At 63.0% G+C, this 57093-nt stretch carries 50 protein-coding genes and 1 tRNA gene (2 of these 51 cut by a window edge); 17 read left to right on the forward strand and 34 right to left on the reverse strand.

What is annotated here, in order from left to right:
- A protein-coding gene (gene apbC / locus ACK4FK_RS15120) for an iron-sulfur cluster carrier protein ApbC (RefSeq protein ID WP_409745944.1) crosses the window boundary here: on the forward strand, nt 1-851 show its 3' portion. It extends 319 nt beyond the left edge of the window; 851 of the gene's 1170 nt are visible here — the last part of the coding sequence; the start codon falls outside the window, past its left edge; the stop codon is at nt 849-851.
- A gap of 82 nt (nt 852-933) precedes the next feature.
- Here apbC and ppdK read toward each other — a convergent pair whose 3' ends face one another.
- The 5 genes from ppdK to ACK4FK_RS15145 form a co-directional block, all read right to left on the reverse strand.
- A complete protein-coding gene (gene ppdK, locus ACK4FK_RS15125) occupies nt 934-3558 on the reverse strand; it encodes a pyruvate, phosphate dikinase (protein WP_409746085.1) in 2625 nt (874 codons plus the stop codon).
- Between the two features lie 223 nt (nt 3559-3781).
- Complete coding sequence (glyS, locus tag ACK4FK_RS15130; RefSeq protein WP_409745946.1) at nt 3782-5851, reverse strand: glycine--tRNA ligase subunit beta; 2070 nt, start codon at nt 5849-5851, stop codon at nt 3782-3784.
- Between the two features lies 1 nt (nt 5852).
- Nucleotides 5853-6731 carry a glycine--tRNA ligase subunit alpha gene (locus ACK4FK_RS15135; RefSeq protein WP_409746086.1) on the reverse strand — a complete coding sequence of 293 codons (879 nt, stop codon included), beginning with the start codon at nt 6729-6731 and terminating at the stop codon, nt 5853-5855.
- A gap of 156 nt (nt 6732-6887) precedes the next feature.
- Nucleotides 6888-7121: a hypothetical protein gene (locus ACK4FK_RS15140; protein ID WP_409745948.1), complete on the reverse strand. Its 234-nt coding sequence runs from the start codon at nt 7119-7121 to the stop codon at nt 6888-6890.
- A 97-nt stretch (nt 7122-7218) separates the two neighbouring features.
- On the reverse strand, nt 7219-7965 hold the full coding sequence (locus tag ACK4FK_RS15145) for a tRNA1(Val) (adenine(37)-N6)-methyltransferase (RefSeq protein WP_409745950.1): 747 nt from the start codon (nt 7963-7965) through the stop codon (nt 7219-7221).
- A gap of 105 nt (nt 7966-8070) precedes the next feature.
- On the opposite strand from ACK4FK_RS15145, the gene ACK4FK_RS15150 reads away from it, so the two are divergent.
- Both ACK4FK_RS15150 and ACK4FK_RS15155 read left to right on the forward strand, forming a co-directional pair.
- On the forward strand, nt 8071-9102 hold the full coding sequence (locus tag ACK4FK_RS15150; protein ID WP_409745952.1) for a polyprenyl synthetase family protein: 1032 nt from the start codon (nt 8071-8073) through the stop codon (nt 9100-9102).
- A 119-nt stretch (nt 9103-9221) separates the two neighbouring features.
- A tRNA-Pro gene (locus ACK4FK_RS15155) sits at nt 9222-9298 on the forward strand.
- Between the two features lie 41 nt (nt 9299-9339).
- On the opposite strand, the gene ACK4FK_RS15160 is transcribed toward ACK4FK_RS15155, so the two are convergent.
- The 8 genes from ACK4FK_RS15160 to ACK4FK_RS15195 form a co-directional block, all read right to left on the reverse strand.
- Nucleotides 9340-10251, reverse strand: a complete 912-nt coding sequence (locus tag ACK4FK_RS15160) for a DMT family transporter (protein ID WP_409745954.1) — start codon at nt 10249-10251, stop codon at nt 9340-9342.
- Between the two features lie 132 nt (nt 10252-10383).
- Entirely contained in the window at nt 10384-11571 is a 1188-nt protein-coding gene (locus ACK4FK_RS15165; RefSeq protein WP_409745956.1) for an ABC transporter substrate-binding protein, read from the reverse strand.
- A gap of 181 nt (nt 11572-11752) precedes the next feature.
- The gene (locus ACK4FK_RS15170; protein ID WP_409745958.1) at nt 11753-12931 is read right to left on the reverse strand and encodes an ABC transporter substrate-binding protein; all 1179 of its coding nucleotides are present in this window, start codon (nt 12929-12931) and stop codon (nt 11753-11755) included.
- Nucleotides 12932-13001: 70 nt separating this feature from the next.
- Complete coding sequence (locus tag ACK4FK_RS15175) at nt 13002-14882, reverse strand: AMP-dependent synthetase/ligase (protein WP_409745960.1); 1881 nt, start codon at nt 14880-14882, stop codon at nt 13002-13004.
- A gap of 39 nt (nt 14883-14921) precedes the next feature.
- Nucleotides 14922-15710 (reverse strand): ABC transporter ATP-binding protein, encoded by a 789-nt coding sequence (locus ACK4FK_RS15180; protein ID WP_409745962.1) that lies wholly within the window; start codon nt 15708-15710, stop codon nt 14922-14924.
- Between the two features lie 4 nt (nt 15711-15714).
- A complete protein-coding gene (locus ACK4FK_RS15185; protein ID WP_409745964.1) occupies nt 15715-16473 on the reverse strand; it encodes an ABC transporter ATP-binding protein in 759 nt (252 codons plus the stop codon).
- Nucleotides 16470-17546, reverse strand: coding sequence for a branched-chain amino acid ABC transporter permease (locus ACK4FK_RS15190; RefSeq protein WP_409745966.1), 1077 nt, complete (start codon nt 17544-17546; stop codon nt 16470-16472). Before ACK4FK_RS15190 ends, ACK4FK_RS15185 begins: the two co-directional genes overlap by 4 nt.
- Before the next feature lie 13 nt (nt 17547-17559).
- Entirely contained in the window at nt 17560-18414 is an 855-nt protein-coding gene (locus ACK4FK_RS15195; protein ID WP_409745968.1) for a branched-chain amino acid ABC transporter permease, read from the reverse strand.
- Nucleotides 18415-18586: 172 nt separating this feature from the next.
- Here ACK4FK_RS15195 and ACK4FK_RS15200 point away from each other — a divergent pair, with 172 nt between their 5' ends.
- Nucleotides 18587-19495, forward strand: coding sequence for an MBL fold metallo-hydrolase (locus ACK4FK_RS15200; RefSeq protein WP_409745969.1), 909 nt, complete (start codon nt 18587-18589; stop codon nt 19493-19495).
- A 3-nt stretch (nt 19496-19498) separates the two neighbouring features.
- Here the strand turns inward: ACK4FK_RS15200 and ACK4FK_RS15205 are convergent, their stop codons facing one another.
- Both ACK4FK_RS15205 and ACK4FK_RS15210 read right to left on the reverse strand, forming a co-directional pair.
- The gene (locus tag ACK4FK_RS15205) at nt 19499-21148 is read right to left on the reverse strand and encodes a 3-(methylthio)propionyl-CoA ligase (RefSeq protein ID WP_409745971.1); all 1650 of its coding nucleotides are present in this window, start codon (nt 21146-21148) and stop codon (nt 19499-19501) included.
- 147 nt (nt 21149-21295) lie between these two features.
- A complete protein-coding gene (locus ACK4FK_RS15210; protein ID WP_409745973.1) occupies nt 21296-22066 on the reverse strand; it encodes an enoyl-CoA hydratase/isomerase family protein in 771 nt (256 codons plus the stop codon).
- A 283-nt stretch (nt 22067-22349) separates the two neighbouring features.
- Here ACK4FK_RS15210 and ACK4FK_RS15215 point away from each other — a divergent pair, with 283 nt between their 5' ends.
- Complete coding sequence (locus ACK4FK_RS15215) at nt 22350-23108, forward strand: TorF family putative porin (protein WP_409745975.1); 759 nt, start codon at nt 22350-22352, stop codon at nt 23106-23108.
- A 58-nt stretch (nt 23109-23166) separates the two neighbouring features.
- Here the strand turns inward: ACK4FK_RS15215 and ACK4FK_RS15220 are convergent, their stop codons facing one another.
- Nucleotides 23167-23775, reverse strand: a complete 609-nt coding sequence (locus ACK4FK_RS15220; protein WP_409745977.1) for a thiamine phosphate synthase — start codon at nt 23773-23775, stop codon at nt 23167-23169.
- Between the two features lie 14 nt (nt 23776-23789).
- Here ACK4FK_RS15220 and ACK4FK_RS15225 point away from each other — a divergent pair, with 14 nt between their 5' ends.
- Complete coding sequence (locus ACK4FK_RS15225; RefSeq protein WP_409745979.1) at nt 23790-24485, forward strand: YggS family pyridoxal phosphate-dependent enzyme; 696 nt, start codon at nt 23790-23792, stop codon at nt 24483-24485.
- A 5-nt stretch (nt 24486-24490) separates the two neighbouring features.
- Here ACK4FK_RS15225 and ACK4FK_RS15230 read toward each other — a convergent pair whose 3' ends face one another.
- The 6 genes from ACK4FK_RS15230 to ACK4FK_RS15255 form a co-directional block, all read right to left on the reverse strand.
- Complete coding sequence (locus tag ACK4FK_RS15230; RefSeq protein ID WP_409745981.1) at nt 24491-24760, reverse strand: hypothetical protein; 270 nt, start codon at nt 24758-24760, stop codon at nt 24491-24493.
- A gap of 85 nt (nt 24761-24845) precedes the next feature.
- Entirely contained in the window at nt 24846-26420 is a 1575-nt protein-coding gene (gene serA / locus ACK4FK_RS15235) for a phosphoglycerate dehydrogenase (RefSeq protein WP_409745982.1), read from the reverse strand.
- 69 nt (nt 26421-26489) lie between these two features.
- A complete protein-coding gene (locus ACK4FK_RS15240) occupies nt 26490-27662 on the reverse strand; it encodes a phosphoserine transaminase (RefSeq protein WP_409745984.1) in 1173 nt (390 codons plus the stop codon).
- Between the two features lie 153 nt (nt 27663-27815).
- A complete protein-coding gene (locus tag ACK4FK_RS15245; protein WP_409745986.1) occupies nt 27816-28352 on the reverse strand; it encodes a hypothetical protein in 537 nt (178 codons plus the stop codon).
- Nucleotides 28353-28471: 119 nt separating this feature from the next.
- On the reverse strand, nt 28472-29455 hold the full coding sequence (locus ACK4FK_RS15250; protein ID WP_409745988.1) for a Bug family tripartite tricarboxylate transporter substrate binding protein: 984 nt from the start codon (nt 29453-29455) through the stop codon (nt 28472-28474).
- Between the two features lie 111 nt (nt 29456-29566).
- Nucleotides 29567-30142 carry a TMEM165/GDT1 family protein gene (locus ACK4FK_RS15255; RefSeq protein WP_409745990.1) on the reverse strand — a complete coding sequence of 192 codons (576 nt, stop codon included), beginning with the start codon at nt 30140-30142 and terminating at the stop codon, nt 29567-29569.
- Between the two features lie 392 nt (nt 30143-30534).
- Here ACK4FK_RS15255 and ACK4FK_RS15260 point away from each other — a divergent pair, with 392 nt between their 5' ends.
- The 3 genes from ACK4FK_RS15260 (at nt 30535) to ACK4FK_RS15270 (ending at nt 33311) form a co-directional block, all read left to right on the forward strand.
- Nucleotides 30535-31062, forward strand: coding sequence for a cytochrome b (locus ACK4FK_RS15260; RefSeq protein ID WP_409745992.1), 528 nt, complete (start codon nt 30535-30537; stop codon nt 31060-31062).
- Nucleotides 31063-31185: 123 nt separating this feature from the next.
- On the forward strand, nt 31186-32733 hold the full coding sequence (locus ACK4FK_RS15265) for a YifB family Mg chelatase-like AAA ATPase (protein WP_409745994.1): 1548 nt from the start codon (nt 31186-31188) through the stop codon (nt 32731-32733).
- A gap of 17 nt (nt 32734-32750) precedes the next feature.
- Nucleotides 32751-33311 carry a hypothetical protein gene (locus ACK4FK_RS15270; protein ID WP_409745996.1) on the forward strand — a complete coding sequence of 187 codons (561 nt, stop codon included), beginning with the start codon at nt 32751-32753 and terminating at the stop codon, nt 33309-33311.
- A 50-nt stretch (nt 33312-33361) separates the two neighbouring features.
- Here ACK4FK_RS15270 and ACK4FK_RS15275 read toward each other — a convergent pair whose 3' ends face one another.
- Together ACK4FK_RS15275 and ACK4FK_RS15280 are read right to left on the reverse strand one after the other, a co-directional pair.
- On the reverse strand, nt 33362-33859 hold the full coding sequence (locus ACK4FK_RS15275) for a chemotaxis protein CheW (protein ID WP_409745998.1): 498 nt from the start codon (nt 33857-33859) through the stop codon (nt 33362-33364).
- The gene (locus ACK4FK_RS15280; RefSeq protein WP_409745999.1) at nt 33859-35676 is read right to left on the reverse strand and encodes a methyl-accepting chemotaxis protein; all 1818 of its coding nucleotides are present in this window, start codon (nt 35674-35676) and stop codon (nt 33859-33861) included. Before ACK4FK_RS15280 ends, ACK4FK_RS15275 begins: the two co-directional genes overlap by 1 nt.
- Before the next feature lie 212 nt (nt 35677-35888).
- On the opposite strand from ACK4FK_RS15280, the gene ACK4FK_RS15285 reads away from it, so the two are divergent.
- A complete protein-coding gene (locus tag ACK4FK_RS15285; protein ID WP_409746001.1) occupies nt 35889-36887 on the forward strand; it encodes a zinc-dependent alcohol dehydrogenase family protein in 999 nt (332 codons plus the stop codon).
- Between the two features lie 11 nt (nt 36888-36898).
- On the opposite strand, the gene ACK4FK_RS15290 is transcribed toward ACK4FK_RS15285, so the two are convergent.
- Nucleotides 36899-37369: a PAS domain-containing protein gene (locus tag ACK4FK_RS15290; RefSeq protein ID WP_409746003.1), complete on the reverse strand. Its 471-nt coding sequence runs from the start codon at nt 37367-37369 to the stop codon at nt 36899-36901.
- 235 nt (nt 37370-37604) lie between these two features.
- On the opposite strand from ACK4FK_RS15290, the gene ACK4FK_RS15295 reads away from it, so the two are divergent.
- Entirely contained in the window at nt 37605-38216 is a 612-nt protein-coding gene (locus tag ACK4FK_RS15295) for a pyridoxamine 5'-phosphate oxidase family protein (RefSeq protein WP_409746005.1), read from the forward strand.
- A 169-nt stretch (nt 38217-38385) separates the two neighbouring features.
- Nucleotides 38386-39408 (forward strand): NAD(P)/FAD-dependent oxidoreductase, encoded by a 1023-nt coding sequence (locus tag ACK4FK_RS15300; RefSeq protein WP_409746007.1) that lies wholly within the window; start codon nt 38386-38388, stop codon nt 39406-39408.
- Here ACK4FK_RS15300 and ACK4FK_RS15305 read toward each other — a convergent pair.
- From ACK4FK_RS15305 to ACK4FK_RS15330, 6 genes are all read right to left on the reverse strand, one after another.
- On the reverse strand, nt 39405-40961 hold the full coding sequence (locus tag ACK4FK_RS15305; protein WP_409746009.1) for an acyl-CoA synthetase: 1557 nt from the start codon (nt 40959-40961) through the stop codon (nt 39405-39407). The genes ACK4FK_RS15300 and ACK4FK_RS15305 overlap by 4 nt on opposite strands.
- Nucleotide 40962: 1 nt before the next feature.
- Entirely contained in the window at nt 40963-42498 is a 1536-nt protein-coding gene (locus tag ACK4FK_RS15310; RefSeq protein WP_409746011.1) for an acyl-CoA synthetase, read from the reverse strand.
- A 126-nt stretch (nt 42499-42624) separates the two neighbouring features.
- Nucleotides 42625-43500, reverse strand: coding sequence for a GNAT family N-acetyltransferase (locus ACK4FK_RS15315; RefSeq protein WP_409746012.1), 876 nt, complete (start codon nt 43498-43500; stop codon nt 42625-42627).
- A 146-nt stretch (nt 43501-43646) separates the two neighbouring features.
- Nucleotides 43647-45023: an AmpG family muropeptide MFS transporter gene (locus ACK4FK_RS15320; protein ID WP_409746014.1), complete on the reverse strand. Its 1377-nt coding sequence runs from the start codon at nt 45021-45023 to the stop codon at nt 43647-43649.
- Between the two features lie 3 nt (nt 45024-45026).
- The gene (locus ACK4FK_RS15325; protein WP_409746016.1) at nt 45027-46928 is read right to left on the reverse strand and encodes a propionyl-CoA synthetase; all 1902 of its coding nucleotides are present in this window, start codon (nt 46926-46928) and stop codon (nt 45027-45029) included.
- A 115-nt stretch (nt 46929-47043) separates the two neighbouring features.
- A complete protein-coding gene (locus ACK4FK_RS15330) occupies nt 47044-48030 on the reverse strand; it encodes an NAD(P)H-dependent flavin oxidoreductase (RefSeq protein WP_409746017.1) in 987 nt (328 codons plus the stop codon).
- 137 nt (nt 48031-48167) lie between these two features.
- Here ACK4FK_RS15330 and ACK4FK_RS15335 point away from each other — a divergent pair, with 137 nt between their 5' ends.
- Nucleotides 48168-49115 (forward strand): alpha/beta fold hydrolase, encoded by a 948-nt coding sequence (locus ACK4FK_RS15335; RefSeq protein ID WP_409746019.1) that lies wholly within the window; start codon nt 48168-48170, stop codon nt 49113-49115.
- Here ACK4FK_RS15335 and ACK4FK_RS15340 read toward each other — a convergent pair.
- Together ACK4FK_RS15340 and ACK4FK_RS15345 are read right to left on the reverse strand one after the other, a co-directional pair.
- Nucleotides 49102-49614, reverse strand: coding sequence for a L,D-transpeptidase (locus ACK4FK_RS15340; protein ID WP_409746021.1), 513 nt, complete (start codon nt 49612-49614; stop codon nt 49102-49104). The genes ACK4FK_RS15335 and ACK4FK_RS15340 overlap by 14 nt on opposite strands.
- Nucleotides 49615-49652: 38 nt before the next feature.
- Nucleotides 49653-50648, reverse strand: a complete 996-nt coding sequence (locus tag ACK4FK_RS15345) for a hypothetical protein (RefSeq protein ID WP_409746023.1) — start codon at nt 50646-50648, stop codon at nt 49653-49655.
- A 157-nt stretch (nt 50649-50805) separates the two neighbouring features.
- Between ACK4FK_RS15345 and zigA the strand changes: the two genes are divergently transcribed.
- Both zigA and ACK4FK_RS15355 read left to right on the forward strand, forming a co-directional pair.
- Nucleotides 50806-52032 carry a zinc metallochaperone GTPase ZigA gene (zigA, locus tag ACK4FK_RS15350; RefSeq protein ID WP_409746025.1) on the forward strand — a complete coding sequence of 409 codons (1227 nt, stop codon included), beginning with the start codon at nt 50806-50808 and terminating at the stop codon, nt 52030-52032.
- Between the two features lie 44 nt (nt 52033-52076).
- Nucleotides 52077-52688 (forward strand): DUF1826 domain-containing protein, encoded by a 612-nt coding sequence (locus ACK4FK_RS15355; protein WP_409746027.1) that lies wholly within the window; start codon nt 52077-52079, stop codon nt 52686-52688.
- A 15-nt stretch (nt 52689-52703) separates the two neighbouring features.
- Here the strand turns inward: ACK4FK_RS15355 and ribA are convergent, their stop codons facing one another.
- Nucleotides 52704-53816, reverse strand: a complete 1113-nt coding sequence (ribA, locus tag ACK4FK_RS15360) for a GTP cyclohydrolase II (protein ID WP_409746029.1) — start codon at nt 53814-53816, stop codon at nt 52704-52706.
- Between the two features lie 97 nt (nt 53817-53913).
- On the opposite strand from ribA, the gene ACK4FK_RS15365 reads away from it, so the two are divergent.
- Together ACK4FK_RS15365 and ACK4FK_RS15370 are read left to right on the forward strand one after the other, a co-directional pair.
- Nucleotides 53914-54876 (forward strand): alpha/beta hydrolase, encoded by a 963-nt coding sequence (locus ACK4FK_RS15365; RefSeq protein WP_409746031.1) that lies wholly within the window; start codon nt 53914-53916, stop codon nt 54874-54876.
- A gap of 70 nt (nt 54877-54946) precedes the next feature.
- Nucleotides 54947-57093 carry the 5' portion of a patatin-like protein gene (locus tag ACK4FK_RS15370; RefSeq protein ID WP_409746033.1) on the forward strand. 328 nt of this gene lie beyond the right edge of the window, so 2147 of the gene's 2475 nt are visible here — the first part of the coding sequence; it begins with the start codon at nt 54947-54949; its stop codon lies beyond the right edge, outside the window.

A 57093-nucleotide genomic window follows, 5' to 3' on the forward strand; every position in this document is an offset into this window, starting at 1 on the left:
ATGGCGCCGCCCGCAAACCGGCAGCCGCACCGGAAGTCGGCCCCCGTCCGGCCATCCCGGGCATCAGGTCGATCATCGCCGTCGCCTCCGGCAAGGGCGGCGTGGGCAAATCCACCACTGCCGTCAACCTGGCCCTGGCCCTGGCGCAATCGGGCCGGAAGGTCGGCCTGCTGGATGCCGACATCTATGGCCCCTCGCTGCCGCGCATGATGGGGATCACCGGGAAGCCCCATTCGCCGGATGGCAAACGCCTGCATCCGATGCAGGGCTGGGGCATCCCCTGCATGTCGATGGGTTTCCTGGTGCCGGAAGACACGCCGATGATCTGGCGCGGCCCGATGGTGATGAGCGCGCTGGAACAGATGCTGCGCGATGTGGCCTGGGGCGAACTCGATGTTCTGGTGGTCGACATGCCGCCCGGCACCGGCGACGCCCAACTAACCATGGCCCAGCGCGTGCCGCTGGCCGGGGCGGTGATCGTCTCTACCCCGCAGGACATCGCCCTGCTGGATGCGCGCAAGGGCCTGAACATGTTCCGCCGCGTCGACGTGCCGGTGCTCGGAATTGTGGAGAACATGAGCTACTTCTGCTGCCCCAATTGCGGCCACCGCAGCGAAATCTTCGCCCATGGCGGCGCCCGCAAGACAGCGGAGGAACTGGGCTGTGACTTCCTGGGCGAGCTGCCGCTCAACATCGCGATCCGCGAAACCTCGGATGGCGGCGCGCCGATCGTGGCCTCTCAGCCTGACAGCGAAGAGGCCAAGGCCTATCGCGCCATTGCCGCAAAGGTCGCCGAGAAGCTGGATCGCGATGCCGCTTCCAGCCGGATGCCGAAAATCACGATCCAGTAGGCCCGCCAATCGCAGGCAACAAAAAAGGCCGGGCCAGGAATTCCCCTGGCCCGGCCTTTCCTTTTTTTGGACCGCCCGAGGATCAGGCCTCGCTGGCCTTTTCCTCGCTGATCGCGGCCTGGGCAGCGGCCAGACGGGCGATCGGCACGCGATACGGCGAGCAGGAGACATAATCCAGCCCGGCCTTGTGGCAGAAGCGCACCGACGACGGGTCGCCGCCATGCTCGCCGCAGATGCCGAGCTTGATGTCCTTGCGCGCACCGCGACCGCGCTGGGCCGCGATTTTCACCAGTTCGCCGACGCCCGACTGGTCGATGCTGACGAACGGATCGCGCTCGAAGATGCCGGCCTTGAGGTAGTCTTCCATGAACAGCGCTGAGTCATCGCGGCTGATACCGAGCGTGGTCTGGGTCAGGTCATTGGTGCCGAAGGAGAAGAATTCGGCCGTCTCGGCGATCTCCGCAGCGCGCAGGGCGGCGCGCGGCAGTTCGATCATGGTGCCGACCAGATACTTCACTTTCTTGCCTTGCTCTTTGAACACAGCAGCGGCAACGGCATCGACCCGCCCCTTCAGGATATCGATCTCGGCCTTGGTGGCGACCAGCGGGATCATCACTTCCGGCTCGACCGGCTTGCCGCCGGCCTTGGAGACCTGCACCGCCGCCTCGAAAATGGCGCGCGCCTGCATCTCGTAGATTTCCGGATAGCTGATGCCGAGGCGGCAGCCGCGATGGCCCAGCATCGGGTTGGTCTCTTCCAGGGCCTTCTTGCGTTCCTTCAGCGCAGCCACGCTCAGACCCGTGCCCTTGGCGACGGCATCGAAATCGGCCTCGGTCTTGGGTAGGAATTCATGCAGCGGCGGATCAAGCAGGCGGATCGTCACCGGACGACCGGCCATGATCTTGAACAACTGGACGAAGTCGTCACGCTGCATGGGCAGGATCTTGGCCAGTGCCTTCTTCCGGCCTTCGACGTTGTCCGACAGGATCATTTCGCGGACGGCCGTGATACGATCGGCATCGAAGAACATATGCTCGGTGCGGCACAGGCCGATGCCTTCGCAGCCGAAGCGCACGGCGGTTTCCGCATCGGCCGGGGTTTCGGCATTGGTGCGGACCTTCAGCTTGCGCAGCTTGTCGGCCCAGGCCATCAGCTGGCCAAAATCGCCAGAGAGCTGCGGCTCGATCATCGGCATCAGGCCGAGGATCACCTCGCCGGTCGAGCCGTCGATGGTGATCACGTCGCCCTTGCTGACGACCAGGTCGCCGATGGTCATGCGGCCGGCGTTGTAATCGATGCGCAGGCTGCCGGCGCCCGAGACGCAGGGCCGGCCCATGCCGCGCGCCACCACGGCGGCATGGCTGGTGGTGCCGCCACGCGCGGTGAGGATGCCCTTGGCAGCATGCATGCCGTGGATGTCTTCCGGCGAGGTCTCAACGCGGCAGAGGATTACGGCCTCGCCCTTGTGGGCCATCTGTTCGGCCTCGTCGGCCAGGAAGACCACCTTGCCCGACGCCGCGCCCGGGGAGGCAGCCAGACCCTTGGCAATCACCTTGCGCTCGGCCTTAGGGTCGGGCGTCGGGTGCAGCAGCTGGTCCAGCGAGGCCGGGTCGATGCGGTCGACCGCCTCGGCCTGGGAAATCAGCTTTTCCTTCACCATGTCGACGGCGATCTTGATCGCGGCCTTGGCGGTGCGCTTGCCCGAGCGGGTCTGCAGCATCCACAGCTTGCCCTGCTGGACCGTGAACTCGATGTCCTGCATGTCGCGATAGTGCTTTTCCAGCTTCTGGAACACCGCCACCAGCTGCTTGAACGTAGCCGGCATCGACTCTTCCATCGATGGCAGCTCGTTGCCGACGGCCAGGCGGGCCGACTTGGTGAGCTGCTGCGGCGTGCGGATGCCGGCGACCACGTCCTCGCCCTGGGCATTGATCAGGTATTCGCCGTAATAGGTCTTTTCGCCGGTCGAGGGATCGCGCGTGAAGGCAACGCCGGTGCAGGAGGTATCGCCCATGTTGCCGAACACCATGGCCTGCACATTTACGGCCGTGCCCCAGGATTCGGGTATGTGGTGCAGGTTGCGGTAGGTGATGGCGCGCTGGTTCATCCAGCTGGAGAACACGGCGCCGATGGCGCCCCAGAGCTGGTCGCGCACATCCTGCGGGAAGGGCCGGCCCAGTTCCTGCTCCACCTTCTTCTTGTAGGCGGCCACGAGTTGCTTCCAGTCGGCGGCCTTCAGCTCGGTGTCGAGCACCAGGCCGTATTCCTCCTTGTGCATTTCGAGGATTTCTTCGAAATGCTCGTGGCCGACACCGAGCACGACGTCGGAATACATCTGGATGAAACGGCGATAGCTGTCCCAGGCGAAACGTTCGTTGCCCGACTGCTTGGCCAACGCCTCCACGGTAATGTCGTTGAGGCCGAGATTCAGCACGGTATCCATCATGCCCGGCATCGAGGCCCGGGCGCCCGAGCGCACCGAGACCAAGAGCGGCATCTTGGCATCGCCGAACTTGGCGCCGACCAGCTTCTCGACCCGGCTCAGCGCGGCATCGACCTGGCTGGCCAGTTCCTTGGGATACTTCTTGCCGCCCTTGTAATAGGCGGTGCAAACCTCGGTGGTGATGGTGAAGCCGGGCGGCACCGGCAGCCCGAGATTGGACATCTCGGCCAGATTGGCTCCCTTGCCGCCCAGAAGCTCGCGCATGTTGGCGCGGCCCTCGGCCTTACCGTCACCGAAGCTGTAGACCCACTTGCCCTTGACCGCAGCGACAGCCTTGGGCGCCGCCTTGCGGGCCGCAGCCTTCTTTTTCGCGACCGGCTTCTTCGCCGGCTTCCTGGCCTTCACGGCCTTGCGCGCTGCGGCGGCCTTTGGTTTGGCCTTGAGCTTGGTCTTGGCTTTCTTCTGCTTCGGCTTGGCCATAGCTCTGTCACCCCTCGATCTGGGAAAAGTCGGCGATACGATCCATGCTTCCGGCCACAGCCGAAAGCAAACTCAGGCGATTGCGCCGCACGGCGGCATCCTCGCTGTTCACGGTTACCTTGTCGAAGAAAACATCGACCGGCTGACGTAACCCCGCCAGCGTGGCGAGATAATGGCGGAATCCGCCTTCGTCCTGGATTTTTCCGGCGGCGCCGTCCAGTTCGGCGAGCGCAGCGACCAGCGCCCGCTCCTCGTCCCGCGTAACAAGGCTGCCTTCCACGGCGCCCAGCTTCAACTCGGGTGTCTTTTTCAGTTCGGCGCGCACGATGTTGTTGGCGCGGCGGTAGGCCGTCAGCAGGTTGCCGCCGTCAGCCTCGCTCAGGAAGCCGCGCAATGCATCCACCTTGGCAAGCACGCGCACCAGATCGTCATCTCCGCCTTTAGCGAAGACGGCGGCGATCAGATCGTGGCGAACGCCCTGTTCGCGCAGATGCACCTTCAGGCGGTCGACGAAGAACTGCATGAGTTCCTCGACCGCATTGCGCGATCCATCCGCCTGCACGATCTGCAGCGACAGCGCTGAGCGGAATAGCGGCCGCAAAGGCAGACTCAGCTTGTTTTCCAGCACCAGGCGGATCACGCCCAAGGCGGCACGGCGCAGGGCGAAGGGATCCTTCGAGCCGGTCGGCTTTTCGTCGATGGCGAAGAAGCCGGCCAGCACGTCGATCTTGTCGGCCAGGGCGACCGAAACGGCGACCGGGTCAGTCGGGCAGCGGTCGTTGGGCCCCTGCGGCGAATAATGCTGGGCAATCGCCTCGGCCACCGCCGGTTCCTCGCCGTCATGCAGCGCGTAATAACGCCCCATGATGCCCTGCAGCTCGGGGAATTCGCCGACCAGACCGGTGACCAGATCGGCCTTGGCCAGCTTGGCGGCGCGGCGTGCCAGCTTGGCATCGGCATGCAGCGCGGCTGCGATCTCGTAGGCCAGACGCTCCACGCGGTCGACCTTCTGCGCCACGGTACCAAGTTTGGCGTGGAACACGATGTCCTTCAGCGCCGGCAGACGGCTTTCCAGCGTCTGCTTGCGATCCTGATCCCAGAAAAACTTGGCATCCGACAGGCGCGCGGCCAGCACGCGCTCGTTGCCGGCAATCACCTGCTTGCCGCCGTCGTCGGTCAGCGTATTGGCAACGATTACGAACCGCGGCGCCAGCTGGCCGTCCTTGGTATTCAGTGCGAAATACTTCTGGTGGGCGCGCATGGTGGTGGTCAGCACCTCGCGCGGCACGTCCATGAATTGCTGCGGAATGCGGCCCAGCAGGACCACCGGCTGTTCGACCAGGCCGGTCACTTCGTCGGCCAGACCGGGATCGTCCACCAGCACCAGTCCCTCATTGGCGGCGGCGAAGCTGGCATCCTTCAGCACAGCAGCGCGGCGCACGGCAAAATCGGGCTCGACATAGGCCGCGCGCAGGCGGCGCAGGTAATCGGCGGCATCGCGTACGGCAAAGCGTTCCGGCGCCTGGAAGCGGTGGCCGGCCGTGCCATCGCCGGCCGTGAGATGGCCGAACTTGAGAGGCACGATCTCGCCCTCGAACAGGCAGAGAATGGAGTGCAGGGGGCGTACCCAGCGCAGGCCATGGTCGCCCCACCGCATCGACTTCGGCCAAGGCAACTGCGCCAGCGCCTCGGGCAGAATCCGCAACAGAGCATCTTTGGTTGCTTCGCCCGGCCGCTCGATCACGGCGAACCAGAATTCGCCCTTGCCGGTATCTCGCTTTTCGCACTGGTCCAGCGAGGTCAGGCCGGCACCGCGCAAGAAGCCCTGCACGGCGGCATCGGGCGAACCGACGCGCGGCCCCTTCTTTTCCTCGCGCACGTCCGCCTGCATGCGTGGCAGGCCCTTGACCACCAGCGCCAGACGACGTGGCGTGACGTAGGAGCTGATGCTCTCGACGTTGAGCGCGGCCTTCTTCAGGCCCTCGCCCACAAGACGCGCCAGATCCTCGGCAGCACGCTGCTGCATGCGCGCGGGAATCTCTTCCGAATGCAATTCGAGCAGAAGTTCGCCGAGCATCTCAGGCGCCCTCAACCACGTTGTGCCCGCGCGACTTCAGCCACTGGGCACAGCAGGCCTTGGCCAGGGCGCGCACGCGGCCGATATAGGCGGCGCGTTCTGTCACGCTGATCACGCCGCGCGCATCCAGCAGATTGAAGGTATGGCTGGCCTTCATGCACTGATCATAGGCCGGCAGGGCCAGTCCCTGCGCGATCAGGGCATGGCACTCTTTTTCCACGTCGACAAAACGGCGGAAGAGCTGCTCGGTGTCGGCATGCTCGAAATTGTAGGCCGAGAATTCGCGTTCGGCCTGGTGGAAGACCTCGCCGTATTTCACCCCGCGGCCGTTGAAATCAAGGTCGTAGACGTTGTCCTTGCCCTGCACATACATCGCCAGGCGTTCCAGGCCATAGGTGATCTCGGCCGAGACCGGATCGCAGTCGAAGCCGCCGACCTGCTGGAAATAGGTGAACTGCGTCACTTCCATGCCGTCGCACCAGACTTCCCAGCCCAATCCCCAGGCGCCCAGCGTCGGGCTCTCCCAGTCATCCTCGACGAAGCGGATATCATGCCGCTTGGGATCGATCCCAAGCGCCTTCAGCGAGCCCAGATACAAATCCAGCACATTGGCCGGGCTTGGCTTCAGGATGACCTGGAACTGGTAGTAATGCTGCAGGCGATTGGGATTGTCGCCATAGCGGCCGTCCTTGGGGCGGCGCGAGGGCTGCACATAGGCGGCGTTCCAGGGTTCGGGTCCGAGCGCGCGCAGCGTGGTGGCCGGATGAAAGGTACCCGCCCCCACTTCCATGTCATAGGGCTGCAGCAGCAGGCAGCCCTGTCGCGCCCAGTAGGTCTGCAGCGTGAGAATCAGGTCCTGGAACGACGAAGCCGCGGCGATTCCGGTGGGCGCCATCGTAGGATCCTCTGCGCTCTCGCCTTGTGCGTTGGGGGTGGTCGAAAATCGGGCGGACCTTAACCACCGACCGCCATGGGGTCAAGCCATTGAGCCCCCGGACTTAAGGCCAAAATAAGCCGTGAAAAACCCGCTCCGGCGCTAATTCTGCGCCGGCGGATAGGGGCAATCGGCGCGGCCGCAGGATTTGGCCGTTCCGGCGCCGACATAGGCACCGCAGACCGGGCAGGCGGCCAGATCCTCAGCCTGGGCCGGCGGGGGTTTTACTTGCGGCGGCGGGGCCGGCGGGGCGACAGGCGGCTTGGGCCTGTTGACGTAGCGAAAGCCGTACCAGACGGCGGCAATCACCAGGATCAGCAGAAGAAATTTGAGCATCAGGGGGCTGAAACCGAAACGGGCTGAATCGCGCGGCCGGGCGCCGCTATGGCAGAATATAGTGGGGCCTGCGGGAGAAAGCCGCAAGTTTGCCGCATCAGGCGGGAAAAGCCGCTCCCTTGCGCAGCACGGCATCGACTTCCGGGAAGTAACCGCCATCCGGCCGGTGCAGCAGCACACCCGGGTCGATGGTCAGGGGCGTCTTGCTGCCCTTGATCGCCCGCAAGATCACCCGTTTCGCCGGCTGTCCGGCCTTCGACCAGAGCGGAATCACCCGAATCGCCCCGGCCTTCGGACTGAGGGCTGCCAGCAGGTCGGCCAGGCGGTCGGCCTTGTGGACCAGGGTCAGCATGCCACCCGGCCGGGCATGTCGGAGCATCGCGGCGATCCAATGCGCCAGGTCGGCCTCGCCCGATTCCGAGCGGGCGGCGGCACGGCCGGCATGGGGCGAGGCGCGGTGGCGCTGGCTGTTGAAATACGGCGGGTTGGCGAAGACATGATCGTAGCTGTTCGGCGTGATGCCGGCTATTCTTCTGCGGACATCCCCAACCACGGCATTCAGGCGTTCTGCCATCCCGTTCGCCGCGATGTTCCGGGTGCAGAGCGCAACCAGGTCTGGTTGCAGTTCGATGCCATCGATGATGGCGCCGGGCACGCGCGCGGCCAGACAGAGCATGCCCACGCCGCTGCCGCTGCCCAGTTCCAGCACCCGTTGACCCGTTCTCGCCGGCACAGCGGCAGCGAGCATGACGGCGTCAGCGCTGGCACGCTGCCCCCTGCGCGGCTGTTCCAGTCGAACCAGGCCGCCCAGCAGGGCATCGCGGGTGATTTCGGTATCGTGCATGTGATCGTCAACAATGACTTAACAGGGGGCAGCGCTTGACCGTCTCGGCCATCCCACTATGCTCCAGCCAGAGCGCCAAACACAATCACGGGCCGAGTTCACGCGATGCAGACGGCATCCATATCCCAGTTCGACAGCCGGCCGGCGGCCAAACCCGCGCCCAGCATCGAGCCGCTGCGCGCCCTGGTTGCCAACGACATGGATGCGGTAAACCGCGAGATCATCGCCCGCATGGCCAGCGACGTCAGCCTGATCCCCGAATTGGCCAGCCACCTGATCGCCGCCGGCGGAAAGCGTATCCGCCCCCTTCTGACGCTCGGCGCCGCCAGGCTGTGCGGCTACGGCAGCGACAAGCATGTGCTGCTGGCCGCCTGCGTCGAATTCATCCATACCGCCACCCTGCTGCACGATGACGTGGTCGACGAAAGCGACCGGCGTCGCGGCAACGCAACTGCAAACGTGCTTTGGGGTAACCAGCCTTCCGTGCTGGTGGGCGATTTCCTCTTTACCCGGGCCTTCCAGCTGATGGTCGAAACCGGCTCGCTGGAGGTGCTGCGCATCCTGGCCGGAGCCTCGTCGGAGATCGCCGAGGGCGAAGTGCTGCAATTGGTCATCGCCAACGACATGACATCGGGCGAAGCCGAGTATCTGAAAGTCATCAAGGCCAAGACAGCGGCCCTGTTCGCCGCCGCCTGCCGCGTTGGCGCCGTGATCGCTGACCGCCCCCTGGCCGAGGCACAGGCACTGGACGATTTCGGCCATAATCTGGGTATCGCCTTCCAGCTCGTGGACGATGCGCTGGATTATGCTTCCGACGGGGCGACGCTGGGCAAGAATACCGGCGATGACTTCCGCGAAGGCAAGATCACCCTGCCGGTGCTGCTGGCCTTCGCCAAAGGGAACGAGGCCGAGAAGGATTTCTGGCGCCGTGTGATCGAGCGGCCGGAGGAGCAGGCCGAGGCCGACTGGCAGCAGGCTCTGGCCTATATGGAACGCCACGGCGCCATCCAGGAGACCCTGGCCCGGGCTCGCCATTACGGCCAGAAGGCCCACCAGGCCCTCGGGCTTTTTGCCCCCGGCGCCGTGCGCGATGCCATGGCCGAGGCGGTCGACTTCGCCATCGAGCGCGCCCTCTAACTGCCTGATTGCGCAGACAATCGGCCGATCATCGATTTATCGGGATTGATCCGGGATTCACCGGCCGGGCCGCTTGCGGGGCGGTCGCCCAGGCGCTATACAGGCGCCCGCGCCGGTGTCGGAGTGTAGCTCAGCCTGGTAGAGCACTAGCTTCGGGAGCTAGGGGCCGGAGGTTCGAATCCTCTCACTCCGACCAGCGCGCCTGTCCCGCAAAACCTCGTTGCCCCCTGCTCCGCATCATTCCGTGATCAGCGGTGGTATGGGCGCGCGCTTCATGGTTTCGCGCCACAGGATATACAGCCCGCTGGCCACCACGATGGCACAACCGATCCAGGTCTGCGCATCGGGAAAATCGCTCCAGACATACCAGCCAAACAACACCGACCACAGCAGGTGCGTGTAATCGAAGGGAGCGACCACCGCCGCCGGGGCCAGGCTGTAGGCCCGCGTCATGAACAGTTGCGCAGCGCCGCCGAACAACCCCACGCCCAGCAGCAGCGGCAAGTCGCGCCAGGCCGGCGTGACCCAGACGAATGGCAGGGCCAGCGCGGTGGCGATGGTGCAGAAGGCGGTGAAATAAAACGCTATTGCCGTGGATGGCTCGGTGCTGCTCAGCTTGCGGATCTGGATCATTGCCAGTGCGTACAGCAGGGTGGCGCCAACCACCAGCAGGGCGCCGCTTTGCAGCATGCCCACCCCCGGCCGCACGATGACCAGCATGCCGAGGAACCCCACCACGATGGCCGACCAGCGATGCAGGCCGACCCGTTCGCCCAGAAACCAGACCGAAAGGCAGGCGATGAAGATCGGGCCGGAAAAGGAGATCGCCGTCACGTCGGCCAGCGGCATGAACTGGTAGGCCGAGAAGAAGCCGAACATGGCGGCAAGGCCGAAGCCCGATCGCAAAGCATGCGCGCCGAGCCGGCGGGTGCGCAGCACCATGACCCCGCCCGGACCCCGCATGACCAGCCACAGGATCGGGATCAAAGCGCATAGGCTGCGGAAAAACATGATCTGCAGCACCGGATATGCGGCCGTGAGCCATTTCACCAGCGCGTCCATGCAGCCGAACAGCGATACAGCGAGAATCATGAAGCCGATGCCGCGCGGGGCTTGCGACAGGGCGGCGGATGGCGGAAGGACGGACATGGATACCGGGCGATGGCGAGCGTTATGGCCTGTTGTGCCATGCCCGCCCGCCGATTGCACCTAGCCGATCATGCGGCCATAAAAAACCGCAGCCGACCAATGGCCGGCTGCGGCATGGGGCAGAACGCGGTTTCAGCTGCCGTAATTGACAGGCCCGGCAATCATGACGAAGCGGCCCTTCTGCACCTGGAACAGAAAGCTTTCATCAGAGCCCTGGCGCTTATCGGGGCCGTAACTGACCACCGGACCGCCGAAGATGTCGCGATAGCCCTTGATGCTTTCCATCGCCGTGATCAGCTTGTCGGTGGTCAGGTCTTTGCCGGCGCGTTCCAGGGCGAAGATCAACTGGTCCATCAGCGCATGCCCGTAAACGGCGCCGATATTCGGGTCGCTGCCGTATTTGGCCTTGTAACGGTCCATCCACGCCACCACAGTCGGGGTTGCCGTGTCACGATACGGCAGAATCGTCCCCGCCATGGTATAAAGGCCTTCGGTGGCGCCGCCCGGCGCACCGGCCACGATCTGGTCGTAATTTGCCGACTGGCCGAGGAAATCGACATTCCAGCCCATCTTCCGCGCCGTGCCATACGGCACGATGGCATCGCGGATGATAGTGCCCATCACCACCAGGTCACAGTTTGCCGCCCGCAGCTTGGTGATCTGCGCCGTGAAGTCCGTGTCTGCCGGCTTGTTGGTTGCGGTTTCCACCAGTGGCAGGTTCAGTGCCTTGGTCTGGTCCTGTACGGCCTCCAGGATTTCCTTGCCGAAATCGGTGTCCTGGTACAGCGTGCAGATCCGCTTGCTGCCCTTGTTCGCAACCATCCACTTGATTCCCGCACGGATCTGGTCGTAATAGGTCGAGCCGCCGGCGAATTTCAGCCGATGAAACGGAAGATACATCTGCCGGGCCGCCGTGATCGGGAAAAAGTTCGGGACACCCGCCTTCAACTGGTCGGGCAGAACCGCATTGTTCATCGGCGTACCCAGCGCGCCGGCCATCAGGAAGATGTTGTCGCGGTTGATCAGCTTGTTCGCGGCCTGCACCGCGCGCGGGACCTGGTACTGGTTGTCCTCCACGATCAGGCGGATCTTGCGGCCATGCACGCCGCCCTGCGCATTGACTTCGTCGATGCGCATGCGCATCGCATTGGCTGAATTGACGCCGTAGGATGCCGCCACTCCACTAAGGTCGGTGTGCATACCGATCACGATTTCGGTCTTCGTGACGCCGCGAACATTGGATGCCTGCGCGAACGCGCCGGCCGCGGCGGTAATGACAATGGTCGACGCTGCGACCGCGAGTACAGATACCCTACGCATGCTGACCTCCCCATGGGCTTGTTATTGTTCTACGGCCAAAGTCTAGCCGGGAAACAAAACCCGTCGCAGCGCAAAGTTACGTTACGTCAATCTTGCTGACCTATCTGTTGCAGCGCAAAAAAAGAGACGCCCGCGGCAATCGCCGCGGGCGTCCTGCCGACCGGAGCCGGAAACCGACGGCTCAGTATTTCAGCGGGCCGGCGATCTGCACGAAGCGGCCCTTCTGAATCTGGAAGAACAGCACCTCGGTGGTGCCCTGATGCTTCTGCGGACCGAAGCTGATCACCGGACCGCCGAAAATGTCGCGGTAGCCGCTGATGCCTTCCAGCCCCTTCAGGAACTTCTCGGTGGTGACGTCCTTGCCGGCGCGGTCCAGCGCCGTGATGATCAGGTCCGCGATGTTGTGGCCATAGACGGCGCCGATATTGGGATCGCTGCCATACTTGGCCTTATAGGCGTCCCACCAGGCGGCAACCGCGCCCGTGGCCGTGTCGCGATATGGCATCACGGTGCCGGCACCGACATACAGCCCTTCCGTGGAGCCGCCCGGAGCGGAGGCAACGATCTGATCGAAGCTGGCCGACTGGGCGACGAAGTCGACATCATTCCAGCCCATCTTGCGGGCGGTGGCATAGGGCACGATGGCGTCGCGCACGATGGAGCCCATCGCTACCAGGTCGCAGCCGGCCGCGCGCAGCTTGGTGATCTGCGCGGTGAAGTCGGTCGCGATCGGCGTGTTGGTGGCGGTTTCCACCACCTGCATGTTCATCGCCTTGGCCTGATCCTGCGTGGCTTCCAGGATCTCCTTGCCAAAGTCGGTATCCTGATACAGCGTGCAGATCTTCTTGCGGCCATTCTTCTCGACCAGATATTTGATGCCCGCCCGGATATGGTCGTAATAGCTGGAGAAGGTCTGGAACTTCAGCTCATGGAACGGTTCGGCCATCGACCGGGCGGCGGTCAGCGGCGCCAGATTGGGTACGCCGGCCTTGAACTGCTCAGGGAACACCGCATTGTTCATCGGCGTGCCCAGCGCGCCGGCCATCAGGAAAATCTTGTCACGGTTGATCAGCTTGTTCGCCGCCTGCACCGCACGCGGAACCTGATACTGATGATCCTCCACGACAAGGCGGATCTTACGGCCATGCACGCCGCCCTGCGCGTTGATCTCGTCGAATTTCAGCCGCATGGCGTTGGACGAACTGACGCCATAGGACGCTGCCGGCCCGCTGAGGTCGGTATGCATGCCAATGACGATTTCGGTCCTGGTGACGCCACGCACGCTTTGCGCCTGCGCCGCATGAGCGACAAGGCCGGTGGCCGCCAGCGCGGCCATGATGGTGAGACTGCTCTTACGCATCTTCGGTTTTCCTCCTCTAGGCAGGCTTCTGCACTACGCGTTTCCCCTTCCGCGGCGACCGCTGGCGCGGCTATGCCCCGGCATACATCTCCTCGATCAGAGGCTTGTATTTCTCGTTCACGAACTTGCGTTTCAGCTTCATGGTCGGCGTCAGCTCGTCATCTTCGGCCGTAAGCTGCTGATCGATCAGGCGGAACTTCTTGATCGTCTCCACCCGGGCGAAATTCTTGTTCACCTTTTCGATCTCCTGCCAGATCAGCTCCTGCACTTCCTTGGCCCGGCACAGCGAAGCGAAATTGGTGAAAGGCACATTCAGATCCTGGGCGTATTTCACCACGTTGTCATGATCGATCATGATCAGGCAGGTGAGAAACTTGCGGCGATCGCCGATCACCACGGCATCTGAGATGTAGGGGCTGAATTTCAGCTGGTTCTCGATCTCGGACGGCGTGATGTTCTTGCCGCCGGCGGTGATGATGATGTCCTTCATCCGGTCGGTGATGCGATACCAGCCCTCGTTGTCGACGCTGCCGACATCGCCGGTATGCAGCCAGCCGTCGACGATGGTCTCGGCGGTCTTGGTGGGGTTGTTGAGATACCCCATGAAGACATGGGGGCCTTTAAGCAGAATTTCGCCTTCGGGGCTCAGCTTCACCTGCGTGTTTGGCACGGCCTGGCCGATGCTTCCCAGCTTGACCCGGCCTTCCGGCGGCGAGGTAGCCAGCCCGACATTCTCGGTCTGGCCATAGACCTCGCGCATGTCCTTGCCCAGCGCGAGATACCATTTGATCAGATCGGGGGAAATCGGCGCCGCCCCGGTGACCAGCCATTTGCAACGGTCGATACCGATGATGCGCTTGATGTTGCGCAACACCAGGTGGTTCGCGAACCAGAACGCGACCTTGAGCCCCAGCGACGGATCCTGGCCTTCCAGCTTGGCCTCGGCAATGCGATAGCCGATGCCGATGGCCAGCTTGTAGGCCAGCTTGCCGAAGCCGGTGGCATCCTTCATGCGGATGGCAATGCCGGAATAGAATTTCTCCCACAGGCGCGGCACGGCGAAGAATACCGTCGGCTGCACCTCCTGCAGGTTCTGCGCCACGGTCTCCGGGCTTTCGGCGAAGTTCACCGTCGAGCCGGAACGGATCGGCCATAGCAGGGTGAATCCACGCTCGGCGATATGGCAGAGCGGCAGGAAGCTGAGCTGCTCGTCCTCTTCCATCTGCTCCAGCAACCGGCCGGCATTCTCCATCTGGAACAGCAGGTTACGATGACTGATCATGGCGCCTTTGGGCGCGCCGGTGGTGCCGGACGTATAGATCAGGATCGCCAGGTCTTCCGGCCGGCCGAGCTTGAGCTGCTCGTCCCAGAAACCCGGGTTGGCCTTTTCGAAATTGCTGCCCTGCGCGAGAAGGTCATCAAAAGAGATGACCATCGGATCCTGGAAATCCGACAGTCCCTCCATATCGATGACGACGACCTTCTTCAGTGTCGGGCAGCGATCGCGCACTTCGAGGATCTTGTCGAGCTGCTCCTCGTTTTCGGCAATGTAGACCACTGTGCGGCTGTCATTGACGATATATTCCACCTGCTTGGCGGAGTCGGTCGTGTAGATGCCGTTGGTGACGCCGCCGATGCCCTGCGTGCCCAGATCGGCATAGAGCCATTGCGGGTTACCTTCGGAGATGATCGAGACCACTTCGCCGCGCTTCAGCCCCAGGGAGGCGAGACCGAGGCCGGCATGCTTCACATTCTCCCCATACTGCCGCCAAGTGATCGAACCCCAGATGCCGAGATTTTTCTCGCGCATCGCGACCTTGTCGCCCCGCTCGGCGACCTTGCGCCAGAAATAGCGTGGCAACGTGTCGCGCTCGATGATTTCGAGGATATCGGAGTCGACTTCCACGCCGGTCTTGCCGTCGACTGCCTTGCTGATCTTTGTCTTTGCCATGGCGGTCCTCCCAAACCGGCGCCTGTCCATACTATCAGGCTAGCGCCAGGTTTTGCGTTTTTTCCAGCGTCGCTTGCCGCGCACGCCCTGTTCCTTCATGCCGAGATAGAATTCCTTGATGTCTTCCTTCTCGAGCAGTTTGGCGCAGGTATCGGCCATCACGATGCGGCCAACCTCGAGCACATAGCCGTAATGCGCAGCATGCAGCGCCACATTGGCATTCTGCTCGACCAGCAGGATCGTGGTCTTCTGTTCCGCATTGATGCGAACGATGATCTCGAAGATTTCCTTCACCAGCTTGGGAGACAGGCCAAGCGACGGCTCGTCCAGCAGAAGCAGCTTGGGCCGTCCCATCAGGGCGCGACCGATTGCCAGCATCTGCTGCTCACCGCCCGACATCGAGCCGGCCGGCTGGTTCTCGCGCTCCTTCAGGCGCGGGAAATAGCCATAAACCATCTCCATGTCCTTGGCGATGCCGTCCGCATCGCTGCGGGTATAGGCCCCCATCATCAGGTTTTCCTTCACCGTCAGGAACGGGAAGGTCTCGCGACCTTCGGGCACATGCCCGATGCCCAGCCGCATCACCTTGTCGGGATCCATTTTCTGGATTTCCCGGCCATCGAAGACGACACTGCCCTTCTGCGGGTCCATGACGCCGGATATGGTCTTCAGGATGGTGGTTTTGCCGGCGCCGTTGGCGCCCAGCACCGTGACAATGGCACCACGCGGCACTTCCAGGCTGACGCCCCGGATGGCCATGATGGGACCATAAAAGGTCTCGATGTTGCTCAGGCGCAGAATGACATCGCTCTGGGTCTGCTCGGTCACGGGCTCAGCCTCCCAGGTAGGCTTTGATGACTTCAGGATGGCTCTGCACTTCTTGCGGCGTGCCCAGCGCGAGCACGCGGCCGTAGTTCAGCGCCAGCACACGGTCCGACACTTCGTTCACCAGACCCATGTCGTGTTCGACCATCAGCACGGTGATGCCGAGATCGTTCTTGATATCCTGAATCCACCAGGCCATGTCCTCGGTTTCTTCGGTATTGAGCCCCGAGGATGGTTCGTCGAGCAGCAGCAGCTTGGGCTCGCTGCACAGCGCGCGGGCCAGTTCCACCACCTTGCGCGCGCCGTAGGGCAGATTGACGATGTAGGTGTCGCGGTAATGCTGCAGGTCGAGGAAGTCGATCACATGCTCGACCTTCTCGCGATGCGCCAGTTCGCGCTGGCGCACCCCGGGCAGGAACAGCAGATCGGCCAACGGATTGCCGCCGCGATGGGCATGGCGCCCCAGCAGCAGGTTCTGCAGCACGGTGGCATGCTCGAACAGCTCGATATTCTGGAAGGTGCGCGCAATGCCAAGGCTGGCGATCTCGTGCGGGGGTACCTCGGTGATGTCCCGCCCCTCGAAATGCAGCCTGCCTTCCGTGGGACTGTAGATACGGCTGATCAGGTTGAACACCGTGGTCTTGCCGGCGCCGTTCGGGCCGATGATGGTGAAAACTTGGCCCTTCTCGACAGCGAAGCTGACGCCGTCGACCGCCTTGATGCCGCCGAAGTTGATGGCGATGTTGTCTGCCTGGAACAGCGTCACCGGAAGCGCTCCGACTTGGTGTAGGTCTTCTGTCGCTTGAACGTCGCCTTCTTGTAGAGCGGGAACAGCGAGAAATAGAGCTTGATCTTGAGCCAGCGGCCGTAGATGCCGAGCGGCTCGAACAGGATGAAGAAGACCAGGATGATACCGAACAGGCCTGGCTCAAGCCCGGGCTGGCGTGAGATGCCCTCGGGCAGATAGTCGCGCAGGATGGCGATCAGCTGCGGCAGCGAGCCGACGAAGATCGCACCGAAGATCGCACCATGGATCGACCCCAGGCCGCCCACCACCACCATCAGCAGGAGCTGGATCGAGAGCAGGATGTTGAAAGCATCCGGTGCCAGATAGCCGATCTTGTGAGCGAACAGCGTGCCGCCGAAACCGGTGAAGCCGGCCGACACGGCAAAAGCCAGCGTCTTGTAAGCCGCCAGGTTCACGCCCATGGATTGGGCGGCAATCTCGGAGTCGCGGATGGCGATGAAAGCCCGGCCAGTGGGCGAGCGCAGCAGGTTGAGAGCCACCAGCACGGCCAGGATCACGGCCGCGAGCGTAAGGTAGTAGAAGAAGCGATCGTCGACGATGTTGTAGCCAAAGATTTCCGGCCGCTCGACGGGGAAGCCCTTGAAGCCGCCGGTGACCGACTCCCAGCGGATCAGGATCTGCTCGATGATAAAGGCGAAGGCAAGGGTGGCAATGGCGAGATAAATGCCGGTCAGCCGCAGGGCCGGAAAGCCGATGATGGCCCCGATCGCCGCCGACAAGACGGTGGCGACAAACACCGAGACCACAAACGGCACTCCCAACCCTAGCAAGACGGCATGGGTATAGGCGCCGATGCCCAGGAAGGCGGCATGACCAAGCGAAACCTGGCCGGTATAGCCGGTCAGCAGCATCAGGCCGATGCCGACAATGGACAGAATGAAGACATAGGAGATCTCGCCCAGCCAGAAATCCTCCAGCATGAAGGGCGCCCCCAGCAGGGCCAGCAGCAGCAGGCCGTACCAGAACCTGTCCACATTGTCGCGGAACAGGTTGATGTCCTGATTGTAGTTGGTCTTGAAGAAGAAGCGCATCTGGTTAAGACCCCTACACCCGCTTGCGGCCGATATTGCCAAACAGGCCCTGCGGCCGCAGGAACAGCACGACCAGGATCACCACATAGGCGGCCACGTCCTTGAAGCCTTCCGGCAGGTAGATACCCGAGAACTGTTCGATCACGCCGATCACCAGACCGCCGATCACGGCACCGGGAATGGAGCCAAAACCGCCGAGCACCGCGGCGGCGAATGCCTTCAGGCCGAGCAGGCCGATGGTGACGTCGATCAGCGCCACCGGGGCCAGCAGAATGCCGGCAACAGCGGCGACGCCGGCGGAAATCGCCCAGATCAGCGAGAAAACCATCTTCACCGGAATGCCCATGTAATAAGCGGCAAGCTGGTTCTGCGAGGCCGCCTGCATGGCCACGCCGATGCGGGTATAGCGGAAGAAGGCATAGAGCGCGGCGCAAAGGATGGCGGTGCCCGCAACAATGGAGACGTTGACGTCGGCAATGACGAAACCGCCGGCCTTGGTGACGCCATCAGTGAACGGCGTGGCAAACGCCCGGGTCTCGGTACCCCAGATCATCGAGGCCGCGGCGCGGAAGATGAAGCCCAGACCGATGGTCAGCATCACCACGGCGAATTGCGGTTGGCCGATCACCTGCCGCAACACGATGGTATCGAGCAGATAACCGAACACGGCCATGAACAGCACGGCACCGAGGAAGGCGAGCCAGTAATTGAAGCCCATCATCTCGATCAGGGTGAAGGCCACAAAGGCGCCCAGCATCAGCAGGTCGCCCTGGGCGAAGTTCACCATTTCGGTGGCTTTGTAGATCAGCACGAAGCCGAGCGCGATCAGGCCGTAGATACAGCCTGCCGCCAACCCGTTCAGCAGCAACTGGACAATCTCAGACAGCTTGCCGTCCTCCCAAATTTTATTGCCGGCGATTCTTGGTGCCGCCCTGGCGTGGTGGCAGATTAAGGAAGCTGGGCTGTAACGGTCAATCGCTTTCATGCTCGGATGAACGCTAATCACTTGACGTAACGTCAATTTTCGCGAGGCTGCAGCTATGTCGGTCCCCTTTGTCAAAAGCCTGGACTTCAGCTATGGCGCCGTCGCGGAACTAAGCCCGTTGGTGCGCCGGGTGGTGGCCCACAACCCTTCCGCCTTCACCTTCCACGGCACCGGTACCTACATAGTCGGGCGCGGCAAGGTGGCCGTGATCGACCCCGGCCCGGCCGATCCGGCGCATATCGATGCCCTGACCAACGCCCTGCGCCACGAAACCGTCACCCATATTCTGGTCACCCACACCCATCGCGACCATTCACCCGGCACGGTGGAACTGCAGCGGCGCACCGGTGCGCCCAGCTTCGCCTTCGGTCCGCACCCCCTGCCCAAAGGCGCCCTGGCGGTCGAAGAAGGCGGCGACCACGATTTCCAGCCCGACGAGATCATGACCGATGGCGATACGCTGGACGGCCATGGCTGGACCCTGACCGCGCTGCATACCCCGGGGCACATATCCAATCACCTCTGCTTCAATCTGCGCGAGGAACAGGCGCTTTTTTCCGGCGACCACGTGATGGGGTGGTCCACCACCGTGATTTCGCCGCCCGACGGCAACATGACGGATTACTATGCCTCATTGCGCCGGCTGCTGCCGCGCGAGGAAGACCGTTACTACCCCACCCATGGCGCGCCGATCGACATGCACAGCACCGGCCTGAAGCCGCAGCGCTTCGTGCAGGCCCTGCTGCAGCACCGAGCTGGACGCGAGGAGCAGATCCTGCGCTGCCTCTCTGCCGCCCCCCAGACGATCCCGCAGATGGTGACAACGATGTATCACGACGTTCCGTCGTATCTCCATCCTGCGGCCGCCCGCTCGGTGCTGGCGCACCTTATCCACATGACAGAAGAAGGGCGGGTCGTCAGCGACGGCCCGCCCGATGGAAGCGCTGTCTATCGACTGCCCTGAGCCTTACGCGCCCGGCGTCGGCAGCTTGTGATCCTTGAACTGCTCGCGCAGCTTGGTCTTGAGCAGCTTTCCGGTCGCGGTGTGCGGCAGCTCGGTGACAAAAACGATATCGTCGGGCAGCCACCACTTGGCCACCTTGCCCTCCAGGAACGCCATCAGTTCTTCCTTGGTGGCATCCTGGCCGGCCTTCTTGATCACCAGCAGCAACGGCCGTTCCTGCCATTTGGCATGGAACACGCCGATCACGGCGGCTTCCTGCACGGCTGGATGGCCGACGGCGGCATTCTCGAGGTCGATCGAGGAGATCCACTCGCCACCCGACTTGATCACATCCTTGGCGCGGTCGGTGATCTGCATGTAACCGTCGGGGTCCAGCGTGGCGACATCGCCGGTGGTGAACCAGCCATCCTTGTCGAGTACGTTGCCGCCTTCACCCTTGAAATAGCCCGCGGTAATCCACGGGCCGCGCACCTTGACGTTGCCGAAAGCCTTGCCGTCCCGCGGCAGCTCGTTGCCATCGTCATCGGTAATCTTGATCTCAACCCCGTAAACGGTGCGCCCCTGCTTGGATTGCACATCCAGGCGTTTTTCCAGCGGCAGGTCGGCATGCTTCTTCAGCAGGTTGCCCGTTGTGCCCAGCGGCGACATCTCGGTCATGCCCCAGGCGTGAATGACAAAGCAGTTGAACTGCTTGGCGAAGCGCTCGATCATGGCGCGCGGCGCAGCCGAACCGCCGATCACGCAGCGCTCCAGCTTGATGTCAGCCTTGGTGTCGAGGCCCGGATTGGCGTCGACATGCTGGAAGAAGGCGAGCCAGACGGTCGGCACGCCGAGCGAGAAGTTGCATTTCTCGTCGCGCAGCAGTTCATACACGCTCTTGCCATCCAGCGCCGGGCCGGGGAAGACCAGCTTGGCACCGCTCATGCAGGCGCCGTAGGGCACACCCCAGGCATTGGCATGGAATAGCGGGACGATCACCAGAGCGCTGTCGGCCGAACCCAGATTCAGGCCGTCGCGCTGGCACACGGCATAGGAATGCAGGACGGTCGAGCGATGTGAATATAATACGCCCTTCGGATTGCCCGTGGTGCCCGAGGTGTAGCACAGCGACGAAGCCGTCTTCTCGTCGAATTGCGGCCAGTCGAATTCGGCGCTTTCCTTGCCGATCAGTTCTTCATAAACGAGCAGGTTGGGTATCTTGCAGTCGGCCGGCACATGCGCGCGGTCGCTCATCAGCACGAAGCCTTTCACCGTCTTGAGCTGCGGCGCCAGTTTTTCCACCAGCGGCGCGAAGGTGAGGTCGAAGAACAGGTATTGGTCCTCGGCGTGATTGACGATGTAGTCTATCTGCTCGGGGAACAGGCGCGGATTGACGGTATGCAGTACCGCACCCATGCCCGATACGCCGTAATAGAGCTCGAAATGGCGATAGGTATTCCAGGCCAGGGTACCGATACGTTCGCCCATCTTGACGCCCAGCTTCGTCAGGGCATTGGCCAATTGCTTGGAGCGGCGGCTCAGGTCGCGGTAGGTATAGCGGTGGATCGGGCCTTCGACGGTACGGGTCACGATCTCGGTATTGCCGTGATACAGCGCGGCAAACTCGATCAGCGACGAAATCAGCAACGGACGGTCCTGGATAAGGCCCTGCATGCGCTTCCTCCCATTCACAAAAAGCGGCGCGGTTATGATTGAGGCGGGCGCAGTCTAGGATCGGCGATTGCCGCCCGCAAGCCGGGGGAGCATCGCGGCGCACCCGCTTCCCTAGCGACAGCCGCGCGGAACAACCTGCGGTACGTTTCAGCGCCCCTTAAAGACCGGCTTGCGCTTGGCCAGAAACGCATCGCGCCCTTCGGCAAAATCCTCGCTGTTGAACAGCAGGGCCTGATTATCGGCCTCCAGTGCCAGCAGGCTTTCCAGGGATTGCGGCCCGCGGGCCAGCGCCGCCTTGGTGAAGGCCATTGGCAGGGGGGCCTGGGCGGCAAATCGCGCGGCCAGGGCGAGCGCCGCCTCCAACGCCCTGCCGGGCTGCACCGCCTGGTCGGCGAGGCCGATGCGTAGGGCCGTCTCGCCGTCGATTTCCTCGGCCAGCATCAGCAGACGCCGGGCCCAGCCAGCATCAACCCGCTGCGGCACGGTCCATAACGCGGCCATGTCTGGCATCAGGCCAACCTTGCCGAACGAGCAGCAGAATTTCGCGTCGCTTGCGGCCACCACCTGGTCGCAGAGCAACGCCAGCGACATGCCGGCGCCATAGGCATAGCCTTCCACGGCGGCGATCACCGGCTTGGGCCCAGCCACAAGCAGCCGCACAAGCCGGTGCAGGTTGGCCAGCCGCTGCCGGCCCGCCACGCCCTGGGTATTCTGCATCGACGAGATATCGCCACCGGCACAGAAGGTGCCGCCGTTGCCAGTCAGCACAATGGCGCGGACCGCCTCCTCGGCCATGGCAAGCTCAACGGCAGCCAGCAAGTCGGCCCGCAAAGGCAGCGACAGGGCATTGCGCTTGGCTGGGTAATTCAGACGGATAATGCGTATCGCGCCCTGCGAATCAGCTGGGGTTTCGCTCACAACCAATAGATCACTCGCCGCCATCACCGCTCCTCATCCACGAAAAGCCGCATAAATATGCATTTTCTGCATTTATATTGGCCATTTGTAATAAAATTGCGCGTCGCGATTTGCTCAGATTTTAGACAGGCTGACCAGTTCCAAGCAGGACTGTAACCAAAGAGCCACACTAAATTTTGACGGATGTCATCTTAGCCGAGAAGCGTTTGTTGCACAGGAACTTGTCTGCTTAATGTCGCCCCGGGTTTCGATAAATTTTTTGGGATTTCGGAGGTAAGCCCCCATGAACAAGTTCGTAATGCGCGCCGCTTTTGCGGCCCTAGCCCTGACTGCTGCCACCCCGGCCATGGCCGAGGATCGTCTCAGCCTGACCCTGACGCCGGCGGTGGTGTCGGAATACTACTTCCGCGGCATCAGCCAGACCGACGGCCATCCAGCCTTCCAGCTCGGCGGCGAAGGCGCCTTCAAGATCAATGACACCTACACCGGCTATCTCGGTTTCTGGGGCAGCAACGTCGATTTCAACAACAGCGTCAGCGCCGAAACGGATCTGCTTGGCGGTTTCCGCGCCAGCTTCGACAAGCTGAGCCTGGATCTCGGCATGATCCGCTACATGTACTTGGATCAGCCAAGCAACAACGACACCTTCAACTTCACCGAAGTGAAGCTGACCGCGGCCTATGACTTCGGCTTCGCCATCCCGAGCGCCGGCATCTATTACAGCCCGAATTTCCAGCTCGACTCTGGCGACGCCACCTACCTGACCGCCGGCGTCACCGTGCCGCTGCCCGTCACCCAGTTCGAGCCGAAGATCATCGCCAACATCGGTCAGCAGACGATCGACAAGCCCGAAAACTTCTTCGGTACCGGTAACACTGACGACAAGTATCTCGACTGGAACATCGGCCTGTTCGCTTCCTACTGGGGCTTCACGGCCGGCCTGCAGTATGTCGACAGCGACCTGAAGAAGAGCCACTGCGCCAACGGTTCAAATTGCGGCCCTGCAGCGGTTGTCTCGCTCAGCTACGCCTACTCGTTCTGATCCGATCCTACCGGACGGCCTAACACAGCCGCCGCCATCTCCGGATGGCGGCGGTTTTTTATGCCCTAAACACGCTGATGCCGGCGATGCCGGCCATTGGCAGGCCACGCAGGCGCTGCATGTTCGCCTCATCGATGCCGCCCAGGGCATAGACGCCTAGATTGCCACTCTTGGCCTGCCGCGCCAGAGCGGCAAACCGCAGCACGCCAAGTCCGGCCGCGCCAGGATGGCTGGCGGTGGCAAAGACTGGCGAGACCAGCACCGCATCGATATCGGCCCGCACCGCCCGCGCCACCGCGCCGGCATCATGAGCCGCTGCTGTTACCAAGCAGAACTGTCGCCGCAGCCCAGCCGCCTGCGGCAGCAACCCCTGCGGCAGATGCACACCATCAGCGCCCAGAGCCCGGGCCAGCCGTGCATCGCCGGCCACCAAAAACAGCAAACCGCGCTGCCGGCACAGGAGCGCCATAGCGCGTCCCAGCGCCAGCCGCCGCTCGTAAGGCCATTCGTAATGGCGCAGGATCGCAGCGCCGCCTTTTGGCAGGCACCGCATCGCCGGCAATGGATCGGGCAGCCGCCGGGCGTCGGTAAGCAGGATACGCGGCGGGAACAGCCGGGGCTTTCGCCCGGGGATGCGGATTGGTAGCTTGCGGCCGTGTTGATTCATCGCCGCAGCCTGCCATGACCATACCGCCGCCGGAAGCCTCTCTCGCCGACCGCCTTGCCGCCGTACGGCATCAGATCGCGGAGGCCGCGGCTGAGGCTGCACGCGATCCGGCCGGCGTGACATTGATCGCCGTGGCCAAGACTTTCCCGGCCGAAGCGGTGGCCGAGGCGCTGGCCGCCGGCCAGCGCCATTTCGGCGAGAACCGCGTGCAGGAAGGCATGGCGAAATATCCCGCCCTGCGCGAGCGTCATCCCGATCTGGTGCTGCACCTGATCGGCCCGCTGCAGACCAACAAGGTGAAACAGGCGGTGGCACATTTCGATGTGATCCATACCGTCGACCGCGAAAGCCTGGCACAGGAACTGGCCAAGGAATTCGCCAAGACCGGCCGCCGCCTGCCCTGCTTCGTGCAGGTGAATACCGGCGAGGAACCGCAGAAGGCCGGCTGCGCACCGCGAGATGCCGATGCCTTTGTCGCCGCCTGCCGTGCGCTGGATCTGCCGGTGGTAGGCCTGATGTGCATTCCGCCGGCCGAAGAGGAACCGGCACCGCATTTCGCGCTCTTGAACAAGATCGCGAGACGCAACGGGCTTGATCAGCTCAGCATGGGGATGAGCGGCGATTTCGACACGGCGGTGATGCTGGGCGCCACCCATGTGCGCGTGGGCAGCGCGATTTTCGGCGGCCGCAGCTACGCGCCGGCCGCCTGAACAACTCAGTTCTTCTTCGTGGTGCCACCCGAAGCGAGCGTGACCTTGTCGCCGGCGATCACGAAGGTCACCGAGCCATCGCTGGTCTTGTAGCTCCACTGCTCCAGCGGGCCGAGCTTCTGGATCTCGGTCGGACGGCCCAATGCCTTTTCCAATTCGGCCTTGGTGCCGGCCTTCTCGGCCTTGCGCAGGGCCTCGTCGGTCGTGGGCGGGCCGCAGGCAATCAAAGCCAGAGGCAGAAGCAAGGCTAAAACAAAACGGGTCGGGCGGGCCATGTGGCAGGCTCCCTATGCAAAGAGGCTATGCCAGTAAAGCGGCCGGCCCGACCCGCGTAAAGCGGCGAATCGTACTTGACCGAACTCAGAACTGCAGCGGGGTCGCCTGCCGCACGCCGGGGATCGCCTTCACCTTGGCGGCAACATCGGCCGGGATCGGACCATCGACCTCCACCAGACAGATGGCCTCCTGGCCGCGCGCGGCACGGCCGAGGTGGAAGGTTGCGATATTGATGCCCGCATCGCCGAGCACGGTGCCCAGCCGCCCGATGAAGCCCGGCTTGTCCTCGTTGGTGACGTAAAGCATGTTCGGGCCGAGTTCGGCATCGATGTCGATGCCCTTGATCTCCACCACGCGCGGCTTCTTGTCGGCGAATAGCGTACCCGACAGATGCCGCACCTTGTCGGCATGGATGGTGACGCGCATCAGCGTGTGATAGTCGCCCTCGCGATCATGCTTGACCTCGGAAACCTCGATATTGCGTTCCTTGGCCACCAGCGGCGCATTGACCATGTTGACGCTGCTCAACTGGCGGCGCAGCAATCCCTCCAGCACAATGGCGGTGAGCGGGCGCGTGTTCAGTGTCGCCACATGGCCTTCATACTCGATCATCACCTTGGTCAGATTGGCCTCCGCCAATTGGCCAACGAAACTGCCAAGCTGTTCGGCCAGCTTCATGTAGGGCTTCAGCTTCGGCGCGTCCTCGGCCGAAACCGAGGGCATGTTCAGCGCGTTGGTGACGGCGCCCGAAATCAGGTAATCGGAAATCTGCTCGGCCACCTGCAGGGCGACATTCTCCTGCGCCTCATTGGTCGAGGCGCCAAGATGCGGCGTGGCAATGAAGCGTTCGTGGCCGAACAGCACGTTCTCTTTGGCCGGCTCGGTGACGAACACGTCAAAGGCCGCACCCGCCACATGGCCGCTATCCAGAGCCGCCTTCAGGTCGGTTTCGTTGACCAGGCCGCCGCGGGCACAGTTGACGATGCGCACGCCCTTCTTGCACTTGGCCAGCGCCTTGGCATCCAGGATGTTCTTGGTCTGCTCGGTCAGCGGTGTGTGCAGGCTGATGAAATCGGCACGAGCCAGCAGCTCGTCAAGCTCGACCTTCTCGATCCCCAGCGCGGTGGCGCGCTCGGGCGTCAGGAACGGATCGTAGCCCACCACGCGCATCTTCAGGCCCTGGGCCCGGTCGGCGACGATGGAGCCGATGTTGCCGCAACCGATCAGGCCCAGCGTCTTGCCATACAACTCGACGCCCATGAAACGGTTCTTTTCCCACTTGCCGGCCTGGGTGGAGCGGTCGGCCTGCGGAATTTCGCGGGCCAGCGCCATCATCATGGCCACGGCATGCTCGGCTGTGGTGATCGAATTGCCGAACGGCGTGTTCATCACGCAGACGCCGCGCGCGGTGGCGGCCGGGATGTCGACATTGTCGACGCCGATGCCGGCGCGGCCGACGACCTTCAGGTTTTTCGCCGCTTCCAGCACCTTGGCGGTGACCTTGGTGGCTGAGCGGATCGCCAGGCCATCGTACTCGCCGATGATGGCGAGCAGTTCCTCGGGCTTCAGCCCCGTCTTGATATCGACCTGTACGCCGCGCGACTTGAAGATGTCGACGGCGGCGGGGCTCAGTTCGTCGGAAATCAGAACCTTGACCATGGATATAGTCCTCGAATTTCGGATGGAGGAAAACGGGCGCCGCTTCAGCGACGCCCGCTCAAAGCGCGATCAGGCTGCCGCAGCCGGCTTGTAGGTTGCCTTCACCTCGGCGAAGGCCCAGTCGAGCCAGGGGCAGAGCGCGGCCACATCAGCAGTTTCCACCGTGGCGCCACCCCAGATGCGCAGGCCCGGAGGTGCGTCGCGATAGGCCCCGATATCCAGCGCCACGCCCTCTTTCTCCAGCAGGCTGGCAATCTGCTTGGCCGCCGCTTCCTGGTCCTTCGGACCCAAAGCGGTGAACCAGGGATCGACCACCTTGAGGCAGATCGAGGTATTGGATCGCACCGCCGGATCGGCGGCCAGGAAACCGACCCAGTCGGTCTTGGCGGCCCAGTCGGTGATCGCTTTCAGGTTGGCTTCCGAGCGGGCGATCATGCCCTTCAGGCCGCCGACGCTCTCGCCCCATTTCAGGGCGTCGATGATGTCCTCGACGCACAGCATGGATGGCGTGTTGATCGTTTCGCCCTTGAAGATGCCTTCGATCAGCTTGCCGTCCTTGGCTATGCGGAAGATCTTGGGCAGCGGCCAGGCCGGGGTGTAGGTCTCCAGGCGCTGCACCGCGCGCGGGCTCAGCACGATCATGCCATGCGCCGCCTCGCCGCCCGTCGCCTTCTGCCACGACCAGGTGGTGACATCCAGCTTGGACCAGGGCAGGTCCATGGCGAACACAGCCGAGGTGGCGTCGCAGATCGACAGGCCTTCGCGGTTATCGGCGATCCAGTCGCCGTTCGGTACCTTCACGCCCGACGTGGTGCCGTTCCAGGTGAAGACCACGTCGCGGGTCCAGTCCACCTGTTTCAGGTCGGGGATTTCGCCATAACCGGCTTTCAGCGTGCGGACATCCTTGAGCTTGAGTTCCTTGGAGATGTCCGCCCCCCAGCCGGAGCCGAAGCTTTCCCAGGCCAGCACGTCGACGCCGCGCGGGCCGAGCAGCGACCAAAGCGCCATCTCCACGGCGCCGGTGTCGGAGGCCGGCACGATGCCGATCCGGTAATCGGCCGGGATGCCAAGGATCTTGCGATGCAGTTCGATCGCCTCGACCAGACGGGCTTTGCCCTCTTTCGAGCGGTGCGAACGGCCGACCAGAGCGTCTTTCAGAAGTTCGGGGGTCCAGCCGGGGCGCTTGGCGCAGGGGCCGGAAGAGAAATGCGCCCGAGCGGGGCGCGCGGCAGGCTTAGCCATTTGTCTATCCTTCCAGATAGTAAGCGCCCCGTTGGGGGGGCGTGTCCCGCAGCCCTTCTACTCGGAGTCAGGGGCCGGGTGCAATGGCCATTTCGCCGCAGCTATAGAAAAACCGCGCCAACAGCCTGCACGTGGCCAGCCTGCAACGCCAGGTCAGGCCTGTTTGCCTTCCTGCTCGGCCAATTCCATCAATCTTGGCGCCCGATCCGACACCTCGCGCAGGATCGTCTCTGCTACCAACAGTCGCTTGCGGGCATCTTCGTCCAGCACGCCTTCGATACCCTCGCGGTCGATCCGGTCGACCGTCTCCCGCAATTCCCAGATCGTGGCCAGGAACACCTTCTGTGTGCCGATCGGCAGCACTTCGGTCCCTTCCAGGGCAGGGAAAACCCTTAGTACAACGTCAATCTTCATGCGCAAGAGATCGACGATCAGCTGGCTGTGATAGTCTTTCAGCTTGGCCAAGGCCGCCGGCTCGGCATGCTCCATGCGGTCCTCGATCAGGACCAGCACGCCCTCGATCTCGGTCAGGGCATCGCGGTATTCGTAATACGGCTCGTAGGTGGCGTGACTGATCCGCGCAATGGCTTCTTCCGCCATCTTCCGCGCCCGCTTGGTCTGACGCCTTAAAGCGTCGAGCAGGGTCTCGATTTCATCGGCCTTGTAGCGCTTGCCGGTAATCTTGGCCATCCCAATCACTCGGAATCCCGGAATGGGGGCATATTACCCATTCCGCCCGACAAGAAAACGGCCAGCGCGGGGGAAACCGCGCCGGCCGGCCATGTCGGTTGGTTAGGCTGGCTGCAAATTCAATCGAGCTTGGCACCCGACTGCTTCACCACCTCAGCCCAGCGCTTGATCTCGGCATCCAGGAAGGTGGCGAACTGGGCCGAGGTCATGCTCGGCACGTCCGAGCCGTTGTTGAGCCAGATTTCCTTCAGTTCCGGCGACTGCAAAGCCGCCTGCACTTCCTTGTACATGCGCTCCACGATCGGGGCCGGCGTACCCTTCGGCGCCCACATGGCATACCAGGTCGAGACCTCGTAACCGGCGAGGCCGGCCTCGGCCGCGGTCGGCACATCAGGGAAAGCAGGCGAACGTTTCGATGCGGCCACGGCCAGCGCCTTGATGCGGCCGGCCTTGATCTGCGCGGCCGACGATCCCAGTCCGTCGAACATCATCTCAACCGCCTGGCCGCCGACAAGATCCTGCATTGCCGGGCCCGCACCGCGATAGGGCACATGGGCGATCTCGGTTTTGGTCATGATCTTGAACAGTTCGCCGGCCAGGTGATGCGAGGTGCCATTGCCTGCGGAGGCATAACTCATCTTGCCGGGCTTGGCCTTCGCCTCGGCAATCAGCTCCTGCAATGTCTTGGCCGATGTGCGGCTGGCATTCACCACCACCACCTGCGGCGGCTGCGCGATCACCGTCACCGGCACGAAATCCTTCACGATATCGTAGTCGAGCTTGGGATACATCGAGGGCGCAATCGCATGATGGGCACCGCCAATGAAGAAGTTGTAGCCGTCCGGCGTGGCGCGCGCAGCCAGGCCAGCACCCAGCGTGCCACCGGCGCCACCGCGATTGTCGATCACGATCTGCTTGCCGAGTTGCTTGGTGAGTTGAGCCGCAAGCGGACGGGCAAAGGCGTCGGTGCCGCCACCGGCGGGAAACGGCACGATGATGGTAATCGACCGATCCGGCCAAGCCTGGGCCATGACGGGACCGGTCACTGCCACTGCGACAATGGCCGTTGCAAGGCACAGGAAACGTCTGGAGATCGAATGCATTGGTTCCTCCCGTAATTCTTATGATCTCGTTGCCCGATGATTCTTACGGCAAAGCCCGGTGGAGACCAACCAATTCGTTGGAGCCGCAACTGTTTTGCTGCGCTGCAGCGTTCAGCCGCCCAGCAGGATGGCGATTCCCAGCGCGGCGAAGGCAGCGGCGGCAACGAAACGGATCGGTTTCAGCGGCAGGCGCGTGACGATTTTCTGCCCCAGCATCACCACAGGCGCATTGGCCAGCATAAGGCCCAGCGTACTGGCCGCCGTGACCAGCAATACCGAGTCAAACCGGGCCGCCAACGCAGTGGTCGCGAGCTGGGTCTTGTCGCCGGTCTCGGCGAGAAAGAACGCGATCAGCGTGGTAATGAATACGCCGTTGCGCGTCTTCGGCGCGTCATTCTCATCCAGCCTGTCGGGAATCAGCGTCCAGACCGCCATGGCGAGGAATGACGCCGCCAGCGCCCAGCGCAGCACCTTCGGCTCGACCAGTCCCTCGATCCACACGCCCAGCGTGGCGGCGAGGGCGTGATTGGCCAGTGTGGCGCACAGGATCGCGGCCATGATCGGCAGCGGACGGCGGAACCGGGCCGCCAACAGCAGGCTCAGCAACTGGGTCTTGTCGCCAATCTCGGCAACGGCCACCAGACCGGTGGTGGTCAGGAACGGCGCAATAACGTCGGCATTGAACACGGGGCATCTCGCAACGGACCGGGCGGCGGACAGGGCCATAGGCTGCGTTTCCCGCCGCCCGGTCCGGGCTTCGGAAAAGCAAGCCTAAGGTCTCGCCAGGTTGGTCCGGAGCAGATGCCCGAACCGGCCGGTCAGCGCCAAGCCGTTGGGGCTGGTTTCCCGCCGGCTAGTCTGTTGACGCTGCCCCCGCTCTGGCAGCCGCAATGGCGGCCCGGCGGGCGGCTACTCCCCAAAGGGTGCGGCAGATGTGTAGCCCGGCCGTGTTCAGCCTGCAAGCGGCGCGGTCGCAAGCATGCGTCAGGGAATGGGTTCAGGATTGATCCAGCGCAGGGAAACGGACGTTTTCCCGTGCGAATATTCCAAACAATTCGCAGCCCTGGAGTATCTCGGCCATGTCGACCCGCTATTCCCTGCCCCTCATCCTGCTGCACTGGCTGGCCGTGCCGGCCATGCTGGCCGCCTTCATCATCGGCGAGGTGATGGAAGACCTGCCGCGTGGTCCGGAAAAGATTTCCGTGATGGGCTGGCATATCCTGGCCGGCCTGACCGTGGCGGCATTGCTGCTGCCGCGCATTGCCATCCGCCTGCGCGGCGTGCCGCCGATGCATGGCGAGGCGGCTTTCTGGGAAGCCGGCCTGGCCCGCGCGGCACATCTCGTCATGTATGCCGTGATGCTGCTGCTGCCTTTGACCGGGCTGCTGTCGATCCTGGCCGGCACCCGAACCGTACCCGTGCTTGGGCTGTTCGAACTGCCGGCGCTGTTCCCGTTATCCTGGCTGCATGAGGCGATGGAGGAGGTCCACGAGGCCGTCGCCCGGGTTTTCCTCGTCACTCTGGTGATGCATGTCGCCGCCACCCTCTGGCATGTGCTGGTGCGTCGCGACGGGGTCCTCCGCCGCATGCTGCCGGGCCGGAACTGAAAAAAAGCCGTGGTTGTGCCTCCCGGTCCCCTCCCCGGCGGAACATAAATAGAATTTGCAATCTCCGGTAAATAATCGTACCGATTCCAGGGGTTGAACTAAACCGCATCGGGAAAACCGGGCATGGTCGCGCGCTGCAGAACCGTGGCGTTTCAGGGCATCGACGTCATGCCCGTGGATGTTCAGGTCCAGCTCTCCAACGGGCTGCCGGCCTTTGCTGTTGTCGGCCTGGCCGACAAGGCAGTTGGGGAAAGCCGCGAACGTGTGCGCGGTGCGCTGGGCGCGTTGGGGCTGGCACTGCCACCCAAGCGCATCACCGTCAACCTGGCGCCGGCGGACCTGCCCAAGGAAGGCAGCCATTACGACCTGCCGATTGCGCTGGCGCTGCTGGCGGCGATGAACGTGCTGCCGCCCGATATGCTGGAGGGTTTCGTGGCCCTGGGCGAGCTCGGCCTCGATGGCGCCATCGGCACAGTGAGCGGCGTTTTGCCGGCGGCGATCGCGGCCCATGGCGAGGATCGCGGGCTGATCTGTCCCGCCGGCCAGGGCAATGAGGCGGCCTGGGCAGGTGATGCCCAGCGTGTGCTGGCCGCGCCCAGCCTGCTGGCGCTGATCAATCATTTCCGCGGCAGTCAGGTACTGCCCCCGCCCACGCCGCAAAGTGTCGAACCTGCCGACGCGCCCCTGCCTAACCTGCGCGACATCAAGGGCCAGGAAAGCGCGCGCCGCGCCCTCGAGATCGCCGCAGCCGGGGCGCATAACCTGCTGTTCATCGGCCCGCCCGGTGCCGGCAAGTCGATGCTGGCCCAGCGTCTGCCCGGCATCCTGCCGCCGCTGGATGCCGGCGAAATCCTGGAGGTGAGCATGATCGCCTCGCTGGCTGGCCAGATCAGCGAGGGGCGGATCACCCGGCAGCGGCCCTTTCGCAACCCGCATCATTCGGCCTCGATGGCGGCCCTGATCGGCGGTGGCCACCGTGCAAAACCCGGCGAGGTTAGCCTGTCGCATCTGGGCGTGCTGTTTCTCGACGAGTTGCCCGAGTTCAACCGCCAGGCCCTCGATGCCCTGCGTCAGCCGCTGGAAACCGGGCAGGCGGTGGTGGCGCGCGCCAATGCCCATGTCAGTTATCCCGCACGATTCCAGCTCGTGGCCGCGATGAACCCCTGCCGCTGCGGTCATCTCGACGATCCCGCACTGGCCTGCGGCCGCGCGCCGAGATGCGCCGGCGAATATCAGGCCCGTCTCTCCGGCCCCCTGCTTGACCGTATCGATCTGACCCTGGAGGTACCCACCGTTAGACCGGCCGATCTGAGCGCGCCACCGACTGGCGAAGACTCTGCCACTGTCGCGGCGCGGGTGGCCATGGCGCGCGAGATCCAGCGCGACCGCTATGCCCGCACCGGCAGCGGCGGCCTCTCGCGCGATGGCCGCCGAGTGATCCGCACCAATGCCGAAGCCGATGGCGAGTTGCTGGAGCGCATATCCATGCCTGATGCCGCGGCGCGCGAGTTGCTGACCCAGGCGGCCAGCGCCATGCATCTCACCGCACGTGGTTATCACCGCGTTCTGCGCGTGGCCCGCACCTTGGCCGATCTGGAAGGCGTGGATGCGGTGCGCCGTCCGCATGTGGCCGAGGCGCTGAGCTACCGCCGGCTGGCATTCGTGCGATAGTCAATCATGGGGAGAACATGTTCTACAGCGGCCATGAATCAATCAATTTTAAACAATGCGACGAAGGCTTGATCTTTTATCCATACGGCACTTTCGCCCGCGGATACGTTATCGCTCCGGAGGAACGGCCTCAACTGGAGACCTACATCCGCCGTTGGACATATTGGGCTGCAGCTCTGATCGGACTTCAGGTTGCGCTCAATGCGTGGATAGGATGGCAGCACAGCTTGGCCATCAGCCTGCCAGGCGTAGTCGTTCTGATTGCCATCTATTATCTGCGCATGCGTCGTTGGTCATCCGAAAGAACCCCTGCTGTCGCACGCCTGTCGCTGCAGGAAAGCATCGAAAATCAGGCCCGCACGATGCCCAGCCTCTGGATATACACATTGCTGATTTTCTGCTTTCTGAGCTTTCTCGGAGCAATATGGCTTTTAACAATACCCTCTGAAAGCAATCGCTTGACTCTCTGGTTGGGTCTACCACTTCTGGGATACGGCACTTACCATTTCATCAAGCTGGCAATCGCAAGACTGCGCCTGGCGCGAGCAGCTCATCCAGATACAAATCACATAAAATGAAAAAAAGGCGCCACAAGGCGCCCTTTCTTTTTCTGGATTTCTCAGTCCGCTTACGCAGCCAGCAACGGCATTTCCACTGCAGCCCCGCGCCCGCCCACCAGCAGATCGAGATCGAGCAAAGACACCATGCGCTCCTCGCGCGCCAGCAGGGCGGTGAGAAAGGCATCTTCTGCCTGCATACCCGTCTTCGGAACAGGCTGCAATTCGCGGTCGCCTACCGAAAGGATGTCAGACACCGCATCCACCAGCAGGCCGTAGAAACCACTTGCTGCCTCCACCACGATCACCACATGGGTGGCACTCGGCATGCTGCATTCCGCACCGAGGCGGATGCGCAGGTCGTAGATCGGCACGACCTGCCCCCTGAGGTTGATGATGCCGCGCACCGCCGCGGGACAGTTGGGCAGCGGCGTCTCGATGCTCCAGCCGCGGATTTCCCGCACGCTGAGGATACCGATGCCATATTCCTGCCCGGCCGCAGCGAAGGTGAGATATTCGCGCACGGCACCATCGCCGCTGGCCGTGTCGGTTAGCGCCAGCGCGTCCATCAGAACTGCTCCCACTCTTCGGCCTCGGCCTTCGGCACGGCTTTGCCGCGCGCTGCCGTCGTCTTCATCGCAGGGACAGCTTTGGCCGCCGCGCGCTTTCCCGCCACGACCGTCAGCGCCGGACGCGTCGCGGCAACCTGGCCGCCGACCTTGTAGCGCTGCACTAGGGTTGCAAGTTCCTCGGCCTGGTTCGATAGCGACTGGGCGGAAGCAGAGGTCTCTTCCACCAGGGCGCCATTGCGCTGGGTCATCTCGTCCATCTGGCCGACGGCGGTATTGATCTGCTCCAGACCCGAAGCCTGCTCGCGCGAGGCAGCAGCGATTTCGGCCACGATGTCCGACACCTTCTTGATCGACGAGACGATCTCGGTCAGCGACGAACCTGCCTGATTGACCAGCGCGGCACCGGCCTTGACCTGCCCGTTCGATGTCTGGATCAGCGCCTTGATGTCCTTGCTGGCATTGGCCGAGCGCTGCGCCAGCGAGCGCACCTCCTGCGCGACGACGGCAAAGCCCTTGCCCGCCTCGCCGGCCCGCGCCGCTTCCACCGAGGCATTCAGTGCCAGCAGGTTGGTCTGGAAGGCGATTTCGTCGATCAGGCCGATGATGTCGGAGATCTTCTGGGCGCTTTCCTCGATCTGGCTCACCGCCGCCACTGCGTCACGAACCACATTGCCGCCCTTCTCGGCGGTATCGCGCGCGGCCGTGGCCAGCTGGCTGGCCGCCTGGGCGTTGTCGGCATTCTGCTTCACCGTGGTGGTGACCTCATGCATCGAGGCGGCGGTCTCCTCGATCGAGGCCGCCTGGCTTTCCGTGCGCTGGGCCAGATCCTGGCTGCCGGTCGAGATTTCCGCCGAGGCTGCGGCAATCGTCTCGGAGGCCTCGCGAATACCCCCGATGATATCGGTCATCGCATCAACCAGATTATTCATGCCCTCGCACAACGTGCGGATTTCGCCGGACTTGCCCTCCAGGTCGATGCGCTGGGTCAGGTCGTTAGCCTTGGTGGCTTCCACAACGGCCTGCACCTGGTGCACGGCCTGCTGCATCATCTGCGCCGCTTTGGTCTGCGCCGTTATGTCGGTGGCATACTTGACCACCTTGTAGGGCCGGCCGTTGGCATCCATGATCGGATTGTAACTGGCCTGGATCCACACTTCCGTGCCGCCCTTGCCGATGCGCTTGTACTGGCCGGCATCATATTCGCCGCGGCCCAGCTTGGCCCAGAAGTCGCGATATTCGGCGCTGTCGCGATAAGCCGGCTCGACGAACAGGCTGTGATGCTTGCCCTTCACTTCGTCAAGCGTATAGCCCAGAGTCTTCAGGAAGTTCTCGTTGGCCTGCAGGATCTTGCCGTCCAGGGTGAACTCGATCACCGCCTGCGCCTTGTTGATCGCCGCCAACTGGCCTTCGTAGTTGGCCATCGTCATCTTCTGCTCGGTAATATCGGTCGCGAACTTGACGACCTTGTAAAGCTTGCCGCGCTTGTCGAAGATCGGGTTATAGCTGGCCTCGATCCAGATTTCCTTGCCACCCTTGCCAATCCGCTTGTACTGGCCTGTGTCGAATTCGCCGCGCCCCAGCTTGGCCCAGAAGTCGCGATACTCGGCGCTGGCACGATAGGCTGGTTCGACAAACAAGCTGTGATGCTGGCCTACGATTTCGTCGAGGGTATAACCCAACGCCTTCAGGAAATTGGCATTGGCATGCAGAATCTTGCCATCCAGGGTGAATTCGATCACTGCCTGGGATTTGTTGATGGCGTCGAACTGGGCCCGCAAATCGCTGGTCGCCGACGCACCCGAAAACTGGAACATTGCTGATCGTCCTTATCTGTATTCTCCCGGCGGAGCGCCGATGGTTGTATTGTCATACGTACACAAAGAGGTATCGGATCGAAATGTTTTTATTTACTAATATCAATAAGTTACAAAACTGAAATTCTGCATGTGCCCCCTACTGGTTTCCGCGATACGCAGACGCCTAAACTCAAGACAGAAATCCGACCGAAAGCCACAGGGAAACAATGATGATCAAAGCCGTCCGCTATTCCCAATTCGGCAAAGCCCACGACGTGGCCGAGTTGATCGACCTGCCCAATCCAGGCCAGCCAAAGAGCGGCGAGGTGCTGATCGATGTGGAAGCCTCGCCGATCAATCCGGCCGACCTGCTGCAATTCGAGGGCAAATACGGCGCCGCGCCGCCGCCCCTGCCGGTGATGGCCGGTGGCGAGGGCGTGGGCATCGTACGTGTCGTTGGCGAAGGCGTTACACACCTGAAGGCCGGAGACCGCGTGCTGCTGCTCTTTGCCGGGCGCGGCAACTGGCGCAGCAGCCTGGTCGCCAAGGCGGCGAGACTGTTTGCATTGCCCTCGGGCGTGGATCCACTGCAGCTTGCCATGCTCACGGTCAATCCGCCCACGGCGATGCTGATGCTGCAGAATTTCGCAACATTGAACAGCGGCGACTGGGTGATCCAGAATGCCGCCAATTCGGGCGTGGGCCACAGCGTGATCGCGCTGGCCCGGCGCCGTGGCCTGCGCAGCATCAATGTCGTGCGGCGCGCCGAACTCGCCCGCGAACTGCAGGTCCTGGGTGCCGACAGCGTGCTGGTGGATGGCCCCGATCTGCCCGCGCAGGTCAGGGCGCTGACCGGTAGCGATGCGCTGCCGAAACTCGCTATCGACGCCGTAGCCGGCGAGGCGACCGGCCGACTGGCACAAACCCTGGCAGAAGGCGGCGTGGTGGTGAATTACGGCATGCTGTCGGGCCAGCCCTGCACACTGCCCCCGGGCGATGTGGTCTTCCGTGACATCAGCCTGCGCGGCTTCTGGCTGGCGCGCTGGTTCGCCAGCGCCAGTCCCGACGAGATGCGCAAGATCTATGGCGACCTGACACGGCTGATAGCCGACGGCACCATCCATGTATCAGTTGAAGCCATCTATCCGCTGGAAAGAATCAGGGAGGCGCTGGCTCACGCCGCGCGCGAAGGCCGCAAAGGCAAGATCCTGATCACGCCCCAAACATAGCCGGGGCGACGCTACTCGGCCTCTGACAGATAAATGGCGGCGAGGATCTTGTTGACTTTGCCGCCATCCATCAGGGGCAGGGCCAGCTTGTCCATCAGCAGATACTCCCTGGCGGAGGGACTGCTGCGCGAAATGTAAATGGGCCGGGCACCGCGGATGACCTCGCGATATTCGAGCGCCGGTTTCTGCCCAATCAGCGGGACACAATCGGCTACCCGCCGGCCGGTCAGGTCAAAACCGAAAATGCGCACCAATTCGGTGCCATAGAGACGGTAGCTGATATCCTCGCCATCGCAATCCAGGATCATAAGATGGCCCAGCCAGGGCCGCAGATCCTCGATGGTGAAGTCGTTGCGCGACGGCGCCGGGCGGCTGCCGCGTTTGTCGAGCCAGAGATCGTAAAGCGCGCGCAGAGCCGGGCTGCTGATCGCTGGCGCTTCCGCTCCGCCGTCATTGTTAAAAATCTGTCCGAACTGGATCATGCCGATGTGTCCGTATGAGTCCCTAAACGGCTGCGGCCTGCGTCCGTTCCCAGCCCTTCTTTTACCGGCTGACCCACCATAATCCTGAATTACGATTTAGTAACACCCCCTTTCACAAGCGAAAGATTCGGTAACGACTTTTGACCAGATGGCACAGACCTTTCCGCCCTTGGTCCATGGCAGAAAACATGCCGTCTGGGCATAGTGCGCGGGTCTCAGCCACCCGGGATTCCCAATGACCTTCATCAATTCACTCGCAGAACTGGAAGCGCTCTACGGCACGCCGCTGGAAACCTCCACGGTCAAGGAAATCGATCGTATCTCGCCTGAATACCGCGCCTATATCGAGGCCTCGCCATTCGTCACACTGGCAACGGCCGGACCGGAAGGCCTGGACTGCTCGCCACGCGGCGACCGCCCCGGATTCGTGCGGGTAGCCGATGAAAAGACGCTGCTGCTGCCTGACCGCCGCGGGAACAACCGCATCGATTCCTTGCGCAATATCCTGCGCGATCCCCGTGTGGCCCTGCTGTTCCTTTTGCCTGGGCTGGGCAATACCCTGCGGGTCAATGGCCGCGCACGCCTCAGCATAGACCCCGAATTGCTGGCATCTTTCGCGGTGGAGGAAAAGCCGCCGCGTTCGGTGGCGGTTATCACCGTGGACGCCGTGTACTTCCAATGTGCTCGAGCCGTGATCCGTGCCGAACTGTGGAACCCAGCCCGGCATCTGGAAAAGGACAGCCTGCCCAGCCCCGGCCAGATCCTCGCCTCGCTCAGCCAGCAGCGCATCGGCGGCGAGGAGTATGATCGCACCTGGGCCGATCGGGCTCGCCAGACGATGTGGTGAATCCGGTTTTTAAGGGAATCTGGCTTTCACAGGCCGGAGGCATGCTGGCGCCGCCCACCACCCGACGCAAAAGCCACATGAAGTCAGCCTCTTGCCCGGCGCGACTGGCGCCTGACGGGCCAAAAAGTTACAAAACCATGCCTCGTCCAGATTCCCCGAGTTGCCCGCGATGACCTTCAAAACAGATATTGCCGTGATCGGCGCCGGCCCGGTCGGCCTGTTCGCCGTGTTCGAATGCGGCATGGTCGGCCTGAAATGCCATGTGATCGACGCGCTGGACGCGATCGGAGGGCAATGCAGTGCGCTGTATCCGGAAAAACCGATCTATGACATTCCGGGCTTTCCGATGATCTCAGGCGCGGGCCTGGTCGAGAATCTGGAAGCGCAGGCCGCACCCTTTGCGCCCGCCTATCATCTTGGCCAGCGGGTCGAGCGCCTGGAGCGCTTGGCTGGAAATGCCGGTTTCCGGCTCGCCACTTCCAAGGGCACCACCATCGAGGCTCGCGCGGTGATCATTGCAGCCGGCGCCGGCGCCTTCGGCCCCAACCGCCCCCCCCTGCCCGGCATCGAGGCCTATGAAGGCCTGCCTGGGGGCAACGGCGTGCAGTATCTGGTGCGCCGCGCCGAGGATTATCGGGGCAAACGCATCGTAATTGCTGGTGGTGGCGATTCCGCTGTCGATTGGGCGCTGATGCTGCATGGCATTGCCGCCCATATTGATTTCGTACATCGACGCGACCAGTTCCGAGCCGCTCCCGACAGCGTAGGCAAGCTGCGTGCGCTGAACGGGCAAGGCCTCGACATTGTGGTGCCTTACCAACTCGACTCACTCGAAGGCGAAACCGGTCGGCTGCAGGCCGTGATCGTGAAATCGCTGGAGGGAGAGAGTCGTCGCCTGCCGGCCGATGCATTGCTGGCTTTCTTCGGTCTGCGCAGCGAACTCGGGCCAATCGCGCAATGGGGTCTGGAGATCGAGCGCCATCATGTGCCGGTGGATCCGGCCACCTGCCAGACGACGCAACCCGGCATCTTCGCCATTGGCGACATCGCCACCTATCCCGGCAAACTGAAACTGATCCTGACCGGCTTTGCCGAAGCGGCTGTGGCTGCACATGCGATCTATCCGCTGCTGCATGGCGGCCAACCGCTCCATTTCGAGTATTCCACCTCGAAAGGAAAACCTGGGGCTTAGACGATCCGACTGGTGTGATTGCCCCAATAGCGGTCCTTGATCAGGCGCTTGTATAGCTTGCCTGTCGCATGACGCGGCAAGGCTGGGTCGAAATCGACCGAGCGCGGGCATTTGATGCTGGCCAGATGCTGCCGGCAGTAGGCCAGCAGTTCTTCCGCCAGCGCCGGGCCGGCATCGGCCATGTCCACCGGCTGCACCACCGCCTTTACCTCTTCGCCAAAATCCTCATTCGGCACGCCGATCACCGCCACGTCCGCAACCTTGGGATGCCCGATCAGCACATGCTCGGCTTCCTGCGGATAGATGTTCACACCGCCGGAAATAATCATGAAAGCCTTGCGGTCGGTCAGATAGAGGTAGCCCTCCGCATCGACATAGCCGACATCGCCCAGCGTGCTCCAGCCCTTGTCGTTGAAGGCCTGTCGCGTCTTGGCCTCATCATTGTGATAGGCGAAAGGCTGGCCATCGGAGAAATAAACCAGACCAGCCTTGCCGGGCGGCAGTTCCGCGTCGCTCTCGTCATCCACAATGTGCAGTTTGCCAATGATGGCGCGACCGACCGAACCCTTATGCGTCAGCCATTCCTGACTGGTGATGTAGGTCATGCCGTTGCCTTCAGACGCGGCATAATATTCATGCAGGATTGGCCCCCACCAGTCGATCATCTGCTGTTTGGTGGCATGCGAGATCGGACCCGCGCCATGGATGGCGACGCGATGCGACGACAGGTCATAGCGCGGCCGCACTTCCGCCGGCAGTTTCAACATGCGCACGAACATGGTCGGCACCCAGTTGGAGTGCGTGACGCGGTAACGCTCGATCAATCGGAGAGATTCCTCGGCGTCGAAATGCTCCATGATCACCAGCGTGCCGCCGACCTTCGACACCAACATGGAGTAGCGCAGCGGTGCGGCATGATAGAGCGGCGCAGGCGAGAGATAGACCATGTCTGCGCCATAGCCATACAGGCTGAACCCATTATCAACGAAATAGCTGCGGATTCCGACCGGGTCGCCATTGATCAGCCGTTTCACGCCCTTGGGCTTGCCCGTGGTGCCCGAGGAATACAGCATGTCTCTACCCTGCATCTCGTCGGGTATCGGCGTGGCCGGCATGGCATCCAGCGCGGCCTCCCAGCTCACATAGCCATCCGCCAGACCGCCGATCATCAGAAAATGCTTCACCAGCGGGCAAAGCCGGCGCAGGTCCGCCGCCATGGATGCGAAGGCATCGGTAATGACGAGTACGGTGGAGCCTGAGTCCGTAACGATATAGGCCAGTTCCTCGGCCATCAGTTTGGTGCTGATGGTCGTGTAATACAGGCCGGCACGGTCGGCGCCAAAGCAGGCGTCGAAGAATTCCGGCCGGTTCTCGATCACCATCGCCACATGACTGCGCGGACTGAGGTCAAGGCTGCGGAACAGATGTGCGGCCCGGTTGGAATTCTCCTCCAATTCTTGGAACGTCTTGGTCCGGCCGGAGCCGGCCATGATCACCGCCGGCTTGTCAGGCGTGTTGCGTGCATGCTCGGTGATATAGACTAGGTCCGACACGTCACTCCTCCCTTTGCAGCAGAGAGCGCAGTTCGGTTTTCAGCACCTTGCCGTAGTTGTTCTTCGGCAGGGCCTCGACAAACCGATACTGTTTCGGCCGCTTGAATCTGGCGATATTGTCCAGACAGAGGCGATCCAGCTTTTCAGCTGTCACAGCGCTGCCTGGCCGCGCCACCACAAAGGCAATCACCTCTTCGCCCCAGTCGGCATGCGGCCTGCCCACCACCGAAACCTCGCTGACATCCGGGTGCCGCAGCAGCACCTCCTCCACTTCGCGGGGATAGATGTTGCTGCCGCCGGAGATGATCATGTCCTTTGAACGATCCTTGAGGGTGAGGAAACCATCCTGATCGAAACTGCCCATGTCGCCGGTATGCAGCCAGCCATTGCGCAGCGTCTGCGCCGTGGCATCGGGGTTGCGCCAATAGCCGGCCATGACGATTTCGCCGCGACAGACCACTTCGCCTATCTCACCCACAGGCAGGGGGTTGTCCTCGGCATCCACGACACGCACCTCAACATCGGTCCGTGCAATCCCGGCCGACCCCAGCCGGGCCAAATGCCGCGGATGCCCGGTATCGACATGCATCTGCTTGTCCATCCCGGTGATGGTCATCGGCGCCTCGCCCTGGCCATAGATCTGCGCCAGCTTTGGCCCCAGCACCGCCATCGCCTGCTGCAGATCGGCGACATACATTGGCCCGCCGCCATAGATTATGGTTTTCAGATTGGAGGTATCGGCCGTGGCGATCTGCGGTGCGTGAATCAGACGATGCACCATGGTGGGGGCGAAGAAGAAGCTGCAGCCGGGCCAATGCGCGATCAGATCCAGCGTCTCGGCCGGATCGAAACCGCCGGATTCCGGGACCACCTGGTTGGCGCCGCGCGCCAGATGCGGCAGGCCATACATACCCGAACCATGACTGATCGGGGCACAGTGGATGATGCTATCGGTTGGATCGATGCGGTCGACATCGGCAAAATAGTTCATCGTGGCAACCATCAGGTTGCGATGGGTAAGCATCGCGCCTTTGGGTCGACCGGTGGTGCCCGAGGTGTAAAACAGCCAGGCCAGATGGTCGGGCCGGATTTCGGTTGCCAGCGGCAATGGCTCAGCCGTGTACAGGTGCGCGAATTCCGCCTCCTCTGCTACGATAATCCGCTGCAATTCTGGCATTTCCGCTTTCAGGGCGGAGAGGTCCTCAGCGAAGGTGGCCGAGACGGCAGCCAGCTTGGCCTGCGCATTATCTATAATCCAGGCCGCCTCACGGGCATGCAGCTTGGCATTGATCGGCACGGCAGCCAGGCCGGCATGCCAGAGCGCGAACAGCACCTCCCAGTAATCGGGGCTGTTCTTCATGACGATGGCAACCCGGTCACCGGGTTTAAGCTTGCCCGCCGCCATCAAGCCGGCAGCCAGCCGGGGCACGCGGCGTCCCATTTCGGCATAGCTCGCCTTCACCTGGCGGCCGACCGACAATGCTGGCCGCTCGCCCCAGACACTGGCTGCCCGATGCAGCAAATGCGCAATATTCATGCCCGCCCCGACAATGATCCGGTTATCCGGCGTTTCCTCAGGGCACGATGTTACGCAAACAAAAGCGGCGCCGACAATGACCGGCGCCGCACGATATGATGGGCCTTAAGCTGGATCGCCTGCCGTTCAGGCGTGGTATTCGGTCTGCACCAGGCCCTCGTCGGGCGAGAAGCGGTTGTGGTATTTGGGCGCAATGCGCTCAACCGGGAGCAGGATGAAGACGTCGGTGGTGCCGAACTGGTGATCGACCACGGCGCCGTCGCCGATATAGGCACCCAACCGCAGATAGGCTTTGATCAGCGGCGGCAGGGCATGCACAGCAGCGCGCGGATTGATCTGATCAGCGGGCATCAGGTCCATCGCGGTATAGCGGTCCGGCAGGGCGCGTACGCGCCATTCCTGCGGCGGGAGATGATGGGCGTGCAGATAGCTGAGCGCCAGCGCGTGATCCTGCGGATTGATGCCCGGGAACGAGGCACAGCCGAACATGAAGCTGATGTTGTGGTCCGAAACATAGGTCGAAATGCCGCGCCACAACAGTTGGATCGTTGCATTGGTGCGGTAATCGCGATGCACGCAGGAACGGCCTAATTCGAGCAGGCCGCCGCCAATGCCGACATAATCGAGCATCGGCTTGAGGTCGTATTCCGAGGCCGAATAGAAACCACCATGCATTTCGGCAACGCTGCGGCGCAGCAGGCGATAAGTGCCCACCGCTTGTTCGCCTTCCGCCCGGCTACGGTCAAAGACCATCAGGTGGTCGCAGAGGCGATCGAACTGGTCGAAATCCAGGCCCAGCTTCGCCATCTCCGGCGATGGCTCGGCAGCCATCTCCTCATAGAAAACCTGGTACCGCAGGCGCTGCGCCGCCGCGATATCCTCGGGGCTGCGGGTCAGGCGCACCTCGAAACGGCCATCTGCGGATACGCATTGCCAGCCGCTGCGCGGGCTACGGGCGGCAGGAATGACCGTGGAGACGGAAAGCGGCAGCTGCATGTTCATGAACCCGACTATGGCGTTACTGTGTGACGCAAAGGTGTCAAATATATGACACATATACTAAAACGCGTCCGCAATAAAATATCTTGTGGGTCGCGGCCATATCACTGCCCCATATATGGGCATTCCGAAACAGCGGCCCGAAATCGTCAGTCGTCGGCGAGAAGGATTCCTGAGCGGTTTTCAGCGATTCGCGTGGCCGCTCCCCGTCGCGTGAGCCAGGCAAGCAAGGCAAGGCCGGGCAGCGCCGCCACTGTGGTGGCAACAAAGAAAAGCGGCCAGCCGAGCGATTCGGCCATGAAGCCGGCATAGGACGACAGCACCGTGCGTGCCACCGCGGTAAGCGATGAAAGTAACGCGTATTGCGTGGCGGTGTAGGCGATATCGCACAGCGCCGACAGGTAAGCGACCAACGCCGCCGTGCCCATGCCACTGGCCAGATTCTCCACGCCGACGGTCAGCGCGAGAAACCACAGATCGTGCCCCTGCATAGCCAGGACGGCAAACAGCAGATTGGAGCCCATCTGGAGGATGCCGCAGACCCAAAGGGCGCGATACAGTCCCACCGCCTGCATCAACCAGCCACCCAGGAAAAGGCCGAGCATGGTTGCGGCGAAGCCATAGAGCTTGCTGACCTCGGCGATCTCGGACTTGGTGAAGCCGAGATTGAGGTAGAAGCTGGTCGCCAGCACGCCGGCGAGGCTGTCTCCCAGCTTGAACAGCATCACGAACAGCAGGATTCCGATCCAGCCTTTGCGGCTCATGAACTGCAGGAACGGGCCGGCGACACTGGTATAGAGCCATGCCATCGCCGCGGCAGTCATGCCGGACAGATGCGGCCGGGCCGCCAGCCAGGATTGCGCCTCAGCAAAGCGCCGCTCGGCATCGCCTCGTTGTTTCGCCGCTGGCTCCCCGGCCAGCAGTACGGTGATCGCGCCAATCACCAGGATAGCGGCCATGGCGAGGTAGACCAGCGGCCAGGCAAATATCGTGGCCATGTATAACGCGCCAGCCGAGGAAACCAGCATGCCGATGCGATAGCCGAACACGATGGCGGCGGCGCCGGCGGCTAGCTGACGCTCTTCCAGGATCTCGACGCGCCAGGCATCAATCACAATGTCCTGTGTCGCAGAGGCGAAGGCGACGGCCACAGCGCAGAACGCGGTAAAGATCAGGGCCTGGCCTGGGTTGCTGAAGGCAAGCGCAGCGATGGCCGCCATCAGCAAGGCTTGCGCAAAAATCAGCCAGCCACGCCGGCGGCCGAGCCAGCGGGTCAGTAGCGGCAACGGCAAACGGTCCACCAGGGGTGCCCAGAGGAATTTCAGCGTGTAAGGCACGCCAACCAGGGCGAACAGGCCGATATCCTTGAGGGAGGCGCCCGACTCGGTCAGCCAGGCCTGCAGGGTCTGGCCCGTAAGCGCCAGCGGCAGGCCGGACGCGAACCCGAGCACGGCAATGGCCAGCACCCGCCGATCGCGATAGACCGCAAAGGCAGCAAGCCAGTCGAGCAGGCGCCGGGCCGTCACGACCTAATGCGGTTTGGCATAGCCGAGCGGCTGCAGCGCCGTCGAGATTTCACCAAGAATGGCGGGATCGTCGATGGTGGCGGGCATGCGGTAGTCCTGCGCGTCGGCAATTTTCTGCATCGTGCCGCGCAGTATCTTGCCCGAGCGGGTTTTCGGCAACCGTTTCACAACAACCGCCTGCTTGAAGGCGGCAACCGGGCCAATTTTTTCGCGGACCAGCTGGACCAGTTCACGCACAATCTGGTCCTCGGACCGGCTGACTCCGGCCTTGAGCACGACAAATCCGAGCGGCACCTGCCCTTTCAACTGGTCGGCCACGCCGACGACGGCGCATTCCGCCACGTCGGGATGCGAAGCCAGCACCTCCTCCATGCCGCCGGTCGACAGGCGATGGCCCGCGACATTGATGATGTCGTCGGTACGGCTCATGATAAAAATATAGCCATCCTCGTCAATGAAACCTGCATCGCCGGTGTTGTAATAGCCCGGGAAGCGCGAAAGGTAGCTTTTCCTGAAACCCTCGTCGTTGTTCCACAGCGTGGGCAGACAGCCCGGCGGCAGGGGCAGCTTGATCACGATATTGCCGATATCGCCCGCCTTCAGCGGATGGCCGTCATCGTCCAGCACCTGCACGTCATAACCGGGCACGATGCGCGTGGGCGAACCATGCTTGACCGGCAGATGCTCGATCCCCATGCAGTTGGAGGCAACCGGCCAGCCGGTTTCCGTCTGCCACCAGTGATCGATCACCGGCCGCTTGAGATTGTCTTCTGCCCATTTCACCGTGTCGGGATCGGCACGTTCGCCGGCAAGGAACAGGGTGCGGAAATCGGACAGGTCGTATTTGCCGATCAGTTCGACTTTCGGATCTTCCTTCTTGATGGCGCGGAAGGCGGTCGGCGCGGTGAACAGCACCGACACCTTGTGCTGTTCGATCACGCGCCAGTAGGCGCCGGCATCGGGCGTGCCGACCGGCTTGCCCTCGTACAGAATGCTGGTGCAGCCGAACAGCAGGGGCGCATAAACGATGTAGGAGTGGCCCACCACCCAGCCAACGTCGGATGCTGCCCAGAATACCTCGCCCGGCTTCATCCCGTAGACATTCTGCATCGACCAGTGCAGCGCCACCATGTGACCACCATTCTGGCGCACCACGCCTTTCGGGACGCCCGTGGTGCCCGAGGTGTAAAGCACATACAGCGGATCGGTCGCCTTTACCGGCACGCAGTCGGCAGGGGCGGCTTTGTCGCTTTCGGCATCAAAATCCAGGTCGCGGCCGGCCATCATCGTGGCGGTGTACATGGGACGCTGGTGGATCAAGCAATGCTGCGGCTTGTGCGCCGCCATCTCGATGGCCTGATCCAGCAGTGGCTTGTATTCCACCACGCGGCCTGGTTCCAGGCCGCAGGAAGAGGCGATGATCAGCTTGGGCTTGGCATCGTCGATGCGGGTGGCAAGTTCGCGCGGCGCGAAGCCGCCGAACACCACGGAATGGATTGCGCCGATACGCGCGCAGGCCAGCATGGCCAGCACGGCCTCAGGCGTCATCGACATGTAGATGATGACACGGTCGCCCTTGGCAATGCCCAAAGCGGTCAGCGCACCGGCCACGCGGGCGACGCTGTCGCGCAGTTCGCGGGTTGTGAAGCGGCGGACCGTACCCGTGACCGGAGAGTCGTAAATCAGGGCAATACGATCCCCGCACCCGGCTTCCACATGGCGATCAAGCGCATTGTAGCAGGTATTGGTCTCAGCTCCGGCGAACCACTGATAGAAGGGCGGATTGGTGGCATCCAGGACCCGGTCCCATTTGCGGAACCAGTGCAGCGGAGCGGCCGCCTCGGCCCAGAAAGCTTCGGGGTCGGCCTTGGCTGCAGCGAAGACCTGTTCATAGCGACTCGCCATCTTTTCCTCCCGACCGTCTTATTTTCCGGCTGTCGATCTATACCAGACCGCAGCGGGGCTGAATAAGACTCTCGTCTAAGAATCGAGACGGCCTGACAGCCTGTCCTGAGACCAATTATTCCGCTGCCTGGGCCGCGGCAGAGCCAAGCAGTTCGGCCCGGGCTGCGTCGTACTCGCGCTTCATGCGGGCAACCAGATCGGCCACGGTGGGCACGTCATGAATCGAGCCGACGCCCTGCCCCGCACCCCAGATGTCGCGCCAGGCCTTTGACTTCGAACTGCCGCCCGAGCCAAAGCTCATCGTGCTCTTGTCGGCCTCGGGCAGGTTATCGGGATCCAGGCCGGCCTGGGCGATGCTGGGCTTGAGATAGTTGCCATGCACACCGGTGAACAGCGAGGAATAGACGATGTCGTTGGCGGCGGTATCCACCAGCATCTGCTTGTATTCCGGCACCGCATTGGCCTCCTGGGTGGCAATGAACCGCGTGCCGATATAGGCGAAATCCGCGCCCATCGCTTGCGCGGCCAGCACCTGGTTGCCCCGGGTGATCGAGCCCGACAGTGCAATCGGGCCATCGAAGAATTCGCGTATCTCCGAGACCAGCGCGAATGGGCTGAGCGTGCCGGCATGGCCGCCGGCGCCGGCGCAGACCAGGATCAGGCCGTCGACGCCGGCTTCCAGCGCCTTCTTCGCATGCCGGATGTTGATCACGTCATGCAGCACAATGCCGCCGTATGAATGCACGGCCTGCACCACCTCGTTCGGCGCACGCAGGCTGGTAATGACGATGGGCACCTTGTATTTGACGCAGACTTCCATGTCGTGCATCAGGCGATCATTCGAGTGATGCACGATCTGGTTGACGGCGAAGGGCGCCACCGGCTTTTCTGGATGCTTGGCGCGATAGTCGTCCAGTTCCGTCGTAATGCGCTTGAGCCACTCTTCCAGCAACTCCGCCGGGCGTGCATTCAGCGCCGGAAAAGAACCGACGATGCCGGCCTTGCACTGGGCGATCACGAGTTCCGGACCCGAGACGATGAACATCGGCGAGCCGATGACCGGCAGCGAGAGACGACCTTTTACAACGGCGGGCAGGGCCATGATTTCCTCCAGGAATTCTATGGGGGCAGATTAGGCAGCCGCCGCGTCTTGTGCAATCACGCCATGTTTACCCTGCGGCAGTCATCCGGCTGGCCGGACGGTGCGTAAGAAGGCAAGAACAGCATTATAGGATCGCCATGGTTACCGCCCTGATCCTGGTCGGGTTTGCCCTCTTCGGGTTAGGCGCGACCACCGCCCACCTGACCCGGCAAGCCGAGGCGGATTTCCCTGCCACTGGCAGGATGATCACCGCCGGGGGCCTGCAGCAGCATGTGATCGAACGGGGCGATGCAACCGACGACCGGCCGGTTTTGGTAATGATACATGGCGCCTATGGTGCCGCCGGCGATTTTGCCATCAGCCTGATGCCACTTGTGGAAGGCCGCTTTCATGCCGTGGCCGTGGACCGCCCCGGTCACGGCTATTCCGAGCGAGGTGAAGCCGCGACACCCGAACGCCAGGCACAAGCCCTGCATGCCGCGATGATTGCACTCGGCATCAAGCGCCCCATTCTGCTCGGATTTTCCTTCGGCGGCGCGGTGGCGCTCAGCTACGCCCTGCAATACCCCAACGACACGGCGGCCGTGGTCCTGATCAACCCGGCCTCGCATCCTTGGCGTGACGGTCTCACCCTTCCCTTTGGCATTACCGATGCCCCGCTTCTGGGCCCGGTGGTGAGAAATACCCTGGTCACGCCCGTGGGCCACCTGCTGAAGGATGCTGGCGCCGAACGGGTCTTTCGCCCCGGCAGCGTGCCGCCGGCTTTCTCGCAGGCGCCGCTGGCATTGAGCCTGCGTCCTGTCAGCTACGCTGCAAATACCGAAGACATCCGCCAACTGGACGGCTTCTTGCGCCGGCAGGCTCCGCTGTATCCGGATCTGCGCCTGCCCGTGGAGATCGTCGTGGATGAAAACGATCCGTCGGTCTCGCCCGACATCCATGGCCGCCGGCTGGCGCGCGAAATTGCCGATGCCGGCCTGATCGTGACGCGTGGCGGCGGACATCCGCTGCATTTTTCGCGCCCCGATGCCGTATTGCAGGCCATCGACCGCGCGGCGCAACGGGCGGGCCTCAGGCCGCGCTGACGATCTGCATGGCCGCATTCGGGGGCAACACCGCCAGCAGGGCCAGAAGATCGGACAGAGCCAGCGCCACACAGCCTTCGGTGCCACTGTAATCGGCCCGCGCCACATGGAGGAAAATCGCGCTGCCCATTCCGGGCACTGGCGGATCGTCGTTATGGCCCAGAACGACGATCACGTCATAGACAGAATCCTCGCGCCAGAGCTTTTCATGGCTGGCGGCAAAAGGCAGAACGACGTGGCGGTTATAAGCGGGGTCGCCTGGATCATCGCACCAGCCATCCTGTGGCGTCAGCGCCTGCAACGGCAGGCGCGTATCGGGTGCGGCGAGGCGATCGACACGATAATAAACCTGACGCAGAGCATAGCGACCGAGCGGCGTGGCGCCGTCGCCCTCGCGCTTGTCGGCCTCAGGCTTACAGCCGCCTTTGCCCAGCGCGCAGCGGAACCGCAATCCGCCATGCCTTAGGATTCCGTTGGACGTGACGATGATATCGCTCATGCCGGGATCAGGCGGCAAAGCGGCGTTTTATGCAAGCCTTAGTAGCTGGCATCCAGCGCAGGCTGCTGGCCGCCCTGGCGATCACGCTGCTGCTGCATGTCGAAATACTTCTGATAGGCTTCGGCAGCGCGCAGCGCCCAGTCATTCGCCGACGGGGCCGATGTATGCAGTTGATCGGGCGAAACCTTGGCACCGTATTTCGCGGCAACATTCTGCTGCGTAACCGGCGAGGTGCCCGCGGCCCGGCTCGCTGCGGGGGCATTGCCGGGAAAGGCCGGGAACCAAGCTCGGCCATCGGCCGTTGTCTCGGGGCTGGCGATATTGGACAACGCAGCCGGCTGTGCACGCCCTCGCGCCACAGCCATCGGGTTGCGGGCCTGAGCCGCCATGATCGCTTCCATGGCCGGCTCCGCCGTAGCGCCCTGCGCCGAAGCCTGCTGCTTGAGGGCCTGGAAGAGATCGCTGGGCAATTCGATGGCGGACCTGGCTTCCGTGGGCCGGCCTTGCTCGGCCATGCGACGTTCGCTGCGCGTCTCATCGATCCGGGCGGCAAGCTTCAGGTCGGGCCGTGCGGCCTGCATCTGCCCTTGAACAAGCGCGGCCTGTTGCTGGGCGGCCTGCTGCTGTGCAGCGGCATCTGCGACAGCCACGGCCGGTTTTGCCTTGCCATCCAGATCAAGCCCCAGCATGGCCATGGCATGCTCGCCCGGGTCTTTGCCCGTGCTTTCATTGACCATGGCGCTGACGACCGATAACGCCAGGCCGATCGGCCCGCCGAACAATGCGCCGCCGGCCATGCGCGAACCGGCCTCGATCTGGTCGCCGGTGATCGCGCGATAGACGGTGGAAACGACCGGGATGTGCTGGAGCGGATTGATGATGTCGAGAAGGTCGGAGAATTTGAAACCGCCCGGGCCAAACATGCCGCGCCGTTCGCGTGCATCGCCATTGCCCGCAGCCTCGGCCTGCTGGGCCGGCGGCTTGGGCTGCATCCCGGAAGACGGGAGCGAGGCTATGGCGAGATCGTCGGACATGCGGATCCTTTCACGGAGGGCTTCGCAAGCCATGTGCCAGAAAATTACTTATTTTATTCATATGCTTATATCGAATAGCCCAAAGCTTCGGCAAAATCTGCCGAGGAGGGATGGCCACATCTTGCCCACCCAAATTGTTATATTATAACATATCTAAATGTCTCATTCGAATCATCGCCTCCCCGTCACGTTGCTGTCCGGTTTCCTCGGCGCCGGCAAGACCACCCTGCTGAACCACATCCTGGGAAACCGGGAAGGCAAGCGTGTCGCTGTCATCGTCAACGACATGAGCGAGGTGAATATCGATGCCGCCCTCGTCCGCGACGGCAATGCGGGTCTGAGCCGAACCGAAGAGCAGCTCGTCGAGATGTCGAACGGTTGCATCTGCTGCACGCTGCGCGACGACTTGCTGCAGGAAGTTCGCCGGCTGGCTGGCGAGGGCCGCTTTGATTTCCTGCTGATCGAATCGACGGGCATTGCCGAACCAATGCCCGTGGCTGCCACTTTCGATTTCCGCGACGAGCATGGTTTCAGCCTCAGCGACATCGCGCGGCTCGACACGATGGTGACGGTGGTCGATGCCTATAATTTCCTGCGCGATTACGGATCGACGGATTTCCTGCGCGACCGCGGCGAATCCCTGGGCGAAGAAGACACGCGCACCGTGGTCGACCTGCTGGTCGAGCAGATGGAATGCGCCGACACCATCATCCTGAACAAGACGGACCTGGTCGCGCCTCAGGAAATCGGCTTCCTGGAAGGCCTGATCCGCACCTTCAACCCGCATGCGATCATCCTGCGTGCCGAGTTTGGTCGAATTCCGCTCAGCCAGGTTCTGGATACCGGTCGCTACAATCCCGAACGCACCCAGGCCCTGCCCGGCTGGCAGCAGGCCCTGCTGGGCCACAACCTGCCGGAGACCGAGGAATACAGCATCCGCAGCTTCGTCTACCGCGCACGGCGCCCTTTCCATCCACAACGACTGATGGCCTGGCTGAATCAGGAATGGCCGAATGTGTGGCGCTCGAAAGGCTTTTTCTGGCTCGCCAGCCGAATGGCCTTCGTGGGCTCCTGGTCGCAGGCCGGCGCCGTTACGCGACACGAAAAGGCAGGCCTGTGGTGGGCAGCGATCCCCAAGCCGCATTGGCCGGATCATCCCGACTGGCAGGCCGGCATCAAACAGGTCTGGCAGGAGCCCTTTGGCGACCGCCGCCAGGAAATCGTGCTGATCGGTGCAGGGATGGATCGCACGGCCCTGACAGCAGGTTTTGACGCCTGCCTTCTGACAGAGGCTGAAATGACAGGCGGACCGGAAGCCTGGCGCGCATTCGCCGATCCCTTCCCGCGGTGGAGCGATCAGACCGTGGCAGCGGAACAGGCATGACCCAAGCACTGCAACATCACGCACTGACCGGCATCCATGCCAGCGTGCTGGACGAAATCCGGCGCTCCGGCATCAACCTTGCGATCTGGCACCGGCCCCAGGATTCAGCCCTCGCCAGGTTATGCGCAGACATCGCGAACAGACACGATAACGGCCTGCGCCTGTATGTCGACAGCAACACCGTCGATGGCGTTATCCGACAGGCGATGGCCGCAGCCGGCTGGGGATGCGAAACCCGCCTCGCGCCATTGACCAGCGATGTCATCCATGCAGCGCAGGTATTCTTTCAACTGGCTGAATGCGAACGCGCACATATCGACCTGTCCGTCTTGCGCACCGATGCCTGTCGCTATTTCCATGTCGATAACGTTGGCCTGCGCCTGTTATGCACCTATGCTGGTCCTGGTACTGAATGGCTGGACAATGCCAATGTCGTCCGCGAGGCACTGGGGCGCGGCGACAACGGCGCCATTCTGCGCGATGCCGGCCGTATCCAGCACATGCCGGCCGGGGCTATCGGCATACTGAAAGGCGAACGCTATCCCGGCAATGATGGCAATGGCATCGTCCATCGCTCCGCGCCGATCCTGCGCCGCGGCCAACGCAGATTGCTGCTGCGGATCGATCAGCCGGGGCCACACCTGCCCCAGGAATGACGGTGTGGCGACAACCTAGAGATAATGCCCTGAGCGTTTGCGCTTTGCAGCCAGGTAGGCCTCGTTATGGGCATTGGAGGGAAACTTGTGCGGCACCCGCTCGGCCACTGCAATGCCGCAGGCCTCCAGCCCCTTCACCTTCTCCGGATTGTTGGTCAGCAGCCGCACAGTGGTGAAGCCCAGCCGCTGCAACATGCGGGCGGCCGGCAGGAACCAGCGCTCGTCGGCATCGAAACCGATGCGCTGGTTGGCTTCGATGGTGTCGAAGCCCTGATCCTGCAACTGATAGGCGCGCAGCTTGTTGACCAGACCGATGCCGCGGCCCTCCTGGGCCAGATACAGCAGCACGCCGCCGCCGGCCTCGTTGATGGTGCGGATGGCGCCGCGTAGCTGCTCGCCGCAATCGCAGCGCAGCGAACCGAGCAGGTCGCCGGTGAAACACTCCGAATGCAGCCGCGCCAGCACCGGCTTTGTCGGATCGGGATCGCCGATCACCAGGGCGAAATGCTCCTGCCTGCCATCGGCCGGGCGGAAGGCATAGAGCCGCGCATTCTCGGCATCGGCGACCGGCAGCCGCGCCTGGCTGACCGGCATCAGGGTTTCCGCCTCGGCCAGATCATAAGCCGCAACAGCCGCACCCGAAACCGACTGCAGTCCGTCCGGTACGGCGGCATCCCTTGCCAGCGGCACATGGATGGCCGCCGGCAGCAGGTACGCCGTCTTGGCCAGCTTCACCGCCAGCCGGGCACTTTCCGGCGCCGCCGCCTTGATGCGCGTGAAGGGGCCGCGCAGGGGGGCGGACAGGTCGCGGCTGGCATCGGCAAGATCGCGGATCAGTGTTGCCCTCTCGGCATCGGTCGCCGGCAGTTCGGCCACCGGCAGCAGGATGGTGTCGTCTCCGGTAGGGCCGATATGCAATACCGCGGCACGCGAGGCCGTAAGCGCCAGCGTGCCATTTTGCGAAAGCTGCATCGCCTGGGCCAGCATGGCCTCGGTCAGGGTTTCAGCGGCCAGGACCAGGATGCGTTCGCCGTCGGCCATGACAAGCAGCACCGGCCGGCCGCGGCGCAGTTCGTGGCCGGCACGGTCGACCGCGATGGCCGCGGCAGTGTGGGAAAGCTGTGTCATGACCGGTCCGGTTTACGACGCCCGGACCGGGCCGGCAAGGCGTCGCGCCGCTTTACGCAAGGTTGTGGCGGCCCGTGTGGCTGGCTAAGGTCGTAGCATGCTGCGCCGCCGCACCGTGAAAGGCCGTCATCCGGCCCATCTGCAGGACACGCCCAGCCTGCAGGCACGGCTGATCGCCCGCGGCCTGAGGCAGCTTATCAAGCCGCGCAAGGTCAGCCGTGCGGATATTCCCCTGCTGCGTGGACTGATGTTCGCCTTCACCCGCGCCCGGCTGCCGGCGGGGGTGAAGGCCGAACGCGTGAAGCATATGCGGGATGGCGACTGGCTGCGCGGAGAATGGCTGAGGCCTGACAAGGTGCGTCGCGGCCGCGCCCTGCTCTACCTGCATGGCGGCGGCTATATCTGCGGCGCACCACGCACGCACCGCGCCATTACGGCGCGCCTAGCCAAGCGGCTGGAGGTTGCGGTCTTTGCCCTGGATTATCGGCTGGCACCCGAACATCCCTTCCCCGCCGCGCTGGAAGATGCCCTGCGGGCCTGGCGCTGGCTCATGGCCGAAGGGTACCGGCCCGACCGCATCTGGCTGGCAGGCGATTCCGCCGGCGGCGGGCTGGCGCTTGCGCTGATGCTGGCTTGCAAGCGTGAAGGCCTGCCGCAGCCGGCCGCCGCGGCCCTCTTCTCGCCCTGGACCGATCTGACCGGCAGCGGCGCGGCGATGGAGGATAATGTCGACCGCTGCGCCTGGTTCCTGCCAAGGCAGATTCATTTCGCGGCCGACCTGTATGCAGGCAAGACGCCAAAAGCCGACCCGCTGGTCTCGCCACTATATGGCGAGTTGTCAGGCCTGCCGCCATTGCACCTGCATGTCAGCGACAGCGAGTTGCTGCGCGACGACAGCCTGCGTTTGGCCGAACTGGCCCGCACGGCAAAAGTACAGGTTAACCTTAAACTCTGGCATGGCCTGCCCCATGCCTGGCCGAATTTCGCCGGCCTGATGCCTGAAGGCGATGCCTGCCTGGAGCAGACCGCAGAAGCCCTGCTGCATACAACTGCCGCTTGAGCCGCACGCCTGCCCAAGGCACACTTGAGCAGGCCGATTCGATCTGACGGCCACCGGGGGAAACATCCACGTGCAGGAAAAGGAACTACGCCTCGCCCTGGTCTGCTTCGGCGGCGTCTCGCTCGCCATCTATATGCATGGCGTGGTGAAGGAGATCCTCAAACTCGTGCGGGCTTCGCGAGCCTACCATGTATTGCCAAAGGGTGAGGCCCGGGCCACGGGGCGCTTTGCCGACAATATCCGCCCCGGCGATACCGAATACGACAGCGAGCATGCCTACTTCGAATTGCTTCAGGAATTGGGCAAACATGTCGATCTGCGAGTCGTGGTCGACGTAATCGCCGGCGCATCGGCCGGCGGAATCAACGGCATCATCCTCGGCCGTGCGCTGGCCCATGACCTGCGCATCGACCATTTCCGCAATCTCTGGCTCAATGAGGCCGATGTCTCACGCCTGCTCGATCCGGAGAAACGCGCCACTCCCTGGAGCAAGGCCTATATGCGGCCGGTTCTGTGGCTCGCATCGCGATCGCGGTTCGGCCGACTGATGCTGGGTGATGCGGAAATACTCGACAAGCTGTCTCTGTTCACCCGCTCCCGCTGGTTCCAGCCGCCATTCGACGGCCAGCATCTGCTGCGCCAGCTTCTTGCTGGGCTGGAAGCCATGGGCGATCCCGATCATCCGGGCGCTTCGCTGATGCCGACTAACCTGGCGCTCGACCTGTTCGTGACCCTGACCGACTTCTATGGCTTCCTGCAGCATATCCCGATTCACGACCCTCCCTTCGTGCGCGACCGCGAGCACCGCCATGTTCTGCGCTTTGCCTACCGGCGCTGGTCCAGCGGCGAGGAACATTCCGATTTCGCCCGCGGCGAGGCGCCAGGCCTGGCCTTTGCAGGCCGCGCCACTTCGGCCTTCCCCGGCGCTTTCCCGCCGGCCCAGTTGGGCGATGTCGAACGCCTGCTGACGGAACAGGGGCGAGAGTGGACCACCAAATTCGGCTTCATCCAACGCAACTTCGCCGACTATCTGAAAGCCGGCCTCGATCCGGAACTCACATCTTTCGTCGATGGCGGCGTACTGGCCAACAAGCCTTTTGCCGCTGCCATGAAAGCAATCCGGGGGCGCCCGGCCTATCGCGAGGTTGACCGGCGCCTGGTCTATATCGATCCGCAGCCGATGCGCCCGCCGCCGCCGCCCACAGGCCGCGTGCCCGGCTTTTTCCGCGTACTTAAGGGATCGCTCAGCGACATCCCCCGCAACGAACCGATCGCCGATGAACTGATCTGGGTCAGCCGCTTCAACGAACGCGTTCGGCATCTGCGCGGCGTGATCGATGCCACCCAGCCGCAGATCGCCCAACTGGTCGCCGAGAGCGCGCCGCAGAACCTGGATGCCCCACTGAGCGAAGGCGAAATCCGGCTCTGGCGCCTGCAGGCCAGCGAGCGCGCCGTGCGGGAGGCCGGCTTTGCCTATGAAGGTTATGTGCGGCTGAAACTGGGTGCCGTACTCGATTTTGTCGGCAAGCTGGTCTGCAGCGCCTGCGGTTATGGCGAACGCTCGGCCGAGGCCCAGTGGGCCCGCCGTGCCCTGCTCCACTGGGCGCAGGACCGTCAGGTCTGCCATACGGCTGTCCGTTTTGAACGCGCGCCGCCCGGCACACCGCCCCATGCGCTGCCGGCCTGGGTTCGCTTCCTGCTGCGTTTCGATGTCTCCTTCCGTCAGCGACGCGTGCGCTTCCTGGTCCAGCGCCTGAACCAGCTTTACGGAAAACTGGGCGAGCCCGAGCATCGCGGCCTGCAGGCCGAACGGCTGGATGGCATGAAACGGGCACTTTACGAAGCCCAGGAAACCCTGCGTCGCTTTGATGATGGCAACGGGATGGCTGCCCAGACGAAGGACCAGATCAAGACGCTGTTCTTCCGGCGCATCGATCTCAAGCAGGCCGAACATATCGAACAGGACGCCATAGCCTTCGCCAGCAGCAATTTGACGGCCATCGATGCCGTCGTTGACTCCCTTGGCCGCGATATCGACCTTGACCGCACTACCGACGGCCTGGATGCCCTCTTCGCCCAGCTTTCGCCGGAGGACTGGAGTTCGGCGGCGCGGCGTGACCTGCTGGTCAGCTATATCGGCTTCCCCTTCTGGGACGTGCTGACCTTCACCATCACCAACTGGCGCGACCTGGGCGAGTTCAACGAGATCAAGATCGA

It is taken from the genome of Ferrovibrio sp., from assembly GCF_046297895.1.
GTDB lineage: Bacteria > Pseudomonadota > Alphaproteobacteria > Ferrovibrionales > Ferrovibrionaceae > Ferrovibrio.

What these genes read in the sequence shown, in the direction of transcription:
- ppdK (WP_409746085.1), bottom strand. Translation starts at nt 3,558, where the DNA reads ATGCGCGAGCTTCTGGGCGGCAAGGGAGCCAATCTGGCCGAGATGTCC.
- glyS (WP_409745946.1), bottom strand. Translation starts at nt 5,851, where the DNA reads ATGCTCGGCGAACTTCTGCTCGAATTGCATTCGGAAGAGATTCCCGCG.
- ACK4FK_RS15140 (WP_409745948.1), bottom strand. Translation starts at nt 7,121, where the DNA reads ATGCTCAAATTTCTTCTGCTGATCCTGGTGATTGCCGCCGTCTGGTAC.
- ACK4FK_RS15145 (WP_409745950.1), bottom strand. Translation starts at nt 7,965, where the DNA reads ATGCACGATACCGAAATCACCCGCGATGCCCTGCTGGGCGGCCTGGTT.
- ACK4FK_RS15150 (WP_409745952.1), top strand. Translation starts at nt 8,071, where the DNA reads ATGCAGACGGCATCCATATCCCAGTTCGACAGCCGGCCGGCGGCCAAA.
- ACK4FK_RS15160 (WP_409745954.1), bottom strand. Translation starts at nt 10,251, where the DNA reads ATGTCCGTCCTTCCGCCATCCGCCGCCCTGTCGCAAGCCCCGCGCGGC.
- ACK4FK_RS15165 (WP_409745956.1), bottom strand. Translation starts at nt 11,571, where the DNA reads ATGCGTAGGGTATCTGTACTCGCGGTCGCAGCGTCGACCATTGTCATT.
- ACK4FK_RS15170 (WP_409745958.1), bottom strand. Translation starts at nt 12,931, where the DNA reads ATGCGTAAGAGCAGTCTCACCATCATGGCCGCGCTGGCGGCCACCGGC.
- ACK4FK_RS15175 (WP_409745960.1), bottom strand. Translation starts at nt 14,882, where the DNA reads ATGGCAAAGACAAAGATCAGCAAGGCAGTCGACGGCAAGACCGGCGTG.
- ACK4FK_RS15190 (WP_409745966.1), bottom strand. Translation starts at nt 17,546, where the DNA reads ATGCGCTTCTTCTTCAAGACCAACTACAATCAGGACATCAACCTGTTC.
- ACK4FK_RS15200 (WP_409745969.1), top strand. Translation starts at nt 18,587, where the DNA reads ATGTCGGTCCCCTTTGTCAAAAGCCTGGACTTCAGCTATGGCGCCGTC.
- ACK4FK_RS15205 (WP_409745971.1), bottom strand. Translation starts at nt 21,148, where the DNA reads ATGCAGGGCCTTATCCAGGACCGTCCGTTGCTGATTTCGTCGCTGATC.
- ACK4FK_RS15215 (WP_409745975.1), top strand. Translation starts at nt 22,350, where the DNA reads ATGAACAAGTTCGTAATGCGCGCCGCTTTTGCGGCCCTAGCCCTGACT.
- ACK4FK_RS15220 (WP_409745977.1), bottom strand. Translation starts at nt 23,775, where the DNA reads ATGAATCAACACGGCCGCAAGCTACCAATCCGCATCCCCGGGCGAAAG.
- ACK4FK_RS15225 (WP_409745979.1), top strand. Translation starts at nt 23,790, where the DNA reads ATGACCATACCGCCGCCGGAAGCCTCTCTCGCCGACCGCCTTGCCGCC.
- ACK4FK_RS15230 (WP_409745981.1), bottom strand. Translation starts at nt 24,760, where the DNA reads ATGGCCCGCCCGACCCGTTTTGTTTTAGCCTTGCTTCTGCCTCTGGCT.
- serA (WP_409745982.1), bottom strand. Translation starts at nt 26,420, where the DNA reads ATGGTCAAGGTTCTGATTTCCGACGAACTGAGCCCCGCCGCCGTCGAC.
- ACK4FK_RS15240 (WP_409745984.1), bottom strand. Translation starts at nt 27,662, where the DNA reads ATGGCTAAGCCTGCCGCGCGCCCCGCTCGGGCGCATTTCTCTTCCGGC.
- ACK4FK_RS15245 (WP_409745986.1), bottom strand. Translation starts at nt 28,352, where the DNA reads ATGGCCAAGATTACCGGCAAGCGCTACAAGGCCGATGAAATCGAGACC.
- ACK4FK_RS15250 (WP_409745988.1), bottom strand. Translation starts at nt 29,455, where the DNA reads ATGCATTCGATCTCCAGACGTTTCCTGTGCCTTGCAACGGCCATTGTC.
- ACK4FK_RS15260 (WP_409745992.1), top strand. Translation starts at nt 30,535, where the DNA reads ATGTCGACCCGCTATTCCCTGCCCCTCATCCTGCTGCACTGGCTGGCC.
- ACK4FK_RS15265 (WP_409745994.1), top strand. Translation starts at nt 31,186, where the DNA reads ATGGTCGCGCGCTGCAGAACCGTGGCGTTTCAGGGCATCGACGTCATG.
- ACK4FK_RS15270 (WP_409745996.1), top strand. Translation starts at nt 32,751, where the DNA reads ATGTTCTACAGCGGCCATGAATCAATCAATTTTAAACAATGCGACGAA.
- ACK4FK_RS15275 (WP_409745998.1), bottom strand. Translation starts at nt 33,859, where the DNA reads ATGGACGCGCTGGCGCTAACCGACACGGCCAGCGGCGATGGTGCCGTG.
- ACK4FK_RS15280 (WP_409745999.1), bottom strand. Translation starts at nt 35,676, where the DNA reads ATGTTCCAGTTTTCGGGTGCGTCGGCGACCAGCGATTTGCGGGCCCAG.
- ACK4FK_RS15285 (WP_409746001.1), top strand. Translation starts at nt 35,889, where the DNA reads ATGATCAAAGCCGTCCGCTATTCCCAATTCGGCAAAGCCCACGACGTG.
- ACK4FK_RS15290 (WP_409746003.1), bottom strand. Translation starts at nt 37,369, where the DNA reads ATGATCCAGTTCGGACAGATTTTTAACAATGACGGCGGAGCGGAAGCG.
- ACK4FK_RS15295 (WP_409746005.1), top strand. Translation starts at nt 37,605, where the DNA reads ATGACCTTCATCAATTCACTCGCAGAACTGGAAGCGCTCTACGGCACG.
- ACK4FK_RS15300 (WP_409746007.1), top strand. Translation starts at nt 38,386, where the DNA reads ATGACCTTCAAAACAGATATTGCCGTGATCGGCGCCGGCCCGGTCGGC.
- ACK4FK_RS15310 (WP_409746011.1), bottom strand. Translation starts at nt 42,498, where the DNA reads ATGAATATTGCGCATTTGCTGCATCGGGCAGCCAGTGTCTGGGGCGAG.
- ACK4FK_RS15315 (WP_409746012.1), bottom strand. Translation starts at nt 43,500, where the DNA reads ATGAACATGCAGCTGCCGCTTTCCGTCTCCACGGTCATTCCTGCCGCC.
- ACK4FK_RS15325 (WP_409746016.1), bottom strand. Translation starts at nt 46,928, where the DNA reads ATGGCGAGTCGCTATGAACAGGTCTTCGCTGCAGCCAAGGCCGACCCC.
- ACK4FK_RS15330 (WP_409746017.1), bottom strand. Translation starts at nt 48,030, where the DNA reads ATGGCCCTGCCCGCCGTTGTAAAAGGTCGTCTCTCGCTGCCGGTCATC.
- ACK4FK_RS15335 (WP_409746019.1), top strand. Translation starts at nt 48,168, where the DNA reads ATGGTTACCGCCCTGATCCTGGTCGGGTTTGCCCTCTTCGGGTTAGGC.
- ACK4FK_RS15340 (WP_409746021.1), bottom strand. Translation starts at nt 49,614, where the DNA reads ATGAGCGATATCATCGTCACGTCCAACGGAATCCTAAGGCATGGCGGA.
- ACK4FK_RS15345 (WP_409746023.1), bottom strand. Translation starts at nt 50,648, where the DNA reads ATGTCCGACGATCTCGCCATAGCCTCGCTCCCGTCTTCCGGGATGCAG.
- zigA (WP_409746025.1), top strand. Translation starts at nt 50,806, where the DNA reads ATGTCTCATTCGAATCATCGCCTCCCCGTCACGTTGCTGTCCGGTTTC.
- ribA (WP_409746029.1), bottom strand. Translation starts at nt 53,816, where the DNA reads ATGACACAGCTTTCCCACACTGCCGCGGCCATCGCGGTCGACCGTGCC.
- ACK4FK_RS15365 (WP_409746031.1), top strand. Translation starts at nt 53,914, where the DNA reads ATGCTGCGCCGCCGCACCGTGAAAGGCCGTCATCCGGCCCATCTGCAG.